Origin of the sequence: Alteromonas sp. 009811495, from assembly GCF_028865455.1 — a bacterium.
GTDB lineage: Bacteria > Pseudomonadota > Gammaproteobacteria > Enterobacterales > Alteromonadaceae > Alteromonas.
The window spans coordinates 3,632,365-3,690,035 of the sequence record NZ_CP113972.1 but is presented as its reverse complement, the minus strand read 5'-3'; the positions used below and the strand labels follow the sequence as shown (position 1 = coordinate 3,690,035).

Here is a 57,671-nt window from a genome sequence, read left to right as displayed (position 1 = left end):
AGGTATGGCGCCAATGCGTTCACATATTTTCGACCAACTTCGTCGTCTTAAGTCTGACCGTAAGATCAGCTTCTGGTACGGTGCTCGTTCACTTCGCGAAATGTTCTACGTAGAAGATTTCGATGAACTAGCAGCAGAGAATGATAACTTTGAATGGCATGTAGCACTTTCAGATCCTCAGCCAGAGGACAACTGGGAAGGCTATACAGGGTTTATTCACCAAGTTCTTCTAGAGAACTACTTGAAAGATCACCCTGCGCCAGAAGACTGTGAGTTCTACATGTGTGGACCACCTATGATGAACGCAGCCGTTATCAACATGCTTAAAGATTTAGGTGTTGAAGACGAAAACATCATGCTAGATGACTTTGGTGGTTAATATACTGCTTACAACTAGCAATTAAGAATATTTAAAAGGGGCGCAAGCCCCTTTTTTATTCAAGTTGATCCAAAGCCCCATAAGGGTAGGGTCTAAGCTGTATGGAAATGAATTAAGGACAACAACGTGGTTCGATTTGCTTTGCGAATTTTTTTGGCAGTAGTCGCTATTGGTATCTTGTTGCTTGCCAGCTGCAGTGATGAGCAGCGCCCAGTGGTGCATCTGCAAGGGCATACAATGGGGACAACCTATAACGTTAAATACCTTGTTGATGAAAAAGAGACAGACGGCGTAGATGCCAATGCACTGCAAGCTGAAATAGATGCGCGCTTGGTGGACGTGAACAAAATGATGTCTACGTATGATCCAACGTCAGAGCTGTCTCGCTTTAATCAATATCGCTATACCGATAATTTTGCAGTATCGCCAGATACATTGGTGGTAGTGAACGAAGCGCTACGCCTTGCTCGTTTAAGTGGCGGCGTTCTTGATGTTACCGTTGGACCTTTAGTCAATTTGTGGGGGTTTGGCCCTACAAAGCGGCCTGAAAAGGTGCCTACACAAGCTGATATTGACGAGATAGCAGATTATGTGGGCTATGCGAAACTTTCTACCACGCCAACCGGTCTTAAGAAGTCAAACCCTATGCTTTACGTCGACCTATCGACCATTGCTAAGGGCTTTGGTGTTGACGAAGTTGCTGAAATATTGGAACAACGTGGTATTGAAGACTACCTTGTTGAGATAGGCGGAGAAATGCGCGTACGCGGCGAGCGTGGTGATGGAAGTGAATGGCTTATAGCAATAGAAAAGCCGGTTACTACTGAACGTGCGGTGCAAAAAGTTGTGTCTATTGGGACTAATGCAGTAGCGACATCGGGCGATTATCGTAACTATTACGAAGAAGATGGAAAGCGCTATTCGCATTTGATCGATCCAACGACGGGTTCGCCTATTTCACACAACTTAGTGTCGGTGACTGTGGTTCACCCGTCGTCAATGACGGCTGATGGTCTTGCGACTGCCTTCAACGTGATGGGCTGGGAGCAGGCTATTGCCATTGCGGAACAAGAACAACTTGCTGTTTTTCTTATTCGTCGCACAGCAGATGGTTTTGACGAGTATGCATCGCCAGAATTTGATAAACTGGTGACAGTTCATAATTAGGGGGTAGCAATGTCTACATTCATTCTTGCGTTTGGTTTCTTTCTTGCCATGGTTTTAGCAATGGCGGTAGGTTACTTGGTACAGAAGAAATCTATTTCTGGTAGCTGCGGTGGCCTTGGCGCGCTTGGTATAGAAAAGGCATGTGATTGCCCTGAACCATGCGATCGCAAAAAGATGCGTATGGAAAAAGAAGAAGCGCGTCAGAAAAAGCTAAACGAATGGAAGCAAAATCAAATTTTGTAACGTTTCTTGCAACATAAACTATCTATTTAAAAGCGCTGTTTGAGTAAATCGACGGCGCTTTTTTGTATCCGAAAGGCAAACACATTCCATGGAATCGGGACAGGTAATTCGAGTCAACTTTAGGTTTGCTTTATGGATCGCGAATTAAAGGATAGTTATCATTTATAAATGAGCCGACGAGAAGCTTTTTTAATGCGGGCTCTTCACTTTACTTAGCCCATGTTTCGTTGCTCCACATTTGTATTTGGGTTAAATTTAGGCCACATAAAAATTCAATACCATTTATAAAACATCAAGGAAGAGCTATGACACCCAGTGTACGTATCGGGATCTTCAGTATAATCGCATTATCCTTAGCTGCATGTGGCGGCGGAGGGTCGGATTCTGGGGGGCCGGTAAACGGAGGCTCTTCTTCGGTTTCGTCATCTACAATCATCAAAAACGCGAAAGACTACGACGCGTCTCAACTCAATACTGCTGCAAGGGCAATTGCAAACGCCCAGTACACAGGCAAAACAGCCAATGCGGAAGTAGAACTAGAATTGGTTCAACAAGTCTTTAATTTATTATTTAATGATTCTGTCACGACAGTGCCAGAACTGGCAGAACAGGATTTTTCTAATGACGTGAACGGCGGCACAATTAAAAAAACCTATTCCTGTGATCAAGGCGGTAGTGTTACTTATGACGGTAAGTTGTCCAGTTCCCTCACAGGGACCATCGCTATGGATTACCAAAACTGTTGGTTATCCAGCAATGGCGTTGCTATTACCGGTTCAACGGCTATTGTCATTGAAAGCGTGTCAGAGAGCGCTGTGAAATACAGTATGTATTTCGACAGTCTTACCTGGACTAACGAAGATATACCTCACACGTTGTCAGGCGTTGTCTCAATCGATGAAGGCTTCAACGAAACTAACAGTAGCTATCACGCAGATACCAGCCAATATATCGCGTTTACTATTGGCTCAGAGCAATATAAATTAATGGGGAATTACAACATATCCGATTCGCCCAATGAAAGCGTTAACCATGCTGAATTTGACTTTTATGTTGGCTCTAAAGGTAAACTAGCCGTCGAAGCAGAGTCCCCTGAGTATTTATGGCCTTACATGTCTGTGGGGGAAGTAGTTGTAGCGGGTGATAAAACTGCAACCTTACTTTTCGAACAAGGCATTATTCGTTATTTAGAAGATACAGATAACGACGGTACCTACGACGTAGGTACATTTATAGTTGAAGCCTATGAATTAATTCGTGGTAACCTTGCAGATAGATTACTTGTCGCTATTGCTGACATGTCCATCCCACCAACTGTCTATGCACCTGATTTTTACGTCTGGGACACAGTGGACACGACGACGCCTATTACTGTCAGTCCCGGCTATTATTATGATAGCGATACAGAAGACGAAGATTTATCGGTCAGTTTCCGCTGGTATCTAAATGGTAGCTTAGTAGAAGACGTTACAGGGGATACCTTTCCAGCCTACCGCGCTGTATTTAACGATGTAGTAGAAGTGTCTATGGTCGTCTCAGATAGCGCGAATATTGTAGAGTCAGGACGCATTTCAATTACTCTGTCGGATGCCCCAGCACAGGTCGCGTTTGAAAACTTACCTGATTCAGTGTCTCCTGGAGAATATATCGAATTCAGAGCAATTGTGTCTGACCCTGACCTTGGCGACAATCAAGGTGTTCCCACTTTAGTGTCAGCGCCTTCAGGAGCAACTATTAATGAAGACGGATTAATTGCTTGGCAGGCGCCGAGCAATCAGTTGTTTAAAACCCAGCATTACGCATTTGCTTTTTCGACAGGTGAAGACAGTGCTGAAGTTGTCAAAACCCATGTTTCAGTGACTAACTATGCAGTACAAGAGTTAGCACGTTCGGGTGTTGAAGTGCCTAAAATAAACAATTCAATGGTAATTGGTGATTTCGACCACGACGGTGAAAATGAAGTTCTCTCTACCGATTCTCAAAACCGTGTGTTCTTGCTGTCTTATCAAAACGGCAGCTATAACCAAACCTGGATGTATCCCTATATAATCGAGCAAGGTGGAACAGTTAAGCAAGTTCTCAGTACCGATTTTGATAACGACGATTACCCCGATATTATTGTGATATCTCAACACAGCGTATCTGTGATTACCGACGTTGACGAAACGGCAACCACGCTTCTTTCTACCGACAATTACATACATAGTGCTGTTCTCGGCGACATTGATAACGATGGTGACGACGAATTGGCCTACTTGTACTCGTCAAGTGACTATGGTGAAGCCAGTGATATTGTTGTCGTTGATCTCGGTTCGCTCGAAGCGCCGTTGTTCACTTTCACCGCAGAAGACAGCTACGAAATTGCACTGGGTAACGTAGACTCCGACGCTCAGTTAGAATTAGTTACAAATTCTGGTTTGGTCTATGACCTTGAATCTGGAGAAAACCAGTGGTTTTTGAATTCAGGATTTAGTACTAGCCACATTGCTGTTGCCGACATAAATGGCGACGGTATTGAAGAAATTGTAGGGGCAGACAGTTGGTCTTACATTTATGTGTACTCAGCACAGAACAAATCTCAGATTACGAGTATTGAGAATTTTAACACTTGTGACATTAGTTCAGGGAAACTGACCGAGGATAGTACTCCCGTGTTGCTTGTAGGTGACTGCCAGTGGGGCAATATTCACGCCATGAAGCTGTCTAATAACACGCTCACCTCTGTATTTAGCGTTGATATGGTTGATCACGGTTCGTCTTCGCTAACCCTTGGCGATGCCGACAATGATGGCCTTAATGAACTATTGTGGGGCACTGGCACTACACATTCTGGTGAGGATTTACTCGTAACGGCAGATGTCACGGCAACTTCTGCAACAATAAAAACAACAGCAACCACGCATCAATTAGATAGCTTTAATGCGGCTGGGTGGGCTGATTTGTATCCTGGTGATGAACGCGCAGTTTTCTTCGTGCCAAGTACCGGTAACGGTTATGATGGCTCCAAGGTCTTACTAATGGAGAACACGGGGAATTACATCACTAGTGAAGAGATTTCTTCTAACTGGGATGGTTCTCGTATTGCTGTCACTACCGACTACAACAATGACGGTGCCGGCGATTTATTCCTGCCTACTGCACAAACCTATGATGGCGCATTTGCTGCAATGCAGTTAAATGACTTCTCTATTCAATATGAGATTACCGGTAGCTATTCAAATGATGTTTCAGTTATCAAGGCGTTCGACTTCAATAACGATGGTTTTGAAGATGCTGTCTATGTTGATGGTCGCACGTTAAAAGCTATCGACGTAAACAATCAAGTTATCTTGGCGACTTACACAATGACTCAATATTTCCGTGATTTTGATATTGTGGCAATGAATGGCAATGTGTATGTGGCACTGTCTCAAGGCAACGACATAACACAAATACTTAAGCCAACAGCGTCAGGCTTTTCTATTCAGGCAAGTGCGGATATTTCTTGCGCGCGCCTTACCTTTGTTAATGCAGATAGTGACGCTGCCTCGGAGCTAGCTTGTTATAACGATCAAAACCAATCCTTGGTTATGTATGAAGTAACTGACACCAGTTTGACTATAACATCAGACGTTTCGGTAAGTATGGATATCGTCGACATGGCAGCAAATCCAGTAACCGCCACAGAACAGACACTTCTTGTGACGTCTGCGAATGACGATGATTGGGAGTATTACGGTACTTCTGAACTCAGCGAAATGACGGTTGAAGGCATTAGTATTTGGAAAAGCCCTGCGTTAATTGGTTCGGCTCGCAGTCACTCTCTACATGCGAGAAAATCTGCTGAGGGAAGCCTAGAAGTGATGATGGCAACATCTCGGGCGATGTACTGGTTAGGCCGAGTAGATTAAGTCGCTCTGCTTACGTTGATTTTTATACTTTATATAGGCGATTTTATAATTGAACGGCGACACATCAACCTTGGTGTGTCGCCGTTTTTTATTGAAGACTCTCGTTTTGTCGACCTGCCAAATAAAATGCATTCGTTTACATTCCTGCCTTTTATAAGGGGCGAGGGACCCGTTAACCACATCAATATTTCATAACGAGATAGTGTAATTAAACGCTATTGATAATATACTGTCTATTTGTACAGTTTTACGCAATATGGCGTTAATAGCAAAGGCAGGTTATGCGAAAAATTATCCACGTCGACATGGATTGTTTTTATGCCGCAGTTGAAATGCGCGATAACCCAGCGCTGCGTGATATTCCCATCGCCATTGGGGGGAGCTCCGACAGGCGCGGTGTTATCTCTACCTGCAACTACCCCGCACGTAAATTTGGTGTGCGCTCTGCTATGGCCACGGCTTATGCCATGAAATTGTGCCCAAACCTTACTTTGGTAAAGGGACGAATGGAGGTCTACGCCAATGAGTCACAGAAAATACGTAAGATTTTTTCCGACTACACAGACCTAATAGAGCCATTATCTCTAGATGAAGCCTATCTTGATGTTACCAACAGTCAGTTTTGTGGTGGTAGTGCCACGTTGATGGCAGAGGAGATAAGAGCACGCATTAAGAGTGAGTTGGGACTTACCGCCTCTGCGGGGGTAGCGCCTTGCAAGTTCGTTGCAAAGGTTGCCAGTGATGAAAACAAGCCTGATGGAATTTGTGTGATAACTCCTGAAAAGCTTGATGCGTTCGTTCGTGAAATGCCGCTTAAAAAGATCCCCGGTGTGGGCAAAGTCACTATGCAAAAACTTCAAAGGCTCGGTCTGACTACCTGCAACGATGTCAGGCAGTATCCCTTTGAGCGCATTCAGAAAGAGCTGGGTAAGTTTGGTAGTGTGTTGTGGGAACGTGCACATGGCATTGATGATCGCGAGTTGTCGGTGTCAAGAGAGCGAAAATCGATAGGCGTAGAACGTACCTTGAGCGAGGATATCCACACTCTAGAGCAGTGTAAGGCATATTTGCCTCATTTACTTGAAAAGCTTGAGCAGCGTATGGAAAATCACAGCAAACGCACGGGCAAACCCGTACGTTTGCGAACTCAGGGCGTAAAGCTAAAATTTAACGACTTTCAATTGACGACAGTAGAACATCGTCAAGCATCGCTCAGTGAGCGTTACTTTCATGAGTTGATGGAAGAAGCGTTTGAACGAGCTAATGGACGCGGGATCCGCTTAGTGGGTCTTCATATTGGACTTGCAGCACAGCACGCAACACAGCAACTTACATTGCCTTTTGATTTCTAAGCATACCAACAACTATTTATTGGACTTTAAAATGAATCACACACAGTTAATTACGCCAGGCCGCTACAAACACTATAAAGGTAATTTGTACGATGTATACGAGGTTGCCACGCATTCTGAGGATGAAACTAAACTTGTTGTTTATAGACCCTGCTATGGTGAACGAGCATTGTGGGTAAGGCCGCTGGACATGTTTATTGAAACGGTTGACCGAGATGGTGAAACATTACCGCGATTTGCCTACGTGGGAGATATCCCTAATGACGAAAAAATGATCTAATTTTGAAATTAGGTCATAGTGTAGAAGGTCTTATTTAAGAATAATAATACGCCCATAACACAAGGAATAACTCATGCACTCTGCAATTCGTTCACGATCTCTCATATTGACGGCATTGGTGGCCATATCTCCTTTGAATCTAGCTTTCGCGCAAGATAGGTTCGCTGATGTTGAAGTAAAAGCCACTGAAGTAAGAGGGGCTGTACATATGCTTACTGGTATGGGGGGAAATATTGGTGTTTCTGCTGGTGAAGATGGCGTACTTATTATTGATGATCAATTCGCGCCTTTGGCTGAAAAAGTTGCATCTGCACTAGGTGAACTGGGCAGCGACAAGCCTAAATATGTCATCAATACACACTACCATGGTGATCACACGGGCTCTAATGCGTTTTTCCATAGTCACAAGGGGGCAACCATATTTGCGCACGAGAATGTTCGTGTACGCTTGGCAAGTGATGAAAAAGTAAAACCTGAAGCACTGCCAACAGTAACCTATGATGATGGCATCAAAATTTACTTCAACGGTGAAACGGTTCACGTGATGCACCTGCCAGTTGGGCATACTGATGGTGATAGCGTTGTGTGGTTTGAACAGCCTGACGTACTACACACTGGCGATTTATTCTTTAACGGTATGTTTCCTTATATTGACCAAGGCGCGGGTGGTAACGTCGAGGGATATATGGAATCTGTGCAGCACTTACTTAATAAAATTGATGACGATACGGTTGTTATTCCTGGTCATGGTAAATTGAGTAACAAGAAGGAATACATCACCTTTTTGAATATGATCAGCGAAACGTTCAGCTACGTTAAATCACTCAAGCAAGATGGCAAATCTCTCGAAGAGGTCAAAGCGATGGGCTTAGACGACAAATGGGCTGACTGGAGTTGGAACTTCATTAGTGAAGAGAAATGGATAACTACTTTGTATACCGATGCTTAAGTAGCCATCAAGGAACCTAGTGGGGTGAGCAGGTTCATTCCACGCATTGGAGCGTGTTGCTTTTCCAAACCGAAAATGCAGCACGCTCGATAATTAGTTAGTGAAAGTTTGAATATAAAGTTGCTCTACTTTGTCTCTTGCCCACTGTGTTTTTCGTAAAAACTTTAGTGATGATTTCACTGAAGGGTCATTGTTAAAGCAATTTATTTTTATTCGGTAATACAAGCCCTCCCAACCATATCGTTCCTGCAGTTGAGTTACTATCTTTTCTAAGGTAACCCCGTGTAACGGGTTGTTAGGTTGCTGATCCATTATTAAATGCTGCTTTGTTGTGAATCTAAAAGCAAAGTTTATCACGAAACACGTAATACACTGACATTGTCCATGAAGTATTGTGGCTTATCGCAACCTTTAACTACGCCGCATGTTCTCAAAAAGCGAAGGCTCCCAAGGCCGCATTGCCATGAGTAAGCCTATATGCTGACGCTCTTCAATAGGAAGAGCGTTGTCTTCGCTACTTAGCTTGGCCGCTTCTTGGCGTAACTGTTCCAATCGGCGCTGAATAATGGCTACTGAGGATGGAGAGTAGCGACCGCGAAGATATGAGCGAAACATCCATGGTTCATTCTTTTTTGGGGCCATGAATTTCACCATCACCTCATTTTCCATAAATTTCGCCAACGGCCCACCTGGTATCCATCTAAAATCTTGCGCAATGAGCAACTTGTAACGGTTGTTGGGCAGTAGCTCAATGAGTTTGAGTTTATCAAGCGTTGTCATTAGCTTAATACCTTCCACTTTTTCAATGTTGTAGTGGCTAATAATTTCATCAAACCGCCACCCATCTCTTACGCATACCGCAGCTAACAATAACTTAGGGTTAGCCAGCAGTTTAAGCTCTTGCTCTTCAGAGAGTTGAGATATTTTTTCTTGCTGCTTTTGCGATAACTGAAAGAGCTCACTCAATGATAGGTGCAAACATTCACAAATTTGCTCGAGCTTTTCTAATGTGAAGGCCTGAAGTGAAAAATTACGCTTTACACTGGCTTCACTGACATTGAGTGTTTGTGCAAGCTGCTTGTAGGTTATCCGCTGCTCTCGTAAACATTGTTTAAGCGTGTCATAGATCAGATTAATCTGGCTCATGGTATTAAATATTTATACTCTTGGTGTAAATTAATACTACATTAATTATTATGGTTTACGAAATTTAATCCTCTCTCTAGTGTAGGAAGTGACGAAAGCAACATTTTAGCTTTCCACCTTAGGAGTGAGTGATATGAAAAATACACCATTAACATTGATGTTAGTCGCTGCGTTGAGCAGTGCTCTTTGTGTCAACGCTGTCTATGCTGACGATTCAGTAACGCACAGTGGTAAAGCAAGTAAGCATAGCGTACTTGCTGCGTCTGAAGGCCTAGCCTCTACCGCAACAGTCGCCAGCGCAGTAGTAGCTGCCCCAATTATCGTTACCGGCAGTGTGGTTCTTGCAACGGGAAGTGTGATTGCAGAAAGCGCAGATTCGATAGCACAAAGTAGACATTCACATACCAGTAATACTCATCACAATGGTCCCTTGGTGGTCACCGAAACCATTATTACGGCAGACCCTGCGCCAAACAAAGTAAAAGTCACGACAACCACCACGCGATAGGTGACGGTATGAAACGCTTTTTACTATTCATAATGGTGTTGAGTTCTGTAGCTGTTGGGCCTGTTTATGCTGGAAGTGAACAAACAGGCAAACCCAACTTTACACCTGAAGCCATAGCACAGTTTTCAAAATCGGTAGAGAGATATGCTGCCGCTGAGGGGGCAAGAGCATTTATTATTGCCAGACGTGGGCGACCCGCAGAAGATTTGCCAAATGGCATACGCTTTACACATACAGCGATTGCCATCTACTCAAACATTGAACTAGATAATGGTGATATTGCAAAGGGCTATGCCATTCACAATTTATATCAAGATGCAGATCAACCCGATATTAGCCATCTTGTTACGGATTATCCGGTCGATTTCTTCTGGGCGGCATATGCATTAGAGGCCGGGATCATCATCCCCACACAGGAAGTGCAAGAGGCACTTGTAGAAATGTATCTGCAAGATAAAGCTAAATTGTTACACAACCCGCGCTATTCGGTCATCGCTAACCCGTTCAATAGTGAACGACAAAATTGTACCGAATACACTTTAGATGTTTTGAATGCAGCAGTGTACTCAACCACTGACGTCGGGCAATTAAAAGTGAATGCAAAAGCGTACTTTGAAGCGCAAAAAGTGCATATGAGTCGAACGAAACTTGGTTTGGCTAGTATGTTTAGCGACGGCATAACAACCCGTGATCACGGTAGAAAAATTGAAACCACAACGTTTGGCAGCCTAGCGCGTTACATGGATAAATATGACCTTGCAAGTCATGCGGTAGTGTTTACACAAAGTGGTAAAACGGAAATTCTTTAGGAGAAAGACATGCAGCAAAGTATCAAACCAACAAAAGCATTTCGAATAGCGTCGATTGTAGCCTTAGTTGTGGGTGTAGGTGCATATTTCATTGGACTATACAACGCGCCAATGGCACTTAATGAGAAAGGGTACTACTTCACCATTATGTTGTTTGGCCTATTCTCGGTGATCAGTTTGCAGAAAACAGTCAGAGATAAAATGGAAGGTGTTCCAAGTACCAAAGCTTACCTTTTAGCCTCAGGCGTAGCGGTATCAAGTGCAATAGTGCTCTTGGTTATCGGGCTAATAAATGCCGAGCTACTACTTAGCGAGAAAGGATTCTTTGGTATGGCGTTTACATTAAGCTTGTTCGCCGCCATTACTGTGCAGAAAAATGTGAGAGATGGCGCTGCACTTGAATTAAACGGCACAACCGCGCAGCACAAGCCCAAAGAAAAAATTGAAGAGGGAAAGAGCGACAACTCTCGATATTTAATGGAAGTTGAGCAAACGAAGGCCAAAGTTAGCCAATAAAAAGTGTAAGACGAGATGCTAGTTTAACGAGGAGCCAACTAATGTTGGCTCCTTTATCGTTTTGTATTAAGCGTGTCTTTTACGCTTTGAAACAAATAGCAGTAGCATGCCGATTAACAGCGTTGGCATCGTCGTGGGCGCTGAAACGGTTGTCGCAGGTTCATATTCATAGCTTACCGTGATGTTACCTTGCCAACGTGCGTTCGCATTGTAATAGCACTCGTTCCCCTTACATTGAGTGAATTTTACAGAGTTTATTAAGGTAATTAGAAAGCGTGCTTGCTCAAAGTAGCTAGTATCATTTAACGCCAATCCATTCAGACTGAGGTCATAATCGTAAGTTTGCGTATTGCTTTGTGAGCAACTACCTCTAGAACCAGTACAGGAAATGTTCAGCGTGCGGCCATTGTCGTTTAAGTAAAAGTATCCAGCTCCATTTTCAAAAATACGAAAGTCTGCGCTGTGCTCGCCTTTAGCATTTGCACTCACACTACACCCGAAAAGGCACACATTAGAAGTGTAACCACTTACTTTCTTATATAACGTCAATGTTGAGTCAAGCTCAATAGTAACGTTTAGCAAATTACCAAGTGATGAATCAAAACCATTGATATATAGGTTTTGAACGGTAGAGTCAGTGGTTGTGCCACTAGAGTTAACGTATTGATGGTAATCAAAGTTAAGTGATTCGCTAGTAATCATGCTTGCTGAGCTTGAAAAGCTTACGAGGAGCAAAAAAGCAGAAAGTAACTTGTTCATTACATATACCTTGTGGGTGACTTCATGTATTTTTATTTTCTGCCAGAAGCAAATTGTGATCCATTTTTTAAGTTTATGAATAATTTGAATATTTTCGCTATTCCTATTGAGTGGTGTAAAATAGTTTGACGTTTTTTTCCATTTACGGCCAATTCGTTTGCGAAAGACCTATTTTGAACAATCTCTGGGGACTTGTCGGTTCACTCTAAGGACGAATTGATTAGTAGACATACCTTGCGTATGCTCTGGCAGACTATAGTTATTAACTGATATGAAGGCAAAATAGGCTGTGTGTGAACTTTTAGGCATGAGTGCCAATACTCCTACAGATTTGTGTTTTAGTTTCACAGGGCTGACCCGCCGTGGTGGTGAAACCGGCCCTCACAAAGACGGCTGGGGCGTTGCATTTTACGAAGGTAAGGGAGTTCGAATGTTTCATGACCCTGAACCTTGTGCCACATCGCCCATCGCCGATTTTGTATCAACCTTGCCGATTAAGAGTAAAAACGCAATTTGTCATATTAGGCAAGCCAATGTTGGCAATATTAATCTTGCTAATACGCATCCTTTTACGCGTGAGTTATGGGGCCGATATTGGGTTTTTGCGCACAATGGGCAACTTCCGCAATTTACGCCTTCAAGCGGAGTATATGAAGCAGTCGGGGATACCGATAGCGAAGCTTTGTTTTGCGATATTATGAATAATGTGCGGCAAAACCTTTCTCGTGATACAGCGCCAGAAGTGCTTGCACAAACACTCGTTACTTTAGCGCAGCGTTATGCTCAACAAGGCGTTTTTAATTGCTTATTGAGTAACGGCGACTGGCTGTTCACGTTTTGCAGTACCAAACTTGCTAGTATTACGCGTCGGGCACCTTTTGGCCCTGCATGCCTTAAAGATGTCGAAGTGGAAATTGATTTTGCCGCTGAAACTACCCCTAAAGATGTGGTAAGCATTATCGCTACCGAGCCGCTAACCAATGATGAGCAATGGGACATTTATGAACGCGGTGAGTGGAAACTGTGGCAAGAGGGAGAAGTGATTGCTTGTGGTAAAGTTGATGTACCTGAACACAAAAAAGAATCTGAAATGGTGTCACCAGACCCTTCTCTTCACTCAAGTTGTTAAATAATAATACAATACCAGCTGCAGTACACTAGACATTCACTATGACAACGCGTCATGCAGTTTATCCTTAATCAGTTGATAGCGGGCGGGTAGTGAACTATGCGGTGTTTGCACACAGTATAGCGGCTCTGTTACCTCATTCGGACCATCATGAACAGTCAACTTACTTGCAACATGGGTGTATGCTAACGTGCTTTTTGGGAGCACTGTGAATCCATGCCCTTCACTGACCGGCAGAAGAATTTGTGACAACTGGTTGATATAGCCTGAATGAGGCAGCTTGTTTGGATTTAGGCTTGCAAGTTTTTCCTCGCCACTGTCTTTGATGTAACGCTGTAAGTAGTGCATCGCATCGGGATGATTGATCAATCCAAGCTGGTTTAATCGCCTATCAATAGGGATTGGGTTACCGTCTTTGCTGCCCTTTATTGGCATTGCTGTTTTGGGGAGTATAAGCGCGAGTGTTTCCTCACCCACATAGGTGCAGTCAATATCTTCTGTACTAGGGCTATTGGTCACTATTCCAAGGGCAATACTGTTGTCTCGAATGCCCTGTAAGATAGTACGTCGAGGTGCAACTTCAACATGAATGGTCAGGGCGCGATGAATTGATTGTAATTTAAGTAATGCAGGGTAGATACGTTGCGCTATCGCACCAGAGCACGCCACCACACATTTACCTTCGAACGGCGCATCAAACTGCAGGCTCTCGATAAAGTCTTGTTCTTTGTTTATTTGGGCACAAGCATACTCATAAACCCGTCTGCCTTGTTCAGTCAACTGAATGCCTTTACCTAATCTCACGACTAGTTCGCATCGGCATGCTTCTTCTAGTTTCTTAAGATGCTGGCTTACGCCGGGCTGCGTCATAAATCGTTGCTCGGCTGTTCGCGTAAAATTTCCGGTCTCTACGAGCGTTATAAACGTATCTAACCATGTTGGATTGAGCATAGGTATAAATTTAAATTATCAATTTGAGAATTAATGATAATTTCATATTTTCTGTATGTCTAGCTAGCATAAATGCACTTTCAATTAAGCAAAACCGCAGGAGTGAGTTATGACTGAAGCAGTAAAGACACCGTACCCACGTACGTTTTCGCACATAGGTATTTCAGTACCTGATTTAGAAGCCGCAGTGAAGTTTTATACTGAAGTACTTGGCTGGTATCTGATTATGAAGCCAACTGAAATTGTTGAAGATGACTCTGCCATCGGGGAGATGTGTACAGATGTGTTTGGCCCAGGGTGGGGGAAGTTTCGCATAGCGCATCTTTCAACTGGCGATCGCGTAGGTGTAGAAATTTTTGAGTTTAGTAACCAAGAGGACCCAGAGGATAATTTCGAGTACTGGAAAACCGGTATTTTCCATTTCTGTGTTCAAGACCCAGATGTAGAAGGCTTAGCTGAAAAGATCGTTGCCGCGGGTGGTAAAAAGCGTATGAAAGCCCCTCGCTACTATTACCCGGGTGAAAAGCCATATCGCATGATTTACATGGAAGACCCATTTGGCAATATTCTAGAAATTTATAGCCACAGCTATGAATTACACTATGCCAGCGGCGCTTACGAATAAGCACAGAGCCGATATTACAGAGTGCGTGTTGAGCTTTGCTGAACAAAGCGAAACGCAAAGTGCAACACGCATTATTTCATATAACCAAACCTTTGATTTATCTAAATTTTCGATTTAACCAAACCTTCCCGATACGTAGGGATTTGATGACTTTTCTGTAGCAACGGTTGTCGTTGGCCCATGTCCCGGATAAATAGTCATATCATCAGGTAATACCATGATTTTCTGCTTTATCGAATCGATGAGTTGTTGATGATTGCCTTGAGGAAAGTCGGTACGGCCAATAGAACCTGCGAAAATAATATCCCCCACAATGACCTTGTTGCTCGCGCGCTCAACCAGTGCAACATGCCCCGGGGTGTGGCCCGGACAATGCAGGACATCAAGGGAAAGGTTTCCTACTTGAACTGAGTCATTGTCGTTTAACCATGTATGCGGTGTGAACGGTTCAGCGGGTGGGAACCCAAACATTTGGCTTTGTTGTAACAATGCATCTAACCAGAATTTATCACCAATATGTGGGCCTACAATCGGTACGCCATAATGCTCGGCTATTGCCACTGTGCCGCCTACATGGTCTAGGTGCCCGTGGGTCAGTATCACTTTTTCAATTTCCACATTATGGTTTAACGCCGTGGCAATCAGCTTTTCAGTTTCGCCACCGGGGTCGACAAACGCGCCCTTGTTGGTCGATGGGTCCCAAATTAGTGAACAATTTTGGGCAAAGGGGGTAACAGGAATAACGACAATTTCCACGTAAAAACCTTTTTATATTGCGAAATCAATATCGAGCATTATACATCGCTAGCCTTTGGCTGCATTATCGCACGTGAGTTCTGCTGCAAATAGTATAGAGAAGTGCTCCTACTACAAGTTCACCGAGTAAGAACTGCCATGCACTTGTCGAAGATTGTGTGACTGACCAGATGCATACTAAAAGCGCTACAAAAGGTAGTAGACGATTAACTATAGTGGGTGACTGAGTGAGTTCGTGCTGAGCACGGATAAGCACAACAATACACACTGCATATACGACAAGTCTTGCAAGTACACTGGAAATAGCAAGCCATACAAAGCTGCCACTTAATGCCATGAGCCCAGCAAAAATACCCAAGGCCAGTATAGATATGTGCGGTGTAGCAAACCGCTGATGCACGCGACCTAGGCCATTTCTCCCTAACTTACCAGGTATCAGAGATTGGTGCGCCATAGAGTAGGTTAAGCGCGAGGTAGAAATCATATTAGCCAGAAGGTTTCCTGCCACTGACACTACCGCTGTAAATGTCATGACCAGCGCTCCAGTGTTGCCGAATATGATGTTAGCCAGCGTGATAAGTGGTGCATTTTGTTGTGGTTCAAGTTGCTGTTGTGTGCCAACGGTATGCCAGTAAAGCCATTGTACACAGAAGTAAAACAAGGCGATGCTGGCCACAGTGAACATTAATGCGCGCGGAATAGTTTTCTTTGGCGAGCTTGTTTCGCCGCTTGTCACTACAACGGTTTCAAACCCGATAAACGCATATAAGGTTAAAAGCGCACCGGCTGAGATAGTATCCAACGCTGGGATCACAAGTGCATTGTCTTGAGATGTATTAAACACGCTGAGGTCTAGTTGCCAATAACCCACAGCAATAAGCACGACAAAAGGGAGTAACTTTACTAACGAGAGTGTATCTAGTGATCGCATTGCGGCTTTTAAGCCCACAATGTTCACCGTAATTAACGCTGTTGTTATCACAACGATGGCGATAGATTTACCAATGCCTGTATTCAGCTCAGGCCATAAATATCCCGCATACAGCAAGAGTACATGCATATTTGCGGCAATTGCCGTTGCCCTAGCAAGATAGTAAATAAAACCCGTTTGAAAGGCAGCGGCATCACCGAATCCTTTTCTGGCATACACTACATACAGGGGCCACCCGTTTCTTGATACAGCTTGCAAGTTGCCCAAAACACCATACAACGGTGAGCATAAGGGCACCGAAAATCAAAAATATGTACGGGCTAAATGCGCCAAGTTCGCAGCCATCTTAGCGGGCAGCGCGAAAAAAAAAAAAATACCTGCACCAATTAAGCCATTTAAAACTAACAAGGCGGCGCCAAGGCCGCCAATACCGCGCTCAACAAGCCAGCGTTCGAAACAGAATGTCGCATACAGTATTAATTGCTTTTTAAATACGTTTTTGCCTGCCACATAAGTAGCATGTACTTTTGTTTTCCAAATATCTTTAGCATCAATTGTAAAAATATCTTGGTCCACAAGGATAAAGTCGGCCCATTTTCCTGGCGTTAGCGTGCCAAGGGTATCTTCCATGTGGCCGGCGTATGCTGCATCCAGAGTAAAGCCCTTAAACGCTTGTTCGATGGTCAGCGCCTCATGAGCATACCAACCTTTTACGGGCTGGTTATTGCGATCTTGGCGGGTAACCGCTGCATGAAGACCGTAGAAGGGGTTAGCAAGTTCTACGGGGAAGTCAGAGCCCAGCGGCAACGCTATACCTGAATCAAGCAGTGTCTTCCATGCATAAGCGCCTTTCATCCGGTCCTTTCCAATGCGATCCTCAGCCATGTTCTTATCGCTCGTTGCGTGGGTAGGCTGCATTGATGGCAAAACGCGCAAAGAGGCAAAACGAGCAAGGTCGTTTGGGGCAATAACCTGTGCATGCTCAATGCGATTACGAAGCTCGCTACCGCCAATAGTGTCAAAGGTCGACTCAAACTCGTTTAGTGCAACATGGTTAGCTTTGTCGCCAATGGCATGGTAGTTAAGCTGAAAACCTGCACCAATAACGGTTGTGAAAAGCTGAGTCATATCTTCAGGTTGCGTTAACAACAAACCGTGCTGATGAGGTGCGTCTGAGTATGGGGCAAGTAGTGCAGCACCTCTACTTCCTAAGGCGCCATCGCCATACGCTTTTACTGAGCGAATATACAAGAAATCTTGTTTATCGCGAATTACACCATTGCCAAGCATGGTAGAAAGCTCGGGATCTGTCGCGCTAACCATAGCGTAAATGCGTACAGGTAAATCGCCCTCTACAGCTTCTTTTAGGTAGAAATCGTAAACGTCTCTACTTACACCCGCATCGTGCATCGATGTGATGCCATTTGATAGTAAGTGCTCACCTGCTGCGTGCAGTTGCTGCTCATATATCGCATTGCTGGCTTTAGGCAGATATTCTTCAATCAACAACGATGCATTATCAATAAAAATGCCCGTAGGATTTCCATTTGCATCTTTAATTATTTCTCCACCAACCGGCGGAACGGTATCTTTGGTGATCCCAGCCAGCGCCATGGCTTTGCTGTTTACCCAAGCGGCGTGGCCATCAACACGGGTCAGAAATACAGGGCGGTCCGATACAACTTTGTCTAAATCTGCGGCAGTTGGAAATGCTCTGTCTGACCACAGCTCTTGGTTCCACCCTCTGCCTGTTATCCACGACTGCGTATTGTTAGCAAAGGCGTAATCAGCCACCATACTGGCGGCATCTTGTGCACTTTTGCTATCGCGTAAATTCACCTCAAGTAGATTCGCGCCAAGGCCAAGCAAGTGCCCGTGAGCATCAATAAGCCCAGGAAGCATCACTTTTCCGTCACCATTGATAGTGCTATCGATATCATATTTGGGGTTATCTTTCTCAGGTGAGATATTTAGCGCTACAACTTTGCCGTCATCTATCACCAAGTTCGAAAAGGTCATGAGTTTGCCATCATTATCAAGCGTGTACCCTTTGACATTATCAACTAACGTTGCTGCATGAGTAACACTTGCTAAGGCGCCTAAACAAACACTCAGCGCCAAAATAGATGCGCGCGCTAAGCAAGATTGTCTTATCGAATTAAGTCCACTTAGTGCTACTTGAGTGGTAGTCGGGTAGGGAGTTGTACTCATATCGTTATTCTTCTTCCATGTTTTCGTCGGTATCTAAAATGGGGGGCTGCAGGAAAAAGTCGCGTTCCCAAATTTTAGCCATTGCACTTTGACTTATATTTCCGCCAGATAGTATGACCAGCGCAGTTTGCCCTTTAGGCGTATTTGCTGCCCAAGACGCGACAGCCGCCATTGTCATTGCGCAGGTGGGCTCAATATGCAGTTTTAATAAATGATGAAGCCATTGTGTCCAGTAAGCGATTTGAATTTCGTCTACTTCATAAAAGTCGTCAAGCTCTTGTAAAATGGGAAAGGTAATGTTACCTACCGACGGAGTGGCAGCGCCGTCAGCGAGCGTGGTTGGCGCTTCTTTAAGCGCAATAATTTCTCCGGCTTGCAGCGACATTGAGGCGTCGTTTGCAGCGGCAGGCTCAGCGCCAATTACTAAGGCATCAGGTTGTAGTGCTTTAGTTGCTAGTAAAGTGCCAGATAGCAACCCTCCACCTCCACACGGAGCAAATACAGCATCAACATGGCCAACTTCCTCGAGGGCTTCCAGTGCAGCGGTGCCTTGACCGGCAATTATGTCTTCGTGATTAAACGGTGGCATCCATACCGTATCGCTCGCTTTTGCCGCTTCTTTTACGGCATTATCGGCCTCGATACGGGTTGGAAAAAGTTTGAGGTCTGCACCATAACTTTGTGTTGCGGCAGCTTTTATAGGGGATATGTTCTCACTTGCAAATACGGTCGCCTTTATTCCAAAGTGTGCTGCCGCATAAGCAACGGCTTGGGCATGATTACCAGAACTATTGGCTACTACGTATTTCGGCAAACGGCCTTCTTCTTTTAAACGGGCGAGAAAATTCATTGCGCCGCGGATCTTGAAAGCACCTATGGTTTGCAGGCATTCCGCTTTAAATAGAATACGCTGTCCCATCCACTCATTAAGTAAGCTTGATTCGACAATAGGCGTCTGTTTTACGTGTTGTTTTATTCGCTCAAAAGCCTGTTTAATGCTCTCGAACGTAGGCATTGAAGACGTTGAATTCATGTAACTAGCGCTCTTTTTTATTTATAAGTCCTACGTTATCACTGTAAATAGGACAATTCATAATATTTTCATATTTCTCGCGTAGGCTTTGCACGCAAGCGTTCAACGAGTGTTCCCCATGTTAAAACGAATAAATCATCGCGTTTATGCTTTACCGACGATGTTATTCATATTCCTTAGTACATTGTTTTTATCCGCAGGGATTTATCTTCAAGAAGATGAAAAGCGGGCACGAATTTCCAAAGCACAGTCTGTTGCTGAACAAGTCAAAATTAGCTTAGAAGTATTCTCAACCGAACGGGTTCAAGCTATTCAAAACCTAATGCTGAATTGGCCTACCTTCGAACCTAATCAGGTTGATTGGTTTAATGCGCAGGCTATGTCACTAATGGGCATGCAAAAAGGGTTTAGTTCTCTGGTCTTTATAAATGAGAAGGGCACGATACAGTGGGTCGCCACACCGTCTTTAGGTATGCGAACACGCATTGATAATGCACTTATAGGCCTACCTATGGATGCATTGGGTTTAACTATCGCCAACTTATCTGAATCACTGGAAAGCACGCTTATTTTTTCTGAAAAGACCAACCATCACCATATATTGGTTGGCCGCGCTATCAGTCCGCAAGAGCCTGAACATGGCTATGTGGTAGCAGGTTTCGATGTTCAAACTATTTTAGGAGTAATGCTAGGAGAGTTGGTGGGGCCTCAATTTAACTTTGAGATGATTGCCGATGACAGTTTGTTATTTAAGAGCGGTGAATTGATAAGCGATGGCACTATTGTGTCGCTTTCTCCGTTTCCTTTTATTGAGCGCCAGTTAGTGCTGTCGATGCAGTCTCAACTTAGCCCTTACAATCCTGGAATGTTGGTCATTGTGATAGGGTTACTGATGTCTGCCTTAGTCAGTTACGTGTTTCACAAACAACTCAAAGGCGCCCTAAAGCTTTCGGCTAGTCAGCAGCGTTATCTCACTGCCAGCGAGGCTTCTCTTGATGCGTTGCTTATTTATCAACCCAAAGCTGATGATTTTCAGTTGGTTGAAGCGAACTCCTACAGTAAATATCTATTTCGAGGCGCATGTGACGTACTAAAAGAGATGACGCTATCCGAACAAATGCGCTACCTGTGTTTTGACGGCGACTTCGTACACGTTACTCAAGTTGCAGAAACAGGTATACCTTATGAAGCGCATATTGCTGCAACATCTGATAAGGTTGCGCCAGAATGGCTTAAGGTGCAAGTGGTGAAGGCGGGCAGCAACATTGCGATAACCATACGCGATGTCACCGAACGTTTTAGAGCTCAGCAAGATTTAAAGCGCAGCGAAGAGCGCTATCGGCGTCTTGTAGACGGCATGCAACGTCACTTCGTTTACACCAAAACTGCCGAGCATAGCTTTGTTTATGTGAGTGCAGGTATTGAAGATATATTGGGTTACAACACCAAAGATTTTTGTGCTGATGAGTCTAAATTTGTAAGGCAAGTGCCTGACGAAACATTTGAGATACGCCAGACTATTGCACGAGGCGAAAAGCCAGAGCCATATTTAGTTCACTATCGTGGTAAATCTGGACATGATCATATTATCGAGTTCTCCGACACGCCTATTTTAGATGAAGATGGCTTATTGATTGCCGTAGAAGGTATTGCTCGCGACGTAACCAAAGAACTCGCTCTGCAAGAAGAGGTGTACTTTCAGGCAAATCACGATCAACTTACAGGGCTACTCAACCGCTATGCCTTTGACGCACAGCTTCGTTCGTTGTTAAGCGACTTAACACAAGACAAAGCAAGCGCGTCCCCCAGTACTAATGTCACGCCGATATCACTGCATGAGCAATGCGGTGCACAAGTGAAGCAAAGCGTAATGTGCTTTGTTGATATGGACCGCTTTAAGCTGGTTAATGACAGTTGCGGCCATCCCGCTGGCGACAAGTTGCTAAAAGAAATTTCTACCATATTTAGGCAATATGTAAATAGCAAAGACCTGTTGGCACGTATTGGTGGTGATGAGTTTTGTATTATCTTTAGAAATCAACGGTTAGACGACGTTACAAAGGTACTTGATAAACTGCTTATTGCGATTTCTAACTACCGCTTTGTGTACGATGATAAGCTATTTTTTGTTGGTGCTAGCATTGGTGTTATTGAGATAAACACCAGCACAACAAGTGCAGAAGCGCTAATTAAAGCGGCTGATAACGCCTGCTACAAGGCAAAACACTTAGGTCGCAATCGTTACTTTGTGTACAGGGAAAGCGATGGTCAAATGGCGATTGACGATAGTGAAAATCAGGTACTACACGCGCTTCATCGTGCGCTGCAAAACGATGGCTTTGAATTGTATAGCCAAGCCATAATGCCTTTGTCTGTGCCTGACGGTGCACATACTTCACAGCTCCAACATTACGAAATTTTATTGCGACTTAATTCAAGCGAGGGAGGCTTGGTAAGCCCAGGGTTATTTATACCGCTCGCTGAACGTCATGGTCTGATGAATAAAGTGGATTTATGGGTAGTGGAGAATACGCTTAAAACACTAGAGCAAAACCCTGCTCATATCGACAATGTTGGAAAAGTCGCGATCAATTTATCGGGCATTACCTTAGGTGACGAAATGGCGCTGCATAAAATTACACAGCGCCTTCAAAGCACGAGTGTACCTGCAGAAAAAATCTGCTTTGAGATCACAGAAACCACCGCGGTAACTAACCTTAACGCCGCCAAACACTTTATTTCGACGCTGCGTGATATCGGTTGTAGCTTCGCACTCGATGATTTTGGTGCGGGTATGTCTTCGTTTACTTACCTTAAAAACCTAGACGTAGACTATGTAAAGATTGACGGTTCCTTTGTTCGAAACATTGTTCACGATCCAATCGATCATGCTACAGTAACTGCGATAAATAATATTGCGCATAGCATGGGTAAACAAACTGTGGCTGAATTTGTTGTTGATAAAGCAACAGCAGATGTGCTTCGTGAGTTAAAGGTCGATTATGGGCAGGGTTTTGCCTTAGACAAACCCAAGCCACTTGCGCATCGAGTTCAATGGCGAGTAAAACTTGCCTCTGCCTAGAAGGAAATTAATATGGGCTTATTTGATACTATCATGGGAAATGCCAGTGAGACGGATGCCTCGGACGTTCAGGAAGAATTGTCACCAATCCTTGCAGACAATGAAGTGGTGACGTCGGCATTTAAACTGGTCCGTGACTTAAGTGTTTTCACTAATAAACGTCTTATCCTTATTGATAAACAAGGTTTGACAGGACGCAAGGTGAACTATCATTCAATTCCGTATAAATCGATTACGCAGTTTATTGTAGAGACTGCGGGGCACTTCGATACGGATGCAGAACTCAAAATATGGCTTTCAGGAAAAGCCGACGCTATCGAAATTGAATTGAGCGCATCGTCTGCCCAAGCTGTTCAGAAAAACCTAGCAACGCAATTGTTTGCTTAATAGGGCTGATTCGAATAATAAAAAAGCGGGCTACATGCCCGCTTTTGTGTGTCAGTAATAATGTGTTTTAAAATACAACACTTACTGTTGCAGAACAGGTCGTAGTGCCTGCTTCACATACTTGATAGCTGTAAGTGCCGCCGCCTTTGCGATTTAGAGCATCTGTGTAAGCACCATCGTTGGCTGTTGTCGCAATAACACTGCCGTCACGGTAAACATCAACATTTGATGATGTAGCATCTGCCCAAGAAAGGTCTACGCGTTGCGTACCTTTTACTTTGTAGCCTGTAGCGCTCAGCGTTAGGTCACCCGTACCGCCTGTATCACCGCCGCCATTGTCGCCACCGCCGTTACCGCCAGCACAACCATTTTGAGTAAGGTAAGCGTCCATATCGGCAGCTTTTACAATACCATATCCGAAGAAGTCATCTTTACCTGCGGCACCTGCATCTTGTGCAGTTGCTTTCAGCGCGCTACGAATTTCTTCACCGCTACATGTAGGGTGATTAGACCATACCAATGCCGCAATACCTGCTACTGCTGGTGTCGCCATTGATGTACCGCTCATGTAACCGTAATCGCTTGCGCCAATAGAAATATCGATAGTGCTTGCGACAACTAGAGCACTTCTATCTTCAAATGCAGCGCCGACTGCCGGAATGCTTGTATCGTTGGTATCACCCAGTGTGCCGTAAAGCATGCCCGGTTCGTTATTAATAACAACTGCACCTACGCCACCAGAAAGTTCACAGTTATTAACTTTGTCATAAAACGACACGCTACCACGGTCGATGACACACACTTTGCCTGCCGCATTTGCATCAACACTGTCACCCAATCCGAAGAAATAAGTAGACGCTGACGCGTTTCCTGTATTTTCCATCGCAGATGAAGCGAACCCAACGCCATCCGCACTCATTGTTGAAAGTGAGGCGCCGCCTGCTGGATAGGTTGAAAGCGTATCAACACCGCCAGCGGTAACTTCCACACAGATGGTTTCATCTGTGGTTACGCGCTTGCCGCGGCCAGACGTACATGAAGGATATTGAGAGAAATCAGCAATGTTGTTGTCGGCATCGTTTGCTCCAATCATCATGACTGAAGAGTAGCCTGCTGGGTATGAACGCACGCTGTTGCCATCGTTACCAGCAGCCGCTACTACAAGACCACCTGCAGCAACGAAGTCTTTAAAGGCATTTTCTTCGGTAGAATTTGCACCACCGCCACCAAGACTCATATTGATAATATTAGCCCCTGCCTGCGAACAAAGTTGGGCTGCTTGTGCTAAGTCAGATGAGTAACCCCAACCTGCTGCGTTGAATACCTTGATGATATGCATATCAACGCCCGGTGCCATACCCACAACACCAAAGCCGTTATCTGCAGCGCCGATTGTGCCCGCAACGTGTGTACCGTGTGGGCCGCCGTTATCAAACCAGTTACCTGTACCTGGATCGTTGTCACCAGTAATGCCTGCCCAGTTAAAGTCAGCATTAGATGAGTCTAAACCCGAATCTATAACACATACCTTCATGCCAGCATTGCTGTTAAATGCTACCTGATCGGCTTGTGATTGATATACTGCGTAAGGAGTAAGCTGGGTTTGCTCAGGGTTGCCCGCATCATCGTTGTACAGGGCCATAGGCTTACGTACTAAGTCTGCTTCGACTAACTTAACGTGTGGGTTATTCAAAATACCTTTTACGTCATCTAGCGATTTACCGCTAAATGTTGCTGCAATAAAGCCGTCCGCATCCACGTGAATATCCGCTCCAGATTGCTTCGCAATTGCTTTCACAATGCCTTTTGCGTTGTTGTCTACTTGGATAATGTAACGGTCGTTTTCTGCAAGAGCGCTGAAGCTTGAAAGTGCCAAACCAGCTGCAATAAGAGAAGGGGTAAATTTATTATTCTTCATAGGTACCACTCTGTTCCACCTGTTGTTTAATCCCACTTTTATATTTGTTTTTTACAGTGGGTAAGCAAAATGCTCACTTTCGAACCTACACTATGAAAGAAAAATTTAACAAACCTTGTAGCAAAAAATTATTATAAAGTTTAATACGCAAAAAAAAGGGTATAACGATAAATTTCAGTTATACCCTTATATATCATCTAGTTATTTCTATTTTAGCGTTCTTTCAAAGAAATTGGTTATTGTCTTGTATAAGTGAATACCCGTTTGCTTTCCGCGAATACTGTGTTTCTTACCCGGGTAATCCATGGTTTCAAATGGAATAGCCAAGTCTTGCAGATGCTTGTATAGCATTGTTGAATGGGTAAACAAAACATTGTCGTCAGCCATTCCGTGATAAATAAGCAAGTCGCCTTTTAAGTCCTTCGCATAGGGAAATACTGACGATGCAGTATATGCCTCATTGTCGGTGTTAGGGTTGCCCATGTAGCGTTCTGTATAATGCGTATCGTACAAACGCCAGTCAGTTACTGGCGCGCCTGACACACCGGCTGCAAAATAATCACTTGCTTTAAACATGGTCATAAGCGTCATGTAACCGCCATAACTGTGGCCGTGTACACCAATTCGCTTAGCATCAACAAATGGCAGTGTGCGTAAGAACTCAACGCCTGCTACTTGGTCATCAACTTCAATAAAGCCCATCTTCTTATAGATTGGATCTTCAAAGCCTTTGCCGCGATAGTTTGAGCCGCGGTTATCTAGCGTAAACACTACGTATCCTTGGTCTACCCAGTGTTGGAAAAGTAAACCGCGGTTGCCTGCCCAGCTATTCGTCACTACTTGGGCGTGCGGACCGCCATATAAGTAAACAATAACCGGGTGTTTTTGCTGTGGATTGTCTTTTGCACTTTGTGGCGTGTAGATGCGGTATTTAAGTGTTGCACCGTCTTTAGTAGTAATGTCACCAAATTCAGGCGCTGTCCAGCTGTCCATGTAGGCGTAAAGCGGGTGGCCTTGTTCAACCTTATTCTCTTCAAGCCACGTAATACGCTTACCAGATGCATCGTTTAGGCTAACTTGAGCTGGTGAATTGATAGTAGAAAAGCGGTCAATAAAGATTGACGCGTCTTTGCTGAACGCTGCACTGTGATAGGCACCAAGCTCAGTTACGCGACTGATCTCACCGCCATCTAGAGAAACGCTGTAAACATGGCTTTCTAGTGGAGTGTCTTTGCGACCAGAGAAGTAAAGTGTATTGTTAGCAAGGTCGATAGCTTCAACATCATCTACCACCCAGTTGCCTTTTGTTAGCTGTTTAACTAACTTGCCGCTGTTGTCGAAAAGGTAAAGGTGCTTGTAACCATCTCGCTCTGACGCCCAAATAAATTGGCCCTTATCTTTTAAGAAATAAAGGTCGTCGTGCAGGTTAACCCAAGTATTACTGGTTTCGGTTAATAGCACATTTTGCTTACCTGACAAAAGGTCAAACGCACGAAGCTCTAGCGTTTGCTGGTCGCGGGTTTGCCATTGATAAGTAAATGTCGTGCTATTTGGCATCCACTTGCCGCGTGCAAAGTAAATGTCTTTATTTTCGCCTAGGTCAACCCACGTACGTTCGCCGGTATTGATGTCTTGAATAGCGAGTTCTACAACAACATTTGGCGTTCCTGCTTTAGGGTATTTTTGCTCGATAAGCTTGATATCGTCAGCGTAAATCTCCGAACGAGTAATAACGTCTACCGGGCTTTCGTCCACTTTGGTGAAGGCAATTTTACTTTCGTCGCCAGACCACCAGTAGCCTGTCATGCGGCCCATTTCTTCTTGGGCGACAAACTCAGCCATACCGAACTTAATGTTGCCACCACCTTCTTTGGTGATAGCCATTTCTTTGCCAGACGCGATGTGTTTTACGTATAGGTTTTGGTCGCGAATAAAAGAAATGTAGTTGCCTTTGGGCGATAGTTTGATATCGGTCTCGAATGCGTCGGTATCAAGAAGCTGCTTTGCGCCTTTCTCGCCAAGCTTGTGATAAAATACATCACCGCCTAGCGGGAATAAAAGGGCTTTACCGTCATCAGACCATTGATAGCTTACAATGCCGCTACCCGATAAACGCATACGCTCGCGTCGCGCTTTTTCCTCGTCTGATAAAACTTCTTCGCCGCTAGATAAATCATTAGAATCGAATAGCATGCGGGTCTCACCACTTTCGATGTGGTATTCCCATAGGTCGAGACGTTCGTAATCGGTTTGTTTACCTTTTAAGAAGGTTACGCGTTGTCCATCAGGGGATACCTTTAATGAACGCGGTGCGTTGCCATCTAACGAGGGAGAAGAGAAAATACGCTCAATAGTGAGCGTTTCAGCGTTTAAAGCAGTAGAGAGCATAGCGGCTCCAATCAAAAGGGCTTTTTTCATTTTTATCTGCATATTTACCTGTCGAAGGTTTGATTGTAGAGAAACCAGTTAATGATACAAGGTGTGAAGTATGAAAACCGCAATCGTGCTAGGAGCGACAGGTTTGGTGGGACGAACGCTTGTAAATATACTTTTACAAGATAGGCGTTATACAGAAATCACCTGTTTAGTGAGAAAACCGCTATACGGCGCAGATGTTTAATGACCCTCATAAAAGGTTAAAACCAGTTGTTATCGATTTCGATAATCTGCAGGACTATCAGGGGTATTTTAGTGTTAATCACGTGTACTGTTGTTTGGGAACAACACTAAAGGCCGCAGGCTCAAAGCAAGCGTTTCGCCGTGTAGACTTTGAATTTGTGCACGTTGCGGCGCAGCTAACACGAGCACAACGCGCTGATAGCTTTGTGTGGATATCATCAGTGGGGGCAGATGCCAAAAGCAGTAATTTTTATTTGCGAGTAAAAGGTGAGCTAGAAAACGCCATAATGCGCATGCCTCAACTTCCGCACGCCTCTGCCGTTCGCCCCTCTTTGTTACTCGGGGAGCGCAATGAATCACGCTTTCTAGAAGATATTGCACAGAAAACTGCGCCAATATGGCAAACAATAATGAAAGGACCACTAAAAAAGTATCGTCCTGTTCATGCTATTGACGTTGCTAGGAATATGATGTCTTTGCAAAAGTGGTAGAATAGTACCGCGTATTTGAAGTTAGTGCATAGTGATTAAACAGGCTTATTGGAAAGCAAGTCACTAATATCAGTTATAAAGTATGGTAGTTCTATCATGTTTCATTGTAAGCAGTTTTCTGTGGCGCAAGATAATTGTGCCATGAAGGTCAATACCGATAGCATGATATTGGGAAGTTGGGCTAATGTTCAAACCGCAAGCTCAATTCTTGACGTTGGAACGGGGTCGGGAATATTGGCCCTGATGATGGCGCAAAAGTCGCAAAACTCGCCCACAAAGGCGTTTATTGATGCGATTGAAATTGATGATAGCGCTGCAAAACAAGCATCACTAAACTTTGCCAATACAAAGTGGTCGTCAAGATTGCGCCTTATTCATTGTGATGTCACACAATTTAATGCATCACAACCTTATGACGTGATAATTGCTAACCCACCTTATTTCGACGCAAACACGAAAAAGACAAATGCTTATCGCTTGCAAACGAGTGCGCGAACCGTTGCTCGGCAAACCACGAATTTAAGTCCAAGTGATTTCTTTCGCTTTTGCGCCAAAAATTTAGCTGATGAGGGTGTGCTCTACTGTGTTTATCCGCACTCATCATTAACTGAAGTAATAAATTGTGCCGCTACACACAAGTTGCACCTCTCGCGGGTACTACATGTGAAGCACAACAGTCAAAGCCAACCCTATCTATGTGCCATGCGATTTAGCCGGCATGAAATGAGAGAAGTGCTACCAGAGCACCTTGTTATACGTACACAGGACAACGCGTATACCACTGAGTTTAAAAACTTGTGTAAACCATTTTATTTAAAATTCTAACAAGAGAACTTTTTCATGCTCATTGTCGCTGAAGCGTTTGGAGCGCTTGCCGTCATTCTTAATTTTATCGGCTATCGACAAAATAACGTCGACCGTTACTTGCTTATTTCTGCTTTTGCACTGGCCGCGCTAAGTGCTCACTTCTTTATGCTTGATGCTATGGCTGCAGTGTTGGCACGTTACTCGCGAGTTTGCGAAATTTTATTGCGATTAAATACCGTAGCAACGGCATACTGTTTTTATTTGTCGGGGTTAATGTAGGTTTCTTGTTGTACGAGTGGTTTGTATTGTCACATCCCTGGATTATTTTTATTGCCTACGCGTCTTCCCTTATATTTACCGTCGGCTCGTTAGTCATTCGCGATACACACACAATTCGCAAAGTTTTTCTTGTCGCGGAAACGCTAGGGCTTATTTATGCTTTTTCTGTAGGCAGTATTTTCGGCACAGTATTTAATGTGAGCAACTTAATCAGCATTGTAAGCAAACTGAAAATTCAGCGCAGCGTAAAAAAGCACAAATAATCATCGCCTTTGCCCCTCGCTTTAAAGGCGAGGGGCGCGGTCCTTTCCACCCTCAAAAACCTCTCTACGCCCTGCCAATACTCACTATCCCAAAGTTTAATAAGCTAAAGTTCAATGGCAGATAAGGTATTAAAGCGTATTATTATTAATCAATAAGTATGATTTCAGCAATTTTTCCTCAGGAAGAGTGGAAGTAGACTCGATATGTAGTGATGAGAGGAGTGTGCGTAGTGAAATTATTCGATAATTCGCAACAATTTGGTGATGTTAAAGCGCTTGAACATAAACGTGTTGGTACGTCTTACGGCGATAATGCCGAAAACGTTATTGATGCTGCTCACCACTTTACTGACACCTTCGCAGGCGAAGAAAAGCCGCTACTGGTGGAAGCGCGCACAACGCTCGAAACTGAAACACTGTGGAAGCGACGTCTTAAAATGTTGCTGGATGCGGAAAATAATCTTATTAAAGTTATACGCTTACGTAAAATTACTGGTATATTTACTGTAGCAAGTATGGCTATGTTTTTATTTTCCCTGTATGTGGCGCCAACAATGTCACCAGCACTTTTCTACGGTTTATTCGCGTTATCAGTGTTTGGCTTTGTGACTTATCCTGCTTGGTTAGTAGCAAGTAAAAGCAATAAGAAACAAAGGGATGCGATTTCTAGAATGTTCTATATGAGCAACCACGAAGTTGATATGTCTGATGGCAAGATCACGTTAATTAACAGGGCGAACTATGCGAATGTAACGCATATAAACGTACTGGAACGTGAACTTGGACAATTGGCAAACTCATAGACCTCACTATACAACACAGTTTTTTGTACTATTTTGGGTTGCAGCGCTTTTATTAGGGCTGCTCCTGCTTGCGCCCATTGATGCTCTTGGGCAACTTTTCTCTTCTGTCACCATTCTTATTGTCATTTCGCTTTGCAGTAAAGAGGCGAATCACGCACAGAAACACCAACACTTTTTTCGTACACTAGCACTAGTCTTAGCGGTTGCGTTGAGTATCCGTTATTTGCTGTGGCGCGGCATTTATACGCTCAAATATTCCGATGTATTGTCGTTGATTGCGGTTTGGTTGCTGTTTGCGGCAGAAATCTACGCGGGGATCACCTCGATACTAGGCGCAATCGTGAACGCCTTCCCGCTCAGTCGCCCCTTGTTGACCTTAGAAGGAATGGATAAAGCGACATTGCCTACGGTAGATGTCATGATCCCAAGTTACAATGAAGATGAAGACATTCTGGAAGTGACAATTCGGGCTGCAAAAATGCTCGATTATCCTAAAGACAAGTTGTTTATTCACTTGCTAGATGATGGTGGTACCGATCAGAAAATCAACGCTAATAATCCCATAGCAGCGCAAACGGCCAAGCAGCGACGTACGGACTTGCAGGCACTTTGTAAACGCTTAGAGATTACCTATCACACTCGGGCAAAAAATGAGTTTGCTAAAGCCGGTAACGTAAATAGCGCAATTAAAAACACCCAAGGTGAATTGATTGTTATTTTAGATGCTGATCATGTCCCCACGTCTGACTTTTTGGATAGGACCGTGCCATGGATGCTGAAGAACGAGAAAGTGTTCTTAGTGCAAACTCCTCACTTTATGGCAAACCCTGACCCGGTTGAACGAAACTACTTTTCTGCGTTTACTCGAATGCCTTCAGAAAACGACATGTTCTATGGCACCATCCAAAAAGGGCTCGATTACTGGGGAAGTTCTTTTTTCTGTGGTTCTGCTGCACTTATGCGTCGCGCCCACTTAGATCTAGTGGGGGGGATATCCGGAGAATCAATTACCGAAGATGCAGAAACAGCGTTAGATTTGCATAAAATGGGCTATGAGTCCGTTTATGTAGACAGACCAATGGTAAGTGGTTTAGCACCTGAAACCTTCGACGCATTTATTCAGCAGCGTATGCGCTGGGCGCAAGGTATGACCCAGATCCTGCTGCTTAAAAAGCCCTATAAAGCGCAAGGGTTAAAGTGGTATCAGCGAGTAGGCTACATGAGTTCAATCATGTTTTGGCTTTTTCCTTTTGCACGCATCATTTTTCTGCTCATGCCATTGGCTTACTTGGTGTTTGATTTACAGGTTTATCACGCCTCTATGCTCGAAATTCTCGCGTTTACCGTGCCGCATGTTATTGCCACTTACACTATCTCAACGATGTTGTTTGGGCGAACGCGCTGGCCTCTGGTGTCAGAACTGTATGAAATTTTGCAGTGTGCATTTACGTTAAATGCGTTGGTTAAAGTGTTTCTCAAACCAAGAGCGCCTTCTTTTGTGGTTACACCAAAAGGAGAGAGCCTTGACCATACCTTTGTTTCACCACTCTCTAATGTGTTTTATTGGCTAATACTGATTATTACTTTTGCCTTATTTGCAGGTGTATACAAGTTTATTACCGAGCCACTTACCCGCGAGCTGACAGTAGTAGTAATGCTATGGAATAGCTTTAATTTGCTGTTGTTGCTCTCAGTAATGAGTGTACTTCTAGAGCGCAAACAAGTGCGTGCTCAAGCGCGCTTGCCTGCTACCAATAGCGTTGTCATTAAAACGGGAAGCGATGAAGCGTGGGTTGGCGATCTTATTGACTTATCGTTAGGTGGTGCCCGATTGCGCTTGAAAGGCGAAGGTGCGCTTGTACCCAAGCAAGCTATATTTACATCATGGAGTCATGCGCAAAATAAGAATGTACATATTCCAATTGACGTTTTGCACTATGACAATGAATCAAAAATTTTGCGTGTACGGTTTGCGCCTGAAACCGATACGCAAATAAACGAGGTGGTATCATTTGCGCTTTGCGATAGCTTGCGCTGGATGTCATTTCAACGCAGGCGAACTCGAGCGATATCGTATTGGTACGGTGTAAAGCATGTGCTTAAGGTAGGCATAAAGCCTGTCTTTCTTCACGTGCTTGTTTTAATGGGAAAAGTTGCCGGAAGAATTGGACTTTATATCAAACCGGCAAAGGAAAAATAATGATAAAAAAATACCTTACATTATGTGCGTGTTTATTGATGTCTTTCTCGCTTTGTGCGCAAACGGAAACATTTCGATTAACCGATTTCTTTGGTGGTGACAGTACGCTCCGTATGCAGGGAAAATCGGATAGTGTCGATATTGCTATCCCGCTAAGTGCCGTTACCGATATCGACAATGCGTTACTTCGACTTGAAGTCGTCAGCTCGCAAGCATTAATTAAAAAGCGCTCTCAACTTTATGTTCGCTTCAATAATGCCACCATTGGTCAAATTGCCTTTGATCCAGATCGCCCCTCGCTGGTGTCTGAAATGACGATCCCCAAAACCCTGTGGCGCCCTGGTTTTAATACCCTTACGTTCGCTGTTAGTCAGCATTATGCAGAACAATGTGTAAACGGTAACGCACCTGAGTTGTGGAGTGAGATTAATATCTACAACTCTACGCTTAAACTGACGACATCGATAAATGAAAGCGAATTCACGCTTGATGAACTGAGTGGCTTTTTCAACCCAGGTATAGGTGGCCAGCGTGCAGTCTCGCTTTACACGGCAAAAGCGCCTTCTCTTGAAATACAACAAACAACGTTACCGCTTGTGGCCCAAGCGTTAGCATTGCGCAATCAATATCAACCTTGTCAGTGTCTCACAATGTGTTTGACGCAAGCTATGTGTTACCTGAAATTGACAATACGCAAGGCGACTATTGGCAACAAGACAACGTGCAACGTTTTGAACACAGTGCATGGTATCTAACGTCACAACCAAAGCAGCCAGTGCATGTGTTAGTGGGGACTGCCGCCGAACTCGCTGCTGTATTGACAGATGAACTCACTAATGAGATTGATGGTGCATTTTTACGTGCACAGCGCACCCCCGCGGTCATTGCCTACGATAAGGTTATCGTGCCCGCGAGTTATCGACTTATTGTCAGTGGAACGACTGAGGAAGAAGTTCACCAAGCCGCAAAGGCCTTAGCGGTAATGGATGATGCATTAAATCCAATTAGCCAAGTGACCGTACTTTCGCAATCAGAGATGGACGCCGGTAAAGTTCAGCGTCACAGAATATTGGCGCCTGGTCAGCACTATACGTTTGAAGATTTTGGCATATCGACTGCGCAGTTTAGAAACGAAAATGACTTTAATAAGCGCGTGTCATTTAGGTTGCCGGCTGATTTCTATGTGCCCGAAAATGCCAGTGTGAAGCTATTATTGGATTTTGCCTATGGCGCTGGCTTTGGCCCTGGTTCAATTATGAACGTGAGCGTGAATGACGAACTGGTACACGGTCTTTCGTTAACCAACACGAACGGACAATCTTATCGAGATTATCAGCTGTCGATACCTGCGCGTTATTTTAAAGGTGGTACAAACAATATTGATTTTGATATTACCTCTCGCGCTCCGCTTGCTGGTGTACCCTGTGATGATATTCCAGGATCACATTTGGTGTTTCAACTAGATAATTCTTCGGGTATTGATTTGCCTTCGGCAGGTCATGTGGCAGTTCAGCCCGACCTGGCGTTACTTTCTGAGGCTGCTTATCCTTTTGCACGGTTTAAATCAGCACCTATCGCAACCATTAATGCGCCAAGTGAAGCATTTCTAGACAGTGCGTTAACCTTGGCGGCTAAACTTGCTCAGGTAGCGCGAGCGCCACTGTTGAACTTACAAATTAAAATAGGAAATAATTTGGATACAGAGGGTTCGCTTATTGTATTGGGAACACCCCAAACCCTTACGCAAGTTGAACAATCGGAATTTAATACTGCAATTGAAGCCAGCAAGCGTTGGTCTTACCGCCTGCAAAACAACTTGTACAATCATGTACGTACGTTAAGTGAAGACTTGTCTTTTAAAGAGATGCGAGTTGATGGCCATACCGTACAAGAAAGTGACTTAGGGCAGCAGGCGATTTTAACGGTTCAACAGCATCCTACTGCGACCCAGCGAGAGACACTATTTATTGTCGCGGCACAAACACCTGAAATACTGCATCAGCGTATTCAAGACCTGGTGAGCTTGTCGATGTGGGGCCAATTAGCAGGTGATTTCTTTGCATGGAAAGATAATTTATCACCCGCACTAGTAATGCAGGTTAGTGACAAATTTGAAGTGGGTGAAGCCGATGATAGCTGGTTGCATCTGCGTTTGTGGTTGTCGAATAATCCATGGTATTGGCTGATAGGTTTTATCGCTCTTGTCCTAATTGTAAGCTTCGTTATGTATACGTTGCTTAAGCGCAGAAACAAACAAGTGCAAGACGCATGGTAAAGCGTATATTTCACGGGTTAGTAGTGGCGTTAGTTGTGCTACTAACCTCGTGTTCTACACAACAAGACCTGACTTTCGTAAAGTACTTTGCGGCATATAAAGCGCTGTTTATTGATGACGGGCGCGTTCTAGATACGGGTAATGGCAATGTGTCGCACAGTGAAGGGCAAGGCTACGCCATGCTGTTTGCTGTAGGTGCTAATGATAAAGATACCTTTGATGCGCTATGGCAGTGGTCGCAGCGTGTGTTGCAGCGAGAAGATAAACTTTTTAGTTGGCGCTATCGACCCTGTCCAACTCATGATCGCGCGTGTATTGACGACATTAACAACGCATCTGATGGCGAAATTTTAATTGCTTGGGCATTACTTCGCGCTGCTGATAAATGGGGCGACGAAGGTTATGCTTCTGCGGCAACAGCTATCATTGATAAAGTCGAATCAACGCTTATCAAAGATACTGAGCAGCTAACACTGCTACTTCCTGGTGAAGTCGGTTTTGAAGATGATACCAGCGTACAAGTTAACTTGTCGTACTGGATATTTCCTGCTCTAAAGGACATTGCACAGCACGCTAATCAACCCGAAAAGTGGGATCAGCTTTATACGAGTGGCTTGGCACTGCTTGCAAAATCGCAATTTTCTCAATATGGACTTCCCAGTGATTGGGTCAGGGTCGAAAACAGCATTGGCAACCGCATTGGCAACCGCGTAGACAACAATCACCGTGAAGAAGTGAGGCTGTCATTAGATAAGGTCATTTCTGCTGAATATGGCTTCAATGCCGTACGTATACCGCTGCATTTAGCGTGGAGTGGTTCAAGCACTATTGAGCAGCATGCCACATTGTTTGAACCATTTAATGCGTGGTGGGAGCAGCCAAAAACACCGGCTACCGTGAATTTACTTACAGAAAAAGTAGCAGATTATGAGATGACGCTGGGGATGCGTGCTGTAGAAACTGCTGTATCTCACCTAACACAAGGTACAGAGGTAGATTGGCCTGAAATAAATCGCACCACAGACTATTACTCAGCAAGTTTAACGTTGCTGTCTATGTTGGCTGTTATGGATAATCCGTCGTGAGTAATTTGAACAATGTTTTGTATCTTAGTGTAGCGACTGCGTTACTAATGAGTGTTGATGTATTGGCGCAGACCAGTACAACGTATCAAGAAAAAGAGCTCAATATTGCGCCTTTAGCGTCTCAGCAACCAGATACAACAGGGTTGTGGTATCACATCAATGAAAAACAAATACGTCTTGCAAATGAAGAGTTTTATCGACTAAAAGCGGAATATCCTCGTTGGGAAATACCCGATGAAGTAATAACTGCTTTGGAGCGCATTAATGGAAAAACTAACCAAAACGCGCAGTCTGCTCCCTCACAGGTAGAAAAGCCTGCGCAAGAAAGTCAGCCAAAGCCTGAAGCACCGCTAGAAGCATTCGCTGCGCTAACGCCAAAAGCACGGGCGGCAGCGAGCACGACAAAAGTGAAACAGCTTGCAACGCTCAGTAATGCGATGAATCGCACTGATTTTTATCTGTTGATAGGGTGGACCGCGCTTGATAAAAACATGCTTGATGTCGCGCAACAGCAATTTGAGCAGGCGAAAGGCATTGCGACGCTCGATAGCCAAAAGCAGTCGGTAGAGCAAGGACTAAATGGCGTTAAAGGCGTTAAAGTACAGCAAGCATTGTCGTTAAATGACTTTGAAAAACTGCGGCAGTATCTCAATAACGATAGCGGCGGTTACGTGGCGCAACTGCTACAAGGAAAAGCATGGAACTATTACGATGCCCAGCAGTTCGAGTTGGCGGCCATGCTTTTCGCGCTAATAGGCGATAACGAAGGCCAGTACGTTACCTTCGTTGCGAGCAACAAAGTAGACGAGGCTTTTTCACTAGCGTGTAGTATTAATTCAGAAACTTTCTTACGTCGATGTGCCGATGCTCTGGCTGAACGACAAGTTCGTTTCTATGAAGCGCAAGCGTATAGCAAAAGCATTGATGCCGCGTTGCAGTTAGAAAAAATCAGAGTATTAACACTTGAAGAGCGCGCGCTGCTTGGTTGGGCATCAAAAGAACGCGGCGATGTAGCCGCTGCAACAAGCGCGTTTGAAGAAGTGCTTTCTAACACTCCTCAAAATGAAGTTATCGCCAATGAACTGGTAACCTTAAATCGTGACGATAGCGCTACCCTTGGGCGTTTAGCGTTAAAATATCCTCAAATAAAAAGGCAGCTTCAACAACAAACGGTACAAAACGCCTGGCCCAGAAAACAATTTTTGTACGCGTATTTGAATGAAGACGAACGCGTAACTACCGCCCAAACTAAAGATGCTTATACCGCACTATATGGCGTAAATGTGCGCCAGCGCAGCGGACAAGATGGTTTGGGGAATTTTGATGTAGTTAGTCAGTACGTAGGCATAGGCAGTGCCTATGATAAGTGGTTGTGGCAAGTCACCTTCGACTATAAGCAATTTTACAGTGGAACACCGTCACAAGGAGATTGGTTCGCAGGTGGCCAGTTAGACGATGCAGTGTCTGCACCTTTTGAAGGCATATCTGGCTTTGAAGATACAGGTGTTCGCGGTGAAGTGCTGTATCAAGCTGACGCATTTAATTTTTACGCTAACCTAGAGTACGGCATGTTTTCACAACCTGTTGATGCCGAGGTAACCGGGCAGCTTTCGGCTACCGGCTTTTTTACCGATACGACGGTGGCGGCAACGCTGTTCAGGCAAGCAAAAGAAGATAGCTTATTAAGTCAAACAGGTACGTTTAATAGTAATCATCAACAGCCATGGGGATATGTTATAGAAGAGGGCGCTCGGCTATTGGCTGCTTACGTTGTTGCGCCTAAGTGGTCAGCGGCGACTACTGCTCAGTTAAGTACGCTTAAAGGTGATCGGGTTGACGATAATAACGCGTTCTCACTGCGCTTTGATATTAGCTACGATGTGGCAGAGGATGTTTCCTCCTACTTAGACTACTGGCGCGTGGGTCCGTTCTTGAGTTACAACAGCTATGATAAGAATTTAAGTGGGTTTACTTATGGTAATGGCGGCTATTTTAGTCCGGATTATTTCGTTAGCGTGGGTGGCTATTCAGAACTACTCACATTGGAAACCCTAAATTGGCAGTTAAAGTTGCGCAGTGCGTTAGCGCTTTCTAGAGTAAAGCAGCAAAATGAACTGCGCTTTCCTCTAAGTGACTTTTTTGATGATCCTGACGATGCATTAGCAAGACTAGACTACGATCGCAGCACAGGGTTAAGCGGTAATATTATGGCTGAAGGGCAATACCGAATAACCGACAAATGGATAGTAGCGGGTTACATAGGCAAAGCATTTGCTGTGGAGTATCAGGCTTTTGAAGCTGGCATTCAGATAAGATGGCGACAGGGCAAGGGCACAGGTGTTACCAGCGACGAATTAATCTTGTCATCACCGCGGCGCAGCGGCTTTGCACTGTAGCGGTATACTGCGATACAAACAAAAAACGCGGAGTCGTTTTTAATCAACTCCGCGTTTTATAGTAATTTGCTTCACGCTTATTGCTTTTTTCTTCTCGTATACATAAAGCACGCAGCACCAAATAGTAACGCAATAGACGCTGGCTCACTGACGTTAATTGCACCAAAGCGATAGTTATTGATTTGGCCTGTTGGCGCAAGGTAAGGTTCGCCTTTGTCGTTGTACAAGGTCACCTCTGGCGTAACCAAGCTACTTGCAATAACGCTACCGTCTACATGGCCGTTATAAAAGCTCAATTCAGCATAGGGGGCCAATACACTACCTTTAACACCAACCGAGTGTAAGGCCAAGCTGTCAGCATCTACAAAGTTAAAGAGAATGTTGTTGGTGTATAGGCCATCGTGACGTTGGTCAATGTTATTGTCATTGTCTCGATACTGACCATTCTCACGAAAATACTCATTTTCTGTAGTGAATGCAGTATTGAAGAAACCAGTATTGAACAGTTCTACTTCTTTGCCGTACACATTAATAATGTTGTAGCTTGTGGTTGAGAAATCAAAAACAATGCCTTTATCACCCGCGCTAAACCAATCCGTATCAATTGAATACACGTTAACGTCGTCGGTGCCAGAAAAAACGATCGTATCAATGGTGTCAGTAGCACTGTCAGAACACGCATTAGCACCGCATTTAAGTGTTGTTGTGCCATTCACGTTCATATTTGCAAACGCGTTCGACTGAGCGGTTACTTCATCTTGCAACGACTGAAAGTCAATATTGTCGACGGTTACGCGATTTGCCGGATCTTTCGTCGCGCCGCGCCCAGCGTTGCCACTGACCACTGAGACATCATTGCCGTAAATAACTTCACCATCGCCAAGTCCAGCATAAGTAATGCTAACAGAACCTTCGGCATGGATATCGCCTTGATTAATACCTGCACTGTTTAACGATGCATCTCCTTTACTAAAAATACCGCCTGACTCGATGTTGCCGTAAGTAACAGAGGTTGATCCGCCACTATTTAGTGCACCATCAAAAGACACATTTTCAGCAGTAATCATGCCTGATACAGTGACTTGACCACCGTGAACTTGACCGTGGGTGTATGTGAGATCGCCCCCTACATAAAGTGAACTGGAAGACAGATCCGGCGTTAATAGCAAACCCACATCGAAGTGCTCGACCGTGAGGTCACCACCTACCGCTAGCTTTCCTTCGACATCAGAACGCTCACCTTCGAAATCATTAAAAATGAGGGCGTTGTATTTGAATGCGTCACTGAGTTCGATAGGCGAAGCGTCGACGCACTGAGTGAATAGTGCAGTTGCGATGGCCAGCTGTACAGCAGCGGCCTGATTATTGGCTAGTTTTATTCTCATTTATTGGCTCCAGTGACTAAACAGCCTGGAACCGATTTTCAACATGGATTTCCAGACTCACCGAATACTACGATCTGAACAAAATTCATTCGATAGCACAAGAGATACTTTGGTATAAGTCCATATACGAAAAAAGCCGCCCGAAGGCGGCTTTTTATTGATTATAAAAGCGTTTTAGCTCTTTTTAACCAATACAGATACTTTCTCGATACCTGCAATTTTAACCTGGTTCATTACTTCTACTACTGTACCGTGCTCGCTGTCTTCGTGAGCCTGGATAGCAGCTGAATCAGTGTTGTTCTCTGCAAGGTATGTTTGCGTGTTTGCTACAACACGACGAATATCAACTTCACGACCACCCATCATGATAGTGCCATCAGCATCAATACGAATAGAAAGCGCTTTTGAAGGCTTGTCATTTTTCGCTTGATTATCTTCAGGACGGTTTACATCTAAACCTTTCTCTTTCACGAACGACGTCGTTACGATGAAGAAAATCAACATGATGAACACGATGTCCAACATGGGGGTCATATCAATCTGAGCCTCGTCTTCAGCCGAGGTATGCTTCTTTCTTTTCATCTCGTCTTCTTTCTTCTGTTACGTTCGAGCGCTTTAGTATACTGCTTGTTACAAAAATATACAGACTTTTGTATAAAAACAGTGTGCTCATTAACACTTGTTGCTGGAAAAATACTCAGTTTCACAGTAAAAAAACAACAAACTAGGTCTGTTTATGTGAAATGGCGACACCTAATTGGTAAAAATACAACATCAATGCCTGATTGAGTGATGTACGCAAGTTACCATGAGGATAAATGCCAAGTCTAGCTTCCGTTGATTTTTTTGTGCCTTGCACTAAAAACGCGTTTTTGATTTCGTGATCCTGAATACACGCTTCAAACGCACGGGCAGCCATCTCCTGAGGCATAGCATAATAATACATTTTTAACGCGCGATCAGCCTCTACGGATCGCACAAAGTACTCATTGGGCCTCTTTTGATCATTTAGGAACAACAACGAGAAGCAATCGCTCAATTTTTGATTCAATGGATGTGAGTGCATGGGGGCATTATCTAGCCATGCTTGTGTGGCAAACGACCCAGGTGCAACACCATCAAACATACGCGGAGCAATATAGTGGTCAAATGCGTGAAACCACTCATGGGCAAGGGCGCCGGCGCCTGCATTTTTCGCAAGTGCAAGTTGTCGTTTGGTGCTGTTGTAGTGTGCACTTGAATGCTTTTGACCACCGCTACCAAATGCCAAAGATAATGAGCCATTAAGCGATAGCACTTGTTCGTTAACATTCAAGATCGCCACGAGATCGTACAATGCGTCAAAAAACAAATTCGCCGCGATCTGTTGCTCTTCTGCGGTAACCCAGCGACCCACTGTGATCGTTGCAAAGTTAAAAAGCTTTCTTATGTCCTGAAACGAAACATCAGCACCATCGCGATGGCTTGGACCATTGCGATAGAATTGTTGATGGATTCGACCTTTAGATTCCATGTTCACAAAGCAGGTGATAGCTGTGGCGTCTTACGCCATCTCGCCAAGTAATTGCTCACACCATGCTTCTATGCGCGCTTCACTTTTATCGTATTGGTTTTCGTCATCAAGCGATAACCCAACAAATTGTGATTTATCATCGGTAAGGGCTTTAGAAGCAGTAAACTCATAGCCTTCATTAGGCCAGAAACCGATGATTTTACATCCTGATGGAGCTATGGCGTCGTGCAGCATGCCGAGTGCATCTTGAAACCACTCACCGTAGCCAAGTTGATCGCCAAGACCAAACAAGGCAACGGTTTTACCTTGCAAATCAAGCTGATGAGCTTCGTCCCAATGAGATTCCCAGTCTTCCTGAAGTTCCCCGAAATCCCAAGTAGAAATGCCAAAAATGACAATGTCGTATTCTGCTACGCGTGACAAGCTAACGTCTTTGATATTGTGTAGCACCACAATATCATCATCAAAGAGACTATTGAGCTGCGCTTGGATCTTTTCCGCCGCCATTTCTGTGTAACAGGTTGTTGAACCGTAAAACAATCCGATGGACAGGGCGCTATCACTCATTAGATACCTCTTTTGAACTAATCATTTTCAATTGGCGGGAATTCTACCTCTTTACCGTTGGACAACAAAGCCTTGCATTCTACTTGTGTGCTTTTGTGTGAAATTTTTAATACACCAAGTGCAGAACCGTTGAAAAGTTCCCCGTATCCCATACTGGGGTGGCGGGGCTTAACTGACATATTTCGTCGCTTGGTGAAAAGGTTTAACGGAGATTTAGTGCGATATAAAATGCGATTCAAGCGATCTAACCATTTTATTAGCCCATCGGGGAAAGCGTTCTTTAAGCCACTACAGGTAAATTGTGTGATGTGCGGGCTATTGCGTCTAAAGCGTAGGCGAACATCGTAAACAAACGAGTAATGCACGTCACCAGACAATATGATGAATTCAGGGGGAGTTTTATAGTGCCTAAAAATGTTGAGTATGACATTGGCCGTACCTTTGTGTGCCATCCAGTTCTCGGCATCTACCGTTAGCGCTTTGCCAAAAAAAGTGAATACTTTTTGAATCGCCTCTATGACTTTTACGCCGTAAATGGGAGCTGCTGATACGACAATTACGGCTTCTTTACCTATGATAGAGTGTTGAAAGTCACAGAGGGCTTCCCAGTCCATAAGTCCAGAAGGCTTATTCATACTAGACTCTGACCGCCAGCGTTGTGTTCTTGTATCTAAAACTTCGATCGGCGGGGTGGTGTCTAACCGGTAGTGCCATTCGTCGAATTCGAGTAACTCGTCAATGAAATCATCGTGCTTTTCAATGCCGTTACCTCGCATTTTTTCCATTGCGCTTTTAATTAGCGGCGATACTTTTTCTGGTGCATTACCCCAACCCTGGCATAGCAAATAGCCAATTAATGCGTTACCAATCATTCGCTTAGAAAGTGGGTTTCCATAAACCTCTTGCTCCCAGCCCCGCGTTAGGTTCCAGTCGTCGGTAACATCATGATCGTCAAAAATCATATAGGTAGGGATATGGGCCAGCGCACGCCTTACTTTAGGTAAAGCGTTGACGAACCCTTCAATGGCATGCTTTTCTTTATCAAATGAGGCGCCATATTTTTCGCCTACATGTTCCGAATCTATAGTGATATTAGGCCAAAGCGCATCAGACCAGACCAGCAAGTACATTGCGATAATTTCAGCACTGCCAATAAGGTGGTTTTGCGCATTAACCGATGTGAAAACAGGTTTTTTCTTAGCTCCGAAAAATAGCGACGACAGCGCGGTATTGGTGGCAATCTGCGGAAGAAGTTGTTCGCGTTCATAGAATCCGTGTGGATGCGTTGCGAGTTCATCTGTGTTGCTTACCACCGCTCCCTCAAGAGACTCATGAAACAGACCAAGTTGTTCAATAGTGTGGTGAATCGCTTTAAGCATGGGACCGGCAACATCATCTGCATATATTTGATCGCCAGTCATTAGCAATAAATCTGGGCAGAGAGTTTGCTTTGAAAATGCCGTTTCGTGCAATACATCGACTTGAGTAAGGGCGTCATCACCGTGAAAATGCGGTTTTCTGCACGAGCCGTGAAGAATGGTTTGGGGAGTTTGTGTGTAATGAAAGCTCAGCACAGTTTGATTGTTGTAAAGTAATGCTTCTTGTTCGTTGTTCCATCGTGCCTGCTCTGATGAATCGTTAAATTGTAAGGCATAGCCTATACGCTTACGATCCTCAAAGTGGGTGTTGCTTTTAAAATGCAGCAAATGAATATACGCGTGCTTACCAACTTGAATACTTTCGACTTGTGCTTGCCCGTTTATTGTCGTTTTATCGTGGGTTAAGGACAAATTTGGTGCGTCTGCGATAGAAGTACACACCCATATGTAGCATGAGTTTTCTGTTACTTTTCGTACAATAGGCCCTGCAATGACAAGTGGAAGTTGCTGCGTAGAAATGACTAAACCCTCTAAGTACACATTTACAAACCTTTACCTTACTCTTTTTTGTCTATAAACGGTATGCTGGATATACTCCCTTACAATTTAGAAGCAGAATGTTTCAAAAAGGAATCTTTTAGCATGTTAAGAAACTCGATGTTTACTGCTTGTGTGGTGTTGGCAATCTCTGCCTGCAGTGAACCTAAGGACGTTGTTATTGCTCCTCAAAAGACCGATCTTACTGAGGTCTCAGTGGGTCAATGGATCAAAGACAGTAGTGGAAAGGTCATGTTTGATCCTCAAACATCCGGTTTGGTGGAAGTAGGCGGGCAACTTATCACTATTGCTGATGCCAGTGCTGATGTTACACAGCAGTTGAAGTTACATACGATTGACCCTGCTAGCGCTACGCTTACGCATTCAAGTGCCACATTTTCATTTTCTAATGCGGTCAGACGCAGTTGCTTCTACACGTACTTAAGCTCACAACCCGATTTAGAAGCGTTAGCCGTAGATCCTCGCGACCCCAAGATTATTTATACCGTAACAGAAGACGCTACGCGCACAGGTGCTTTAAGCCCGCGCTGTGAATCTAAGTACGAGGCTACTGGCTCAACAGATTATCCAACACTTTTGGTTAAACTAACGCAAAAAGACAACGGCAGCGTTGAAATGAGCGATGTACGCCCGCTTCAGTTTCCTATTGAGTTTGAGGTAGGTAACTTCCCCAATGATGGCATTGAGGGGTTAACCATGGATAGCGACGGTACGCTTTATATTGGCCTAGAAAAAGATAAAGCGGGTCAACCTAGAATCTTTACACTTAATATTGGCGATGACTTTTGGTCTTCAAGCGATTTTGCCAGTGTGTCAGATCCCCAGTTACGCCTTCCCGTTTTTACTTCGGGAAATCATCCTATAAACGGACTTGCGCTTCACACCACACAAAGCGGTGACGTATTTTTGCTCGCGGCTGCACGCAATGATAATGAACTTTGGGTAATTGACAGTACAAAACAAAAAGCCACAAAGCGGATCCCCATAACGTTTAAAGTTAATGGCGGCGAAGCGTGCGGTGAGTATCTCATGGATAATGCGTCAATGGAGGGGCTTGTTGTGGTTGATTCAACGCTATGGATAATTAACGATCCATGGGAAAAAAACTACATGAAAAACGCTATCTGCGAAGCCGATACCCCTCGGTACGAAGATCTCGCACCTTTGTTATTCCCGCTTACATTAAAAGCAAGTTGGTTTGAGTAGTTTTACCTATTAGTCGGATAAAAAAAAGGGTTGTTAGTACAACCCTTTTTTAATTTGTGAAGAACAGCTTTAAGCAAGCACTTGAGTTGAGTAATGTGATTAAGCGTCGCTTCTTAAACGAGATGCAAATGTCTTCTTAAATTTTGCCAGTTTAGGCGCAACAACCATTGAGCAATATTGGTTCTGAGGATTGTTTTTAAAATAGCTCTGGTGGTATTCCTCGGCTGGGTAATAATTATTGATTGCGACAATTTCGGTTACTACCGGATCTGGCCAAATGGCATCTTCAGTAATTTCTGCAACAATTTTTTCAGCTTCTGCTTTTTGCGCTTCATCGTGGTAAAAGATAGCACTGCGATACTGTGTACCCACATCGTTACCCTGTCGATTTAGCTGTGTAGGGTTATGTAATGCGAAGAAGATTTCCAGTATTTCGCGGTACGAAATAATATCGGCATCAAAATTTATTTGTACCACTTCTGCATGGCCGGTATCACCTTTGCAGACCTCTTCATAGGTTGGATCTGCTTTTTCTCCGCCAGCGTACCCAGATATTGCTTTATCAACACCTTCTACTGTGTTGAAAGCCGACTCAATACACCAAAAGCAGCCGCCTGCGAGCGTTGCAACTTGCTTGTTAGCCATAATAAAACCTCAATAAAAATCAACTTGCACTAGTGTGGGTGCGAGAGCCTTACAACTCAAGTCATCCAAGCCTGTTTTTTTAGCGTATAAACGAATAATTAATTATAAAAAATCAACCCTGCGAGTTTACATGCAGGGGAATCGGCATCCCAAGTAGCATGGTCGTCAGGCCAACTAAGTGAAACGTGAATAACAATAGCTCAACAACGTGTTTTGTAAGAGCGCTAAGTGTAAATAATTCAAAGGTGGTTTCGTGATTATTTTCTACGACAGCTATTGCCCATTATGTATGGCAGAAATGAGGCATCTGAAAAAGCGAGATAAGCACAATCGACTTACACTGGTTGACATTCAGGCTCCTGATTTTGCTTCTCGTTACCCTTCGCTTGATTGGCAAGCACTAAACGCGCGCATACACGGGATGACCGACGATGGTATTGTAATAACAGGCCTAGATGTCACCCATCTGGCTTGGAAAGCGGTGGGAATGGGCTGGCTATATGCTCCGCTTCGCTGGCCCGGTATACGCATTATCGCAGACGGCGTATACAACATTTTCGCAAAGCATCGCTACACGATTTCATACTGGCTAACAGGTAAAAAACGAACCTGCGATCGCTGTGTTCCCGGAGAGAGTAATGACAACTAAAACACTTATAGTCGGTGCTTCTGGTGGAATTGCGTCGGCACTTATTCATCAATGTGCTTCGCGAGGTGACGATGTCATAGCGGTGACTCGTGGCAGTGTCTCTACCGATGGTAGTGCTTTAAAAATAACGTATGTTCAATTAGCCGAACAAGACGATAAACACATTGCATCGTTTATTGAACAGCTTAGAGAAGACGATGTCGTGTTAAATACGGTGATAATAACCACTGGTTTTCTTCACGATGAGAATAAAAACATACACCCTGAAAAACGCTTAGAAGATGTGCGTGAAGACGCACTTGAAACATACTTCGCGGTAAATACCATCATTCCTTCGCTATGGATAAAGCACTTGGTCAACGTTATGGATAAAAACGATGCAACCTTAGTCTGTTTAAGTGCGCGGGTGGGAAGTATTTCCGATAACGGGTTGGGAGGCTGGTATGGTTATCGCGCCTCAAAGGCGGCGCTTAATATGTTTGTTAAAACGGCGTCAGTTGAATATCAACGCAGGCTTAAACATGCGCTTCTCGTTTGCTATCACCCAGGCACAGTTGATACGTCGCTTTCTAAGCCTTTTCAAAAAAATGTGGCGGCGAAAAAGTTGTTCACACCTGACTTCACAGCCAAGCAACTCCTTTCACATTTGTCGTCACTTAATCGTGAGCAAACCTGTCATTTCATTGACTGGGATGGTCAAGTGGTAACCTGGTGATACGGTCAGACCAGATTTCTGTGTATTCAACATCAAGACTTTTTATTTCACTGCTGTTACCATGCTGTTTTTGGGAATGGTGCAGCGTATTGATACGCCTTAACCGGTTGCAATACAACGCGTTGACGCCACAAGTGAGTCACCACATATAACGCCATCCCGATAATAAATAACAATAACTCAACAAGAGGAAGGGATATGAGCGGGGCCAGAGAACAGTTCGGATCGCGCATAGGGTTTATTTTAGCTGCTGCAGGTTCTGCAGTGGGTATTGGTAATTTGGTTGGATTCCCCGTTGGCGCTGCCAAAAACGGCGGTGGTGCATTTTTATTAATGTACGCTATTTTCGTATTTGCCATTTGTTTGCCGGTCATGTTGGCTGAAATGTCAGTGGGCCGTCATGCCAAGAAAGACCCATTAGGCGCTTATAGTGCAATTAGTAACAACAGCCCTAAATGGAAGCTCGCCGGCTGGTTAGCCATTGCTACGCCATTTATGATCGCCGTGTTTTATATGGTTATCACGGTATGGATTTTCGGTTATTTATTTGAAGCGGTAAGCGGAAACTTAGACAAATTGGCAAACCCAGACACCTTTGGGTTATTTATTAATTCACCGTCGATATTCGCTTATATGGCCGTTGTGGTAGGGGTGGTATACCTTATTCTTCAAGGTGGCGTAAAAGAGGGTATTGAAAAGGCTGCAAAGCTACTGATGCCTGCGCTTTTTGTTATGCTTCTGGGTCTTGTGGTATTCGTATTGACTCGTGACAATGCCATGGCGGGTGTAGAGTTTTATATTATTCCAGACTTCTCAAAGCTTACTGCTTCAGTGATTAACGGTGCCTTATCTCAGGCCTTTTTCTCGTTATCGCTGGGTATGGGGATTTTGATCACCTACGGTAGTTACATTGACAAGCGAGCTGATGTACCAAACTCTGCAAAACTTGTCGCGTTAACCGATACTGCTGTAGCGTTTACCGCTGGCTTAATGATTTTGCCTGCTATCTTTTCATTTAATCCAGAAATTAATCCTGATGAATTGAGTGAATCATCAGTGGGCATGATATTTACGTACTTGCCTAGTATCTTCTTGGCTTTACAAGAGTCAATTGGTTATGCAGGTGCGTCGGTGGTTGCCAGCTTGTTCTTCTTGTTAGTGTTCTTCGCGGCAATTACCTCGTTAGTTTCAATTTTTGAAGTACCGGTAGCTGCACTGATGGACGAGAAAGGGGTAAGCCGAAAGTGGGCATTGGCTTCACTGGGAAGCATCATGATAGTACTAGCGATCCTCAGTGCATTGTCTTTTGGCAAGGTTGAGTTTTTGACTACTTTTATGCACTACGCGGGCGTAGATAAATCCCTTTTTGATGTGATCTTCGATGTGTTCTACGAAACGATTTTGCCACTTAACGGCTTACTCATTTGTATTTTCGTTATTCACCGCTGGAAGAGTGCTAATTTCAACAAGTCGTTGGAAGAAGGAAGCAATGGCTTCAAAGGTAGCTGGTTCGAAAAGTACGTGGATATCTCTTTGAAAACATTTATTCCACTTATTCTCCTGGTTATCTTCGTTAACACGGTAGCAGTGAAGTACTTCTCCTTTAGCTTCTTTGGCTAATGTTGTAGCACCTGACATACAATTGAAAAAAAGGCGACTCAGTGAGTCGCCTTTTTTATTGCATTTGAGAGGGCGTTTTCTTTAGAACATTGTATACGGGTTATTAAATGAAGGCGTAATACCCAGCGACGCCCAGCTAGCTGAAGCATCTATTACTTTGCCGCAAGCGGGAGAGTTAGTGTCGCTAAAGACAGGTTCCGGGATAGCGAATGCTGTAGTTGCTCTGGTGTAATACTCACCACGTTTAGGGTGATTAGCGCTACACAAATGATAAAGCCTTTTATCTGATGGCAATGTGATAATTTGAGTGAGAGCGGCGACTACATCGGTAACATGTACTAAGTTAACGCGTTTGTTGCCCATACTCACTGTACGCCCACTGAGTGATTTTGCAGGGTGACGGTCTGGCCCTACAAGACCCGCAAGACGAACACAAGTGAGCTTAGTCCTGCTGCTTAGTAAACCTACTTGCTCTGACAAATATTGCTCTATAGCCACATGTGCTTTCGCCGATGCCGTCTCAGGGGATAGTGGGGCAGTCTCGTCTAGTGTGTTATCAGTGCTGTCACCATAAACGGATGTTGTACTGATAAAAACGATATGTGCAACGTTTGATGCGATGGCATCGTCGATAAGTGCACACATCTTCTCAGTAAAGGCATCTAAGTCAGTGTTGCGTCTTCCTGGGGGAATATTAATGACGAACGTGGCATTTGATAAGTGAGTACAAAGTTCGGTTGTATCATCGCCTAACGCAAACTGAACAGCATTTATTCCTTGTTGAGAAAGCGCAGTGCGTTTTTCACTGCTTCTTGTTGTTCCTACAATAGGCATATGCTGTTTAAGCGCGTCACCAAGATAACCTGCGAGCCAGCCATATCCACTAATTACGAGTTTTTGCTGCATGTGTTTTCTTTATTGAAGTGTGTATGAAACTAAGATGATTACTTAGGATGTTAAAACAGGCAAGGGCTATGAAGACGAAACACTTAACCAGCGTGATAGGAATCGCTATTCTATACTAAAACGCCGAGCTCTAAGCTCGGCGCAGTATTCTTTTTCGGATTTTCAGGCAATTACATCTTCATTTCGCCATGGCTATCTAAATCAAGTAAATTGAGATCGTCTAGCCCTGAGATAGATGCCTGCATTTGGCTTTCTGCATAATCTGCTTTTTTAAGCACTTCACACAGTGCGTTGCCTTTTTCTTCCAACGCCGCAGCTTGAGACTCCAGTCTGAACTCAAGGTCTTCGCCCCACGTCTCCATTCTTTGTTCAAACTCATCCATGTCACCACCTTCCCATAGCATTTGCGTACCAAGTGCAATCAAAATTCTGCCCATTGATTCGCTGATAAGTGATTCAAGTTCTGCCTCAAATTCTTGCTCCCAACTTTCGTCAAACCAGCCTGGCTCGTCAAATTTTGTTGAGTCTACACGGATGTTACCAGCATCATCATAAAACGAGGCTGAAAGCTTTGCTTCCAAATTAGTGAACAAGGTTTGAAAATCATCATCAAGTTCGTTATCGCCACCAAGCAGTTCAGAAAACACTTCTGTCACAGCAACATTCGCAATTTCCAAACCTTCACTTGCAATCGTTAAGGTCATTGGAATGGCCATATCGATGTTGTCATAGTACTCGGCAACCCATTTTTGTTGGTCGCTATTAAGCGCTACATCACGGCCATTTACCGTTAGGTTGTGAAATTTGTCGATAGTCATGACTGAACCGTTATCCATCTTGACGGTAAGATCGCCTTGGTAATACTGAATGTGTCCATCTAATTCGATATCACAACTATTGTTTTGGAAGCTTGTATTATGTGCCAATGCTTGGCCGCCAAATAAAGCACTTGCTACTGCAGCTGAAAGTAATAGTTTTTTCGACATTGTTATTTCCTTAATCAATAGTGACGAAGCAATTGGCATACACGTGTAGTTAGCTCGCATGCGTGCATGGTCATACGTAATTGTTTCAATAGTTGGGAAAGGTATTGCAATGCCCTTGCCAAAAAGATTTTTGTATAAAATACAATACTTTATCTATTTTTGAGTTGCGAGTAAGACAAGCATTAATTAATTTTTTAGTGAAATGATCTATAAAGTAGTAATTTTGACCAAGATCAAAGGTTAGCGAAAGTCATCTTATTGTAGGTAATTAAACCGAGGTTAAGCATGTTCAAAACATTTTAATTGGTGCATAATACCGCCAATTATTTTAAGGGGTTACCACAATGGCTGATTGGATTAATGCAATTATGTTTGGTGTTGCGCTAATTGCCTTTACGCTTGGGCTAAGCAGCATCGTTATGGGCTTTATGACAGCGAAAGCTGGTGCTGAAGGCATGCAAGAAAAAATCGAGTATGGCTTCTTTGGTGTTACAGGCCTAGTGCTTTGCTTATTAATGGCATATGCAATTGCATAGTAGTACTTTTCAGAGTTAATTAAAAAAACCGGCTACACTAAGCCGGTTTTTTTGTGCCTTGCTGAAGGCTTAGTCAGCTTGCTGATGGGGCTGTGATTCTATGTTAGGTAGTGATTCGGTCTTAGATGGTGATTCTGACTTAGATGAGAGTACCGCCGATTCTCGCTGGGCCAATAACGACAAATGGCCGTCTCTTTGGTAAGCGCGTAAGTCGAATGGCGCAAGCATTGCCATAACGTGATCAAAAATATCAGCCTGAACCTTTTCGTATTTTACCCATGCTTTCTCAGCACTAAAGCAATAGATTTCCAGTGGAAGGCCTAATTCGTTAGGCGGTAGTTGGCGAACCATTAATGTCATTTCTTGATTAATGTTGGGGTGTTTGCGTAAATACGCTTCAAGATATGCCCTAAATGTACCAATATTGGTGAGTCGTCGGCTGTTGAGTAGGTCAGACTCATCAATGGAATAATCGTGATGATAAGCGCGTAACTCGTTTTTCTTCTTCTCTATATACTCATTGATATAACGAATACTTGAAAAACGCGCCAGCATGTCGTTATCACAAAGCTTTATAGAATGTACATCAATGTAAATAGCCCGCTTTATTCGACGTCCACCAGACTCTTGCATGCCGCGCCAGTTCTTAACTGCTTCTGTCGTTAAGCTGTATGTCGGCAGGGTAGATATTGTGTTGTCCCAATTTTGGACTTTTACATTGGTGAGACCAATTTCTAAAATCTCGCCATCTACCTCGTACTTAGGCATGGCAATCCAGTCACCGGTGTTAAACATGCGGTTGGCGGCAATTTGGATACCCGCGACAAAACCTAAGATAGTATCTCTAAAAATAAGTAGAAGTACTGCAGCAAGTGCGGTTAACCCCGATACAATGAGTAACGGGCTCCTGTCTACTATCAGTGAAATACTCAGTAAAATAGCCACAATCGCAAACGCCAGCTTAGTGACTTGAATAAAGCCCGTTATTGGAGCTCTTCTAGATAGGGCTGAGGCGTTATAAACATCCTCGACAGTACTTAATAGCGCATACAGAGCTAGCAGCCCACTATACAACATATATAGCTGTGCACTTTTAATCACCATGCCATGCATGACGGCTACATCTTCAATGAGCACTGGAGTGGCGATGTAGATAAATAATGCTGGGAAAAGATGCATTAAGCGTCTAAAGAAACCATGCTCTTGAAGTGCATTGTCCCAGCGGTTATTTGATTTATAGACCCAATTGGCAATTTGAGGGCGAATGAGAAGACGCGCAATTATGTAAATAAACGCCGAGATAATTAAAATGCCACTCAGCGCGAGTACATTGTAGAGCGGGTCCTCAGTTGTGAGGCTCGGAAAAATATCGTTAATTAAATGGATAAAGGTATCGCGTATCGAGCTGCTCACTTCCATCGTTTACGACTCCAATAATTTCTTAATTCGGCTGTCTTTGTTTTTCCACAAATTGTTGAGCCAATCTTGGAAATAAAGACGGAACTCAGACTCTGAACGGTCTGACTCTTGTTGTAATTCAGGTATAGGAGTGACATTTACATCGATTACGATTTTTGTCATTTGCCCGCTTAACATTGCCATCATTGGATGACGCTTGTTTTCGGGGTACAGAAGGGAAATATCCAATACATTAGTGAACAATTCCCCCATAGCCGCTAGTGTAAACGACACGCCGCCTGCTTTTGGCGGGAGTAAATGGGCATACGGACTTTGTTTTGCGACATGCTTATCTGTAGTAAAGCGTGTTCCTTCAACAAAGTTGATAACTGTCGTAGGTACAGTTCTGAATTTTTCGCAATATGCCTTCGTGGTTTCTAAATCTTTGCCTTTCTTTTCAGGGTGCTTTTCCAGATATGCGCGCGTGTATCTGTGCATAAAAGGCATATCAAGGGCCCAGGCTCCTAAACCAACAAACGGTAGCCAGATCAGCTCTTTTTTCAAGAAGAATTTGGGGGCAGGAATACGATGTGTAGCAAATTCAATGAGCAGAATTATATCCAGGTAGCTCAAATGATTGGCAATAATAAGATACCAACGGTCTTTGGCTAATTCGCCGTGTACTGAGCATTCGATATTCACGTTATTAAACAACCGAATAAGTAACACACTTACGCGCCCAAAGCTGAACATCAGCGCGTGCATAACCTTATTCCAAAGCGCTTTGACCGCCCCGTTAGGCAATAGCAATTTAACAAGGCCAAGCAAAATAATGAGGCCACCCCACAACGCGAGATTCAAAATTTGTAGTGTGGTGTGAATAACAAAAATAAACGGAGCTAGTACTGCACGGATCATAATGGTTTCTGAGTTGCGTTAAGTGATTCCAATAAATTATCTTTTGCCTGCCAACGCTCGTTTAACCACGATTGGAATCGTGCTCGAACTTGCGGATCTTCAAAGTATTTATCGCTAAAAATGCCATTTTCCATAATGTCTTTTATGGGCATAACGTCAATATTCACACGAATATCGCGCACTTTACCACTGACAAAGTCCCAAAAAGAAGGTACGCCCTGAGGATAATCAATAGTGACATCAATGAGTTTGTGAAGATGATTCCCCATGGCTGAAAGCACAAACGCAATACCGCCTGCTTTGGGCTTTAGCAGGTGGTTAAAAGGAGACGCCTGCTTGTCGTGTTTGGCTTTTGTGAATCGCGTGCCTTCTACAAAGTTCATTATACTCACAGGCTTAGAGCGAAACTTTTCGCAAGCCTTGCGAGTAGTTTCCATATCTTTGCCTTTTAGGTGTGGGTTTTTGGCCAAAAATGATTTTGAATAGCGACGCATGAATGGGAAGTCGAGTGCCCACCACGCTAGACCAAGAATAGGAACGTAAATGAGTTCTTTTTTGAGGAAGAACTTCAAAAACGGAATTTTGCGGTTAAAAACCCGTTGAAGAACCAGTATATCAACCCAAGATTGATGATTAGCTAACACGAGGTACCAGTCGTCTCGAGTGAGTTTCTCTAGGCCGTTAACGTGCCATGTTGTGCCACCGCTGATACGTTGATTCATGTTGTTAACCCCAATCCACGCTGTCGCGCAGGCGTCGAGTAAATAAGAAATGAAGCGACGCCATTGGGGAATAGGTATTAGCTTAAACACTGACAATAACAAAATGGGCGTAGCCCAAATTACAGTATTTAGAAAATAGAATATGACTGAAATAGTGCCAACAATATGATGCAACACGGCTTTAACCATTGTACTTACCTCAAAAATTAGGCGCTTAGTGTAAACGAACTTGATCTAAAATCCGATAGAGCCTTTACTGATTCCACAATAAAGGCACAAATAAATGAATAAAAGGAAGAAAAATGGAGCTTATTGGCGAAAATAGAGCATTTGGAGGCAAACACCTTCGTTACACTCACGCTGCGAAAACCACCCAATGCGATATGACGTTTGCGATATTTCTACCCCCTTTTGCGTCAGACGAGAAACCTGTTCCTGTGCTTTACTGGCTATCTGGGCTGACCTGTACCGACCAGAATTTTATGCAAAAAGCTGGGGCGATGAAACTTGCTGCTGAATTAGGTATGGCAATAGTTGCACCCGATACTTCACCACGTGGTGACAATGTGCCAGACGATGAAAATGGCGCGTATGACTTTGGTCTTGGGGCTGGCTTCTATGTTGATGCAACCGAGGTGCCATGGTCTGAGCACTATAATATGTATAGCTATATCACCAAAGAGCTACCCGAGCTCATAGAAAGTGCGTTTCCAGTTACTAAAGAGAGGGCGATTAGCGGTCACTCGATGGGAGGCCACGGTGCATTAGTTATTGGCATGCGTAACCCTAACAGATATGTGTCTGTCTCAGCGTTTAGTCCTATAGCTAACCCAATGGATTGTGGATGGGGGCAGAAGGCGCTGGGTAACTATCTTGGAAGCGATAAGACTGCGTGGCAAGACTATGATGCGTCTGTTCTATTGGCGAGCAAAACCCATTACATTCCATTGCTTGTAGAGCAGGGTACAAAAGATGAGTTTCTGCACGAGCAATTAAAACCACAGTCGTTGGTTCACGCAGCTCAGCACTCTGAAACACAACTTACGTTAAATATGCATGAAGGCTACGATCACAGCTACTACTTTATTGCTTCTTTTATTGAAGAGCATTTAGAGTTTCACGCTGGCCACATGGGGCTCATTTAGTCGCTTTGCCACTGCAATAAATTCAGGTAGAGGGACGGGGCGCTGGTAAAAATATCCCTGACCATAGGTGCACTGATGCGTTTGTAAGAAGGTTTGTTGCTCGATGGTTTCAATACCTTCTGCAATAATGTTGATATTTAGATTCTTCGCAAGGCCAAGGATGGCTTGCACAATGGCCTGATCATCAGTGTTGTTTTCAAGTTCGCTGACAAAAGAACGATCAATCTTAAGTTCATCAATCGGCAGCTTCTTCAGATAAACCAGTGAACTAAAACCTGTGCCAAAGTCATCAATTGACACGGTAACACCCATAGCCCTTAGTTCATTCAATAGTACAGAGACGGTATCTAGGCGTTTAATTAATATGCTTTCGGTGAGTTCAATAGATAGGTGACGTGGTGCTATATCATGCTCGACAATGGCTGTTTTAATTTGATCAAGTAAATTGAGATCGCTCACTTGTCGACCAGAAATATTGATCGCCAACCGGATATCAATACCTAACGCTGTGAGTTGTTTAATGGTGCTACAGGCTGTATTGATAAGCCATTCGCCGAAGGGAAAAATTAGCTCACTTTTCTCCGCAAGGGGAATAAAAACCTCGGGTGAAATAAACTTTCCGTCGGCAGTAATCCAACGGGTTAGTGCCTCACACTTTACGATTTTGCCTGACGATAAGTCGACAATAGGTTGCAGGTACAACTTTAACTCGTTGTTTTCGATGGCTTCGCGAAGTTCATTCTCAAGCTTGTTCACCGCATGATGCTGTCGGTGTAGTGCTTCACTATAGACTAGCGCACTATTTTTGCCTTTATATTTCGCTGCTTGCAGCGCTATATCGGCGTGATGAAGCAAGGATTCTGGTGAGCTACAGTTGCTTGGAAAACTGACTTCACCAATATTTACTGCCAAGTTTGGTTCCGTGCCATCAAGTACTGTGTAGGTTCGGGTCAGTTTTTCAATTAACCCCTGAATAAACTCTGCTGTAGCTTGGCCATTAAAGGCATCATCGCGTTTAATTAACGCAAACTCGTTGCTTCCTATACGGGCAATAAAGCCTTTGTTGTTGACATAACTTTGAAGACGCAGCGCAAAAGACTTGAGAATTTCATCGCCAGATTTGTAGCTGAGCACTTCGTTAATGCGCTTGAACTGACAAATATCGATGATAAAAAGCTTAAATGGCACACCTTCATTGATAAGTCGGCGAATGGTATCTAAAAAAATGCTTCTACTGGCAACATTTGTCAAAGAGTCCATTCCAGTGTTGTTTAGTACTTTCTCACGCTTATTGTGAATATGCGTAATATCAGTGAACAGATAAACCCAATGAGTGAGATCTTTTCCTTGAAGTACCGGGTGAATAGTGACTTGTAGCCACGTACTAAAGCTGCCGAGCGGTTGCCAAAATACTTCCCCTTGCCAAGGAGATTTCTTTTTCACAAGAGAGGGCAAGAAGGACTGAGAGGTGTCCATTAAGTGCAGTAATTCAGAAATACGCTTAGTACTTGGTGTGGTGCTGTTGCAGACCAGCAAGCGATGAGCGGCCCTGTTATCTAAAACTAATTGTCCTTGTGCATCAAGGATCACAACCCCCGTATCAAGGTCGTAAATTGCTTGTTGAATTGGTGGTACTAATCGTTGCAACCGACTATTTTTTCTAAGCACATCATTAAGTTTGTGACGAATGTATTCGTGTTGACCAACAATTTCATGATGGCTAAGCAGTAACTCTCTAGCGGTTTGTAGTGTTCTTCGCTTGTCGTTGAATTCGTCCTCAACGTTTTTAATAACAAGATAACGAGAATCACTGCCGCTGTTTATTGCTAACGCTTCTAGACGCAAGTCAGCTTGGTCTATTTGTTCGGTCCAAAATCCAGAGGATAAGGTGAACGCCGTATCACCTTGCCAAACTTGCTCGGCATCAATAAAAAAGTCACAGAGAAAGAGAGAGGGAGTTTGTTCTTTTAATAAGCGGTTGTGCGTATCTAGCGTAACGATGCCGTTTAACCAAGGAAGGTCAGTGGTTAAACATTCGATGTCATTAGCCTCATTGCAACGAAACAATGCACAATTGGTAATGCCAAGCGCGTTTAATAAGTGAATGTCCATGGTTCCCTCCTACCAAAACGCGATCGTATTAAATAATTTATCTACGTTCTCACCGGTTTTAGCGCTTGTTTTAATAAGTACAGCGAATTTTTGAGCATAAGACGCCAGTTCTTCTTCGCTCCAATGCCAGCTAGTAGGAAGATCAGTCTTATTCACCACAAAAAAAGCGGGTACATTTGGGTAATGATCCCTCGCTAACTCCAAAATTTCCATACCCTCTAATAGCGACTGTGAGCGAGTTTGATCAACCACAATAATGTATGCACTCGCTCCGCGAAGGTAGCGAGGATTAAAACCGCAGTAACGGTCAATCCCTTCTAAATCCCATATCAGCAATTGCACATCGCTGTCATTTTCATGCACGTGCTTTTTATCGATTTTAACGCCGATAGTCGTCTTATATTTTTCAGAAAAAATGCCTTCAACAAACTGCTTGGTAAGGCTCGTTTTACCTACGCCTGTTGGTCCTAAT

50 protein-coding genes and 2 pseudogenes (2 of these 52 only partly in view) are annotated in these 57,671 nt (G+C 43.9%); 29 read left to right on the top strand and 23 right to left on the bottom strand.

Annotation, left to right across the window (positions count from 1 at the left end):
• The 7 genes from nqrF to OZ660_RS16585 all read left to right on the top strand — a co-directional run.
• A protein-coding gene (nqrF, locus tag OZ660_RS16615; protein ID WP_202262536.1) for an NADH:ubiquinone reductase (Na(+)-transporting) subunit F crosses the window boundary here: on the top strand, positions 1 to 379 show its 3' portion. The gene continues 854 nt to the left of window position 1, outside the view; the window shows 379 of its 1,233 coding nt (coding positions 855-1,233); its start codon lies off the left edge, out of view; its stop codon occupies positions 377 to 379.
• 126 nt (positions 380 to 505) lie between these two features.
• Complete coding sequence (locus OZ660_RS16610) at positions 506 to 1,546, top strand: FAD:protein FMN transferase (protein WP_274741697.1); 1,041 nt, start codon at positions 506 to 508, stop codon at positions 1,544 to 1,546.
• A 9-nt stretch (positions 1,547 to 1,555) separates the two neighbouring features.
• The gene (gene nqrM / locus OZ660_RS16605; protein WP_159627761.1) at positions 1,556 to 1,789 is read left to right on the top strand and encodes a (Na+)-NQR maturation NqrM; all 234 of its coding nucleotides are present in this window, start codon (positions 1,556 to 1,558) and stop codon (positions 1,787 to 1,789) included.
• A 305-nt stretch (positions 1,790 to 2,094) separates the two neighbouring features.
• Positions 2,095 to 5,679 carry an FG-GAP repeat domain-containing protein gene (locus OZ660_RS16600; RefSeq protein WP_274741696.1) on the top strand — a complete coding sequence of 1,195 codons (3,585 nt, stop codon included), beginning with the start codon at positions 2,095 to 2,097 and terminating at the stop codon, positions 5,677 to 5,679.
• A gap of 281 nt (positions 5,680 to 5,960) precedes the next feature.
• On the top strand, positions 5,961 to 7,031 hold the full coding sequence (dinB, locus tag OZ660_RS16595) for a DNA polymerase IV (RefSeq protein WP_274741695.1): 1,071 nt from the start codon (positions 5,961 to 5,963) through the stop codon (positions 7,029 to 7,031).
• Positions 7,032 to 7,062: 31 nt separating this feature from the next.
• Positions 7,063 to 7,311, top strand: a complete 249-nt coding sequence (locus OZ660_RS16590) for a DUF1653 domain-containing protein (protein ID WP_159627765.1) — start codon at positions 7,063 to 7,065, stop codon at positions 7,309 to 7,311.
• A 73-nt stretch (positions 7,312 to 7,384) separates the two neighbouring features.
• Positions 7,385 to 8,260, top strand: a complete 876-nt coding sequence (locus tag OZ660_RS16585) for an MBL fold metallo-hydrolase (protein WP_274741694.1) — start codon at positions 7,385 to 7,387, stop codon at positions 8,258 to 8,260.
• A gap of 93 nt (positions 8,261 to 8,353) precedes the next feature.
• Here the strand turns inward: OZ660_RS16585 and OZ660_RS16580 are convergent, their stop codons facing one another.
• A complete protein-coding gene (locus tag OZ660_RS16580; RefSeq protein ID WP_202262531.1) occupies positions 8,354 to 8,572 on the bottom strand; it encodes a VF530 family protein in 219 nt (72 codons plus the stop codon).
• Positions 8,573 to 8,671: 99 nt separating this feature from the next.
• Positions 8,672 to 9,406, bottom strand: a complete 735-nt coding sequence (locus tag OZ660_RS16575) for a helix-turn-helix domain-containing protein (RefSeq protein ID WP_274741693.1) — start codon at positions 9,404 to 9,406, stop codon at positions 8,672 to 8,674.
• 133 nt (positions 9,407 to 9,539) lie between these two features.
• Here OZ660_RS16575 and OZ660_RS16570 point away from each other — a divergent pair, with 133 nt between their 5' ends.
• The 3 genes from OZ660_RS16570 to yiaA are packed head-to-tail and all read left to right on the top strand — an operon-like array spanning position 9,540 to position 11,239.
• On the top strand, positions 9,540 to 9,914 hold the full coding sequence (locus OZ660_RS16570; protein WP_274741692.1) for a hypothetical protein: 375 nt from the start codon (positions 9,540 to 9,542) through the stop codon (positions 9,912 to 9,914).
• A gap of 8 nt (positions 9,915 to 9,922) precedes the next feature.
• The gene (locus OZ660_RS16565) at positions 9,923 to 10,723 is read left to right on the top strand and encodes a DUF2145 domain-containing protein (RefSeq protein WP_274741690.1); all 801 of its coding nucleotides are present in this window, start codon (positions 9,923 to 9,925) and stop codon (positions 10,721 to 10,723) included.
• A 9-nt stretch (positions 10,724 to 10,732) separates the two neighbouring features.
• Positions 10,733 to 11,239, top strand: coding sequence for an inner membrane protein YiaA (gene yiaA / locus OZ660_RS16560; protein ID WP_274741689.1), 507 nt, complete (start codon positions 10,733 to 10,735; stop codon positions 11,237 to 11,239).
• A gap of 66 nt (positions 11,240 to 11,305) precedes the next feature.
• On the opposite strand, the gene OZ660_RS16555 is transcribed toward yiaA, so the two are convergent.
• Positions 11,306 to 11,998, bottom strand: coding sequence for a choice-of-anchor E domain-containing protein (locus OZ660_RS16555; protein ID WP_274741688.1), 693 nt, complete (start codon positions 11,996 to 11,998; stop codon positions 11,306 to 11,308).
• 289 nt (positions 11,999 to 12,287) lie between these two features.
• Here OZ660_RS16555 and OZ660_RS16550 point away from each other — a divergent pair, with 289 nt between their 5' ends.
• Complete coding sequence (locus OZ660_RS16550; protein WP_274741687.1) at positions 12,288 to 13,127, top strand: class II glutamine amidotransferase; 840 nt, start codon at positions 12,288 to 12,290, stop codon at positions 13,125 to 13,127.
• A gap of 39 nt (positions 13,128 to 13,166) precedes the next feature.
• Here the strand turns inward: OZ660_RS16550 and OZ660_RS16545 are convergent, their stop codons facing one another.
• A complete protein-coding gene (locus OZ660_RS16545) occupies positions 13,167 to 14,078 on the bottom strand; it encodes a LysR family transcriptional regulator (protein ID WP_274741686.1) in 912 nt (303 codons plus the stop codon).
• Positions 14,079 to 14,187: 109 nt separating this feature from the next.
• On the opposite strand from OZ660_RS16545, the gene OZ660_RS16540 reads away from it, so the two are divergent.
• A complete protein-coding gene (locus OZ660_RS16540) occupies positions 14,188 to 14,703 on the top strand; it encodes a lactoylglutathione lyase family protein (RefSeq protein ID WP_226433459.1) in 516 nt (171 codons plus the stop codon).
• 114 nt (positions 14,704 to 14,817) lie between these two features.
• On the opposite strand, the gene OZ660_RS16535 is transcribed toward OZ660_RS16540, so the two are convergent.
• From OZ660_RS16535 to OZ660_RS16520, 4 genes are all read right to left on the bottom strand, one after another.
• Positions 14,818 to 15,459, bottom strand: coding sequence for an MBL fold metallo-hydrolase (locus tag OZ660_RS16535; RefSeq protein ID WP_274741684.1), 642 nt, complete (start codon positions 15,457 to 15,459; stop codon positions 14,818 to 14,820).
• A gap of 64 nt (positions 15,460 to 15,523) precedes the next feature.
• Positions 15,524 to 16,648 (bottom strand): APC family permease, encoded by a 1,125-nt coding sequence (locus OZ660_RS16530; RefSeq protein ID WP_274741683.1) that lies wholly within the window; start codon positions 16,646 to 16,648, stop codon positions 15,524 to 15,526.
• A gap of 45 nt (positions 16,649 to 16,693) precedes the next feature.
• The gene (locus OZ660_RS16525) at positions 16,694 to 18,601 is read right to left on the bottom strand and encodes an amidohydrolase (RefSeq protein ID WP_274741681.1); all 1,908 of its coding nucleotides are present in this window, start codon (positions 18,599 to 18,601) and stop codon (positions 16,694 to 16,696) included.
• A 4-nt stretch (positions 18,602 to 18,605) separates the two neighbouring features.
• Positions 18,606 to 19,634: a serine/threonine dehydratase gene (locus OZ660_RS16520; RefSeq protein ID WP_274741679.1), complete on the bottom strand. Its 1,029-nt coding sequence runs from the start codon at positions 19,632 to 19,634 to the stop codon at positions 18,606 to 18,608.
• Between the two features lie 118 nt (positions 19,635 to 19,752).
• Between OZ660_RS16520 and OZ660_RS16515 the strand changes: the two genes are divergently transcribed.
• Both OZ660_RS16515 and OZ660_RS16510 read left to right on the top strand, forming a co-directional pair.
• Positions 19,753 to 22,716: a putative bifunctional diguanylate cyclase/phosphodiesterase gene (locus OZ660_RS16515; protein ID WP_274741678.1), complete on the top strand. Its 2,964-nt coding sequence runs from the start codon at positions 19,753 to 19,755 to the stop codon at positions 22,714 to 22,716.
• Positions 22,717 to 22,728: 12 nt separating this feature from the next.
• Positions 22,729 to 23,103 (top strand): PH domain-containing protein, encoded by a 375-nt coding sequence (locus OZ660_RS16510; protein WP_159627791.1) that lies wholly within the window; start codon positions 22,729 to 22,731, stop codon positions 23,101 to 23,103.
• 67 nt (positions 23,104 to 23,170) lie between these two features.
• Here OZ660_RS16510 and OZ660_RS16505 read toward each other — a convergent pair whose 3' ends face one another.
• Both OZ660_RS16505 and OZ660_RS16500 read right to left on the bottom strand, forming a co-directional pair.
• Entirely contained in the window at positions 23,171 to 25,021 is a 1,851-nt protein-coding gene (locus OZ660_RS16505; RefSeq protein WP_274741677.1) for a S8 family serine peptidase, read from the bottom strand.
• A gap of 207 nt (positions 25,022 to 25,228) precedes the next feature.
• Positions 25,229 to 27,439 (bottom strand): S9 family peptidase, encoded by a 2,211-nt coding sequence (locus OZ660_RS16500; RefSeq protein ID WP_274741676.1) that lies wholly within the window; start codon positions 27,437 to 27,439, stop codon positions 25,229 to 25,231.
• A gap of 70 nt (positions 27,440 to 27,509) precedes the next feature.
• Here OZ660_RS16500 and OZ660_RS16495 point away from each other — a divergent pair.
• The 9 genes and pseudogenes from OZ660_RS16495 (at position 27,510) to OZ660_RS16450 (ending at position 38,239) form a co-directional block, all read left to right on the top strand.
• Positions 27,510 to 28,131: pseudogene (locus OZ660_RS16495) on the top strand (NAD(P)H-binding protein).
• A 120-nt stretch (positions 28,132 to 28,251) separates the two neighbouring features.
• Positions 28,252 to 28,956 (top strand): tRNA1(Val) (adenine(37)-N6)-methyltransferase, encoded by a 705-nt coding sequence (locus OZ660_RS16490; RefSeq protein WP_274741675.1) that lies wholly within the window; start codon positions 28,252 to 28,254, stop codon positions 28,954 to 28,956.
• Positions 28,957 to 28,971: 15 nt separating this feature from the next.
• A pseudogene (locus OZ660_RS16480) lies at positions 28,972 to 29,480 on the top strand (YgjV family protein).
• 230 nt (positions 29,481 to 29,710) lie between these two features.
• Positions 29,711 to 30,283: a hypothetical protein gene (locus OZ660_RS16475; RefSeq protein ID WP_274741672.1), complete on the top strand. Its 573-nt coding sequence runs from the start codon at positions 29,711 to 29,713 to the stop codon at positions 30,281 to 30,283.
• The gene (bcsA, locus tag OZ660_RS16470; protein ID WP_274741671.1) at positions 30,261 to 32,483 is read left to right on the top strand and encodes a UDP-forming cellulose synthase catalytic subunit; all 2,223 of its coding nucleotides are present in this window, start codon (positions 30,261 to 30,263) and stop codon (positions 32,481 to 32,483) included. The genes OZ660_RS16475 and bcsA overlap by 23 nt, the downstream gene beginning before the upstream one ends.
• A complete protein-coding gene (locus tag OZ660_RS16465) occupies positions 32,483 to 33,238 on the top strand; it encodes a cellulose biosynthesis cyclic di-GMP-binding regulatory protein BcsB (protein WP_274741670.1) in 756 nt (251 codons plus the stop codon). The genes bcsA and OZ660_RS16465 overlap by 1 nt, the downstream gene beginning before the upstream one ends.
• On the top strand, positions 33,154 to 34,758 hold the full coding sequence (locus OZ660_RS16460) for a cellulose biosynthesis cyclic di-GMP-binding regulatory protein BcsB (RefSeq protein ID WP_274741669.1): 1,605 nt from the start codon (positions 33,154 to 33,156) through the stop codon (positions 34,756 to 34,758). The genes OZ660_RS16465 and OZ660_RS16460 overlap by 85 nt, the downstream gene beginning before the upstream one ends.
• A complete protein-coding gene (locus OZ660_RS16455; protein ID WP_274741668.1) occupies positions 34,752 to 35,843 on the top strand; it encodes a glycosyl hydrolase family 8 in 1,092 nt (363 codons plus the stop codon). Before OZ660_RS16460 ends, OZ660_RS16455 begins: the two co-directional genes overlap by 7 nt.
• Positions 35,840 to 38,239, top strand: coding sequence for a cellulose synthase subunit BcsC-related outer membrane protein (locus tag OZ660_RS16450; protein ID WP_274741667.1), 2,400 nt, complete (start codon positions 35,840 to 35,842; stop codon positions 38,237 to 38,239). Before OZ660_RS16455 ends, OZ660_RS16450 begins: the two co-directional genes overlap by 4 nt.
• A 77-nt stretch (positions 38,240 to 38,316) precedes the next feature.
• On the opposite strand, the gene OZ660_RS16445 is transcribed toward OZ660_RS16450, so the two are convergent.
• The 5 genes from OZ660_RS16445 to OZ660_RS16425 all read right to left on the bottom strand — a co-directional run bounded on the left by OZ660_RS16445 (position 38,317) and on the right by OZ660_RS16425 (position 43,623).
• On the bottom strand, positions 38,317 to 39,624 hold the full coding sequence (locus tag OZ660_RS16445; protein ID WP_274741666.1) for a choice-of-anchor A family protein: 1,308 nt from the start codon (positions 39,622 to 39,624) through the stop codon (positions 38,317 to 38,319).
• A gap of 174 nt (positions 39,625 to 39,798) precedes the next feature.
• Positions 39,799 to 40,206, bottom strand: a complete 408-nt coding sequence (locus OZ660_RS16440; RefSeq protein WP_159627811.1) for an ExbD/TolR family protein — start codon at positions 40,204 to 40,206, stop codon at positions 39,799 to 39,801.
• Between the two features lie 142 nt (positions 40,207 to 40,348).
• Positions 40,349 to 41,137 (bottom strand): CLCA_X family protein, encoded by a 789-nt coding sequence (locus OZ660_RS16435; protein ID WP_202262511.1) that lies wholly within the window; start codon positions 41,135 to 41,137, stop codon positions 40,349 to 40,351.
• 30 nt (positions 41,138 to 41,167) lie between these two features.
• Positions 41,168 to 41,704 carry a flavodoxin FldB gene (gene fldB, locus OZ660_RS16430; RefSeq protein WP_202262510.1) on the bottom strand — a complete coding sequence of 179 codons (537 nt, stop codon included), beginning with the start codon at positions 41,702 to 41,704 and terminating at the stop codon, positions 41,168 to 41,170.
• Between the two features lie 17 nt (positions 41,705 to 41,721).
• Positions 41,722 to 43,623 carry an alkaline phosphatase family protein gene (locus tag OZ660_RS16425; protein ID WP_274741665.1) on the bottom strand — a complete coding sequence of 634 codons (1,902 nt, stop codon included), beginning with the start codon at positions 43,621 to 43,623 and terminating at the stop codon, positions 41,722 to 41,724.
• 102 nt (positions 43,624 to 43,725) lie between these two features.
• Here OZ660_RS16425 and OZ660_RS16420 point away from each other — a divergent pair, with 102 nt between their 5' ends.
• Positions 43,726 to 44,847, top strand: coding sequence for a hypothetical protein (locus OZ660_RS16420; protein ID WP_202262509.1), 1,122 nt, complete (start codon positions 43,726 to 43,728; stop codon positions 44,845 to 44,847).
• 99 nt (positions 44,848 to 44,946) lie between these two features.
• Here OZ660_RS16420 and msrA read toward each other — a convergent pair whose 3' ends face one another.
• A complete protein-coding gene (gene msrA / locus OZ660_RS16415) occupies positions 44,947 to 45,492 on the bottom strand; it encodes a peptide-methionine (S)-S-oxide reductase MsrA (protein ID WP_202262508.1) in 546 nt (181 codons plus the stop codon).
• Positions 45,493 to 45,745: 253 nt separating this feature from the next.
• Between msrA and OZ660_RS16410 the strand changes: the two genes are divergently transcribed.
• The 3 genes from OZ660_RS16410 (at position 45,746) to OZ660_RS16400 (ending at position 48,476) form a co-directional block, all read left to right on the top strand.
• Entirely contained in the window at positions 45,746 to 46,141 is a 396-nt protein-coding gene (locus tag OZ660_RS16410; RefSeq protein WP_202262507.1) for a thiol-disulfide oxidoreductase DCC family protein, read from the top strand.
• Positions 46,131 to 46,856, top strand: coding sequence for an SDR family NAD(P)-dependent oxidoreductase (locus tag OZ660_RS16405; RefSeq protein WP_274741664.1), 726 nt, complete (start codon positions 46,131 to 46,133; stop codon positions 46,854 to 46,856). The genes OZ660_RS16410 and OZ660_RS16405 overlap by 11 nt, the downstream gene beginning before the upstream one ends.
• Positions 46,857 to 47,054: 198 nt before the next feature.
• On the top strand, positions 47,055 to 48,476 hold the full coding sequence (locus OZ660_RS16400) for a sodium-dependent transporter (RefSeq protein WP_274741663.1): 1,422 nt from the start codon (positions 47,055 to 47,057) through the stop codon (positions 48,474 to 48,476).
• Positions 48,477 to 48,557: 81 nt separating this feature from the next.
• Here OZ660_RS16400 and OZ660_RS16395 read toward each other — a convergent pair whose 3' ends face one another.
• Together OZ660_RS16395 and OZ660_RS16390 are read right to left on the bottom strand one after the other, a co-directional pair.
• Positions 48,558 to 49,382, bottom strand: coding sequence for an NAD-dependent epimerase/dehydratase family protein (locus OZ660_RS16395; protein ID WP_274741662.1), 825 nt, complete (start codon positions 49,380 to 49,382; stop codon positions 48,558 to 48,560).
• Between the two features lie 170 nt (positions 49,383 to 49,552).
• On the bottom strand, positions 49,553 to 50,368 hold the full coding sequence (locus OZ660_RS16390; protein ID WP_274741661.1) for a DUF2884 family protein: 816 nt from the start codon (positions 50,366 to 50,368) through the stop codon (positions 49,553 to 49,555).
• A gap of 344 nt (positions 50,369 to 50,712) precedes the next feature.
• Between OZ660_RS16390 and OZ660_RS16385 the strand changes: the two genes are divergently transcribed.
• Positions 50,713 to 50,904, top strand: coding sequence for a hypothetical protein (locus OZ660_RS16385; protein WP_159627831.1), 192 nt, complete (start codon positions 50,713 to 50,715; stop codon positions 50,902 to 50,904).
• 69 nt (positions 50,905 to 50,973) lie between these two features.
• Here OZ660_RS16385 and OZ660_RS16380 read toward each other — a convergent pair whose 3' ends face one another.
• From OZ660_RS16380 to OZ660_RS16370, 3 genes are read right to left on the bottom strand one after another with little or no spacing between them, the layout of a single operon-like run.
• Positions 50,974 to 52,323, bottom strand: coding sequence for a mechanosensitive ion channel family protein (locus OZ660_RS16380; RefSeq protein ID WP_274741660.1), 1,350 nt, complete (start codon positions 52,321 to 52,323; stop codon positions 50,974 to 50,976).
• 3 nt (positions 52,324 to 52,326) lie between these two features.
• Positions 52,327 to 53,220 carry an acyltransferase gene (locus OZ660_RS16375; protein ID WP_202262502.1) on the bottom strand — a complete coding sequence of 298 codons (894 nt, stop codon included), beginning with the start codon at positions 53,218 to 53,220 and terminating at the stop codon, positions 52,327 to 52,329.
• Positions 53,217 to 54,131, bottom strand: coding sequence for an acyltransferase (locus OZ660_RS16370; protein ID WP_202262501.1), 915 nt, complete (start codon positions 54,129 to 54,131; stop codon positions 53,217 to 53,219). The genes OZ660_RS16375 and OZ660_RS16370 overlap by 4 nt, the downstream gene beginning before the upstream one ends.
• A gap of 113 nt (positions 54,132 to 54,244) precedes the next feature.
• Between OZ660_RS16370 and fghA the strand changes: the two genes are divergently transcribed.
• Positions 54,245 to 55,087 (top strand): S-formylglutathione hydrolase, encoded by an 843-nt coding sequence (gene fghA / locus OZ660_RS16365; RefSeq protein ID WP_274741659.1) that lies wholly within the window; start codon positions 54,245 to 54,247, stop codon positions 55,085 to 55,087.
• On the opposite strand, the gene OZ660_RS16360 is transcribed toward fghA, so the two are convergent.
• Positions 55,052 to 57,199 carry a putative bifunctional diguanylate cyclase/phosphodiesterase gene (locus OZ660_RS16360; RefSeq protein WP_274741658.1) on the bottom strand — a complete coding sequence of 716 codons (2,148 nt, stop codon included), beginning with the start codon at positions 57,197 to 57,199 and terminating at the stop codon, positions 55,052 to 55,054. The genes fghA and OZ660_RS16360 overlap by 36 nt on opposite strands.
• A 9-nt stretch (positions 57,200 to 57,208) precedes the next feature.
• Positions 57,209 to 57,671, bottom strand: the 3' portion of a protein-coding gene (locus OZ660_RS16355) for a Rab family GTPase (protein ID WP_274741657.1). 23 nt of this gene lie beyond the right edge of the window; 463 of the gene's 486 nt are visible here — the last part of the coding sequence; its start codon lies beyond the right edge, outside the window — the gene reads right to left on this strand; it ends in the stop codon at positions 57,209 to 57,211.

What these genes read in the sequence shown, in the direction of transcription:
- nqrM (WP_159627761.1), top strand. Translation starts at nt 1,556, where the DNA reads ATGTCTACATTCATTCTTGCGTTTGGTTTCTTTCTTGCCATGGTTTTA.
- OZ660_RS16600 (WP_274741696.1), top strand. Translation starts at nt 2,095, where the DNA reads ATGACACCCAGTGTACGTATCGGGATCTTCAGTATAATCGCATTATCC.
- dinB (WP_274741695.1), top strand. Translation starts at nt 5,961, where the DNA reads ATGCGAAAAATTATCCACGTCGACATGGATTGTTTTTATGCCGCAGTT.
- OZ660_RS16590 (WP_159627765.1), top strand. Translation starts at nt 7,063, where the DNA reads ATGAATCACACACAGTTAATTACGCCAGGCCGCTACAAACACTATAAA.
- OZ660_RS16585 (WP_274741694.1), top strand. Translation starts at nt 7,385, where the DNA reads ATGCACTCTGCAATTCGTTCACGATCTCTCATATTGACGGCATTGGTG.
- OZ660_RS16580 (WP_202262531.1), bottom strand. Translation starts at nt 8,572, where the DNA reads ATGGATCAGCAACCTAACAACCCGTTACACGGGGTTACCTTAGAAAAG.
- OZ660_RS16575 (WP_274741693.1), bottom strand. Translation starts at nt 9,406, where the DNA reads ATGAGCCAGATTAATCTGATCTATGACACGCTTAAACAATGTTTACGA.
- OZ660_RS16570 (WP_274741692.1), top strand. Translation starts at nt 9,540, where the DNA reads ATGAAAAATACACCATTAACATTGATGTTAGTCGCTGCGTTGAGCAGT.
- OZ660_RS16565 (WP_274741690.1), top strand. Translation starts at nt 9,923, where the DNA reads ATGAAACGCTTTTTACTATTCATAATGGTGTTGAGTTCTGTAGCTGTT.
- yiaA (WP_274741689.1), top strand. Translation starts at nt 10,733, where the DNA reads ATGCAGCAAAGTATCAAACCAACAAAAGCATTTCGAATAGCGTCGATT.
- OZ660_RS16555 (WP_274741688.1), bottom strand. Translation starts at nt 11,998, where the DNA reads ATGAACAAGTTACTTTCTGCTTTTTTGCTCCTCGTAAGCTTTTCAAGC.
- OZ660_RS16545 (WP_274741686.1), bottom strand. Translation starts at nt 14,078, where the DNA reads ATGCTCAATCCAACATGGTTAGATACGTTTATAACGCTCGTAGAGACC.
- OZ660_RS16540 (WP_226433459.1), top strand. Translation starts at nt 14,188, where the DNA reads ATGACTGAAGCAGTAAAGACACCGTACCCACGTACGTTTTCGCACATA.
- OZ660_RS16525 (WP_274741681.1), bottom strand. Translation starts at nt 18,601, where the DNA reads ATGAGTACAACTCCCTACCCGACTACCACTCAAGTAGCACTAAGTGGA.
- OZ660_RS16520 (WP_274741679.1), bottom strand. Translation starts at nt 19,634, where the DNA reads ATGAATTCAACGTCTTCAATGCCTACGTTCGAGAGCATTAAACAGGCT.
- OZ660_RS16515 (WP_274741678.1), top strand. Translation starts at nt 19,753, where the DNA reads ATGTTAAAACGAATAAATCATCGCGTTTATGCTTTACCGACGATGTTA.
- OZ660_RS16510 (WP_159627791.1), top strand. Translation starts at nt 22,729, where the DNA reads ATGGGCTTATTTGATACTATCATGGGAAATGCCAGTGAGACGGATGCC.
- OZ660_RS16505 (WP_274741677.1), bottom strand. Translation starts at nt 25,021, where the DNA reads ATGAAGAATAATAAATTTACCCCTTCTCTTATTGCAGCTGGTTTGGCA.
- OZ660_RS16500 (WP_274741676.1), bottom strand. Translation starts at nt 27,439, where the DNA reads ATGAAAAAAGCCCTTTTGATTGGAGCCGCTATGCTCTCTACTGCTTTA.
- OZ660_RS16465 (WP_274741670.1), top strand. Translation starts at nt 32,483, where the DNA reads ATGATAAAAAAATACCTTACATTATGTGCGTGTTTATTGATGTCTTTC.
- OZ660_RS16455 (WP_274741668.1), top strand. Translation starts at nt 34,752, where the DNA reads ATGGTAAAGCGTATATTTCACGGGTTAGTAGTGGCGTTAGTTGTGCTA.
- OZ660_RS16445 (WP_274741666.1), bottom strand. Translation starts at nt 39,624, where the DNA reads ATGAGAATAAAACTAGCCAATAATCAGGCCGCTGCTGTACAGCTGGCC.
- OZ660_RS16440 (WP_159627811.1), bottom strand. Translation starts at nt 40,206, where the DNA reads ATGAAAAGAAAGAAGCATACCTCGGCTGAAGACGAGGCTCAGATTGAT.
- OZ660_RS16435 (WP_202262511.1), bottom strand. Translation starts at nt 41,137, where the DNA reads ATGGAATCTAAAGGTCGAATCCATCAACAATTCTATCGCAATGGTCCA.
- fldB (WP_202262510.1), bottom strand. Translation starts at nt 41,704, where the DNA reads ATGAGTGATAGCGCCCTGTCCATCGGATTGTTTTACGGTTCAACAACC.
- OZ660_RS16420 (WP_202262509.1), top strand. Translation starts at nt 43,726, where the DNA reads ATGTTAAGAAACTCGATGTTTACTGCTTGTGTGGTGTTGGCAATCTCT.
- msrA (WP_202262508.1), bottom strand. Translation starts at nt 45,492, where the DNA reads ATGGCTAACAAGCAAGTTGCAACGCTCGCAGGCGGCTGCTTTTGGTGT.
- OZ660_RS16405 (WP_274741664.1), top strand. Translation starts at nt 46,131, where the DNA reads ATGACAACTAAAACACTTATAGTCGGTGCTTCTGGTGGAATTGCGTCG.
- OZ660_RS16400 (WP_274741663.1), top strand. Translation starts at nt 47,055, where the DNA reads ATGAGCGGGGCCAGAGAACAGTTCGGATCGCGCATAGGGTTTATTTTA.
- OZ660_RS16395 (WP_274741662.1), bottom strand. Translation starts at nt 49,382, where the DNA reads ATGCAGCAAAAACTCGTAATTAGTGGATATGGCTGGCTCGCAGGTTAT.
- OZ660_RS16390 (WP_274741661.1), bottom strand. Translation starts at nt 50,368, where the DNA reads ATGTCGAAAAAACTATTACTTTCAGCTGCAGTAGCAAGTGCTTTATTT.
- OZ660_RS16385 (WP_159627831.1), top strand. Translation starts at nt 50,713, where the DNA reads ATGGCTGATTGGATTAATGCAATTATGTTTGGTGTTGCGCTAATTGCC.
- OZ660_RS16380 (WP_274741660.1), bottom strand. Translation starts at nt 52,323, where the DNA reads ATGGAAGTGAGCAGCTCGATACGCGATACCTTTATCCATTTAATTAAC.
- OZ660_RS16375 (WP_202262502.1), bottom strand. Translation starts at nt 53,220, where the DNA reads ATGATCCGTGCAGTACTAGCTCCGTTTATTTTTGTTATTCACACCACA.
- OZ660_RS16370 (WP_202262501.1), bottom strand. Translation starts at nt 54,131, where the DNA reads ATGGTTAAAGCCGTGTTGCATCATATTGTTGGCACTATTTCAGTCATA.
- fghA (WP_274741659.1), top strand. Translation starts at nt 54,245, where the DNA reads ATGGAGCTTATTGGCGAAAATAGAGCATTTGGAGGCAAACACCTTCGT.
- OZ660_RS16360 (WP_274741658.1), bottom strand. Translation starts at nt 57,199, where the DNA reads ATGGACATTCACTTATTAAACGCGCTTGGCATTACCAATTGTGCATTG.